44 protein-coding genes (1 of these 44 running past the window's edge) are annotated in these 57,671 nt (G+C 57.7%); 35 read left to right on the top strand and 9 right to left on the bottom strand.

Translation table 11 applies throughout. From position 1 onward, the window contains the following. The 3 genes in view from pqqC to pqqE are tightly spaced (at most 1 nt apart) and all read left to right on the top strand, a layout consistent with a single transcriptional unit that may run on beyond the window. Positions 1-78, top strand: partial view of a pyrroloquinoline-quinone synthase PqqC gene (gene pqqC / locus U4Y91_RS17990; protein WP_321806172.1) — the 3' end only. The gene continues 642 nt to the left of window position 1, outside the view; only the last 78 of its 720 coding nucleotides appear in the window; its start codon lies beyond the left edge, outside the window; it ends in the stop codon at positions 76-78. Continuing rightward, positions 75-356, top strand: a complete 282-nt coding sequence (gene pqqD, locus U4Y91_RS17985) for a pyrroloquinoline quinone biosynthesis peptide chaperone PqqD (protein WP_124489108.1) — start codon at positions 75-77, stop codon at positions 354-356. Before pqqC ends, pqqD begins: the two co-directional genes overlap by 4 nt. Position 357: 1 nt before the next feature. Continuing rightward, positions 358-1,482 carry a pyrroloquinoline quinone biosynthesis protein PqqE gene (gene pqqE, locus U4Y91_RS17980; RefSeq protein ID WP_321806171.1) on the top strand — a complete coding sequence of 375 codons (1,125 nt, stop codon included), beginning with the start codon at positions 358-360 and terminating at the stop codon, positions 1,480-1,482. 28 nt (positions 1,483-1,510) lie between these two features. On the opposite strand, the gene U4Y91_RS17975 is transcribed toward pqqE, so the two are convergent. Then, the gene (locus tag U4Y91_RS17975) at positions 1,511-2,575 is read right to left on the bottom strand and encodes a DNA topoisomerase IB (RefSeq protein WP_321806385.1); all 1,065 of its coding nucleotides are present in this window, start codon (positions 2,573-2,575) and stop codon (positions 1,511-1,513) included. Positions 2,576-3,050: 475 nt separating this feature from the next. On the opposite strand from U4Y91_RS17975, the gene U4Y91_RS17970 reads away from it, so the two are divergent. The 4 genes from U4Y91_RS17970 (at position 3,051) to yjfF (ending at position 7,748) form a co-directional block, all read left to right on the top strand. Further along, positions 3,051-4,013 carry an ABC transporter substrate-binding protein gene (locus U4Y91_RS17970; protein ID WP_124489106.1) on the top strand — a complete coding sequence of 321 codons (963 nt, stop codon included), beginning with the start codon at positions 3,051-3,053 and terminating at the stop codon, positions 4,011-4,013. Between the two features lie 68 nt (positions 4,014-4,081). Continuing rightward, entirely contained in the window at positions 4,082-5,596 is a 1,515-nt protein-coding gene (locus U4Y91_RS17965) for a sugar ABC transporter ATP-binding protein (RefSeq protein WP_321806170.1), read from the top strand. Further along, positions 5,593-6,633 carry an ABC transporter permease gene (locus tag U4Y91_RS17960; protein ID WP_321806169.1) on the top strand — a complete coding sequence of 347 codons (1,041 nt, stop codon included), beginning with the start codon at positions 5,593-5,595 and terminating at the stop codon, positions 6,631-6,633. The genes U4Y91_RS17965 and U4Y91_RS17960 overlap by 4 nt, the downstream gene beginning before the upstream one ends. Next, positions 6,630-7,748 (top strand): galactofuranose ABC transporter, permease protein YjfF, encoded by a 1,119-nt coding sequence (gene yjfF / locus U4Y91_RS17955; RefSeq protein WP_321806168.1) that lies wholly within the window; start codon positions 6,630-6,632, stop codon positions 7,746-7,748. Before U4Y91_RS17960 ends, yjfF begins: the two co-directional genes overlap by 4 nt. Before the next feature lie 3 nt (positions 7,749-7,751). On the opposite strand, the gene U4Y91_RS17950 is transcribed toward yjfF, so the two are convergent. Both U4Y91_RS17950 and U4Y91_RS17945 read right to left on the bottom strand, forming a co-directional pair. Then, on the bottom strand, positions 7,752-8,012 hold the full coding sequence (locus tag U4Y91_RS17950; RefSeq protein WP_321806167.1) for a hypothetical protein: 261 nt from the start codon (positions 8,010-8,012) through the stop codon (positions 7,752-7,754). A 47-nt stretch (positions 8,013-8,059) separates the two neighbouring features. Next, positions 8,060-9,220 carry a porin gene (locus tag U4Y91_RS17945; protein ID WP_321806166.1) on the bottom strand — a complete coding sequence of 387 codons (1,161 nt, stop codon included), beginning with the start codon at positions 9,218-9,220 and terminating at the stop codon, positions 8,060-8,062. A gap of 1,784 nt (positions 9,221-11,004) precedes the next feature. Here U4Y91_RS17945 and U4Y91_RS17940 point away from each other — a divergent pair. After that, positions 11,005-12,048 (top strand): GlxA family transcriptional regulator, encoded by a 1,044-nt coding sequence (locus U4Y91_RS17940; RefSeq protein ID WP_321806165.1) that lies wholly within the window; start codon positions 11,005-11,007, stop codon positions 12,046-12,048. 68 nt (positions 12,049-12,116) lie between these two features. Here the strand turns inward: U4Y91_RS17940 and U4Y91_RS17935 are convergent, their stop codons facing one another. Then, a complete protein-coding gene (locus U4Y91_RS17935) occupies positions 12,117-12,578 on the bottom strand; it encodes a GDP-mannose mannosyl hydrolase (RefSeq protein ID WP_321806164.1) in 462 nt (153 codons plus the stop codon). Between the two features lie 704 nt (positions 12,579-13,282). On the opposite strand from U4Y91_RS17935, the gene U4Y91_RS17930 reads away from it, so the two are divergent. The 18 genes from U4Y91_RS17930 (at position 13,283) to U4Y91_RS17845 (ending at position 37,894) form a co-directional block, all read left to right on the top strand. Continuing rightward, entirely contained in the window at positions 13,283-13,540 is a 258-nt protein-coding gene (locus tag U4Y91_RS17930; protein ID WP_321806163.1) for a hypothetical protein, read from the top strand. Between the two features lie 657 nt (positions 13,541-14,197). Beyond that, positions 14,198-15,172 (top strand): GlxA family transcriptional regulator, encoded by a 975-nt coding sequence (locus U4Y91_RS17925; protein ID WP_321806162.1) that lies wholly within the window; start codon positions 14,198-14,200, stop codon positions 15,170-15,172. Positions 15,173-15,261: 89 nt separating this feature from the next. Further along, positions 15,262-16,779 (top strand): mannose-1-phosphate guanylyltransferase/mannose-6-phosphate isomerase, encoded by a 1,518-nt coding sequence (locus U4Y91_RS17920; protein WP_321806161.1) that lies wholly within the window; start codon positions 15,262-15,264, stop codon positions 16,777-16,779. A gap of 45 nt (positions 16,780-16,824) precedes the next feature. Next, a complete protein-coding gene (locus U4Y91_RS17915; RefSeq protein ID WP_321806160.1) occupies positions 16,825-18,204 on the top strand; it encodes an undecaprenyl-phosphate glucose phosphotransferase in 1,380 nt (459 codons plus the stop codon). 56 nt (positions 18,205-18,260) lie between these two features. Further along, positions 18,261-19,436, top strand: coding sequence for a polysaccharide biosynthesis/export family protein (locus tag U4Y91_RS17910; protein WP_415750473.1), 1,176 nt, complete (start codon positions 18,261-18,263; stop codon positions 19,434-19,436). 234 nt (positions 19,437-19,670) lie between these two features. Further along, positions 19,671-20,789, top strand: a complete 1,119-nt coding sequence (gmd, locus tag U4Y91_RS17905; protein ID WP_044846976.1) for a GDP-mannose 4,6-dehydratase — start codon at positions 19,671-19,673, stop codon at positions 20,787-20,789. Between the two features lie 5 nt (positions 20,790-20,794). Beyond that, a complete protein-coding gene (locus U4Y91_RS17900) occupies positions 20,795-21,718 on the top strand; it encodes a GDP-L-fucose synthase family protein (RefSeq protein ID WP_044846975.1) in 924 nt (307 codons plus the stop codon). Positions 21,719-22,457: 739 nt separating this feature from the next. Further along, on the top strand, positions 22,458-22,904 hold the full coding sequence (locus U4Y91_RS17895) for a low molecular weight protein-tyrosine-phosphatase (protein ID WP_044846974.1): 447 nt from the start codon (positions 22,458-22,460) through the stop codon (positions 22,902-22,904). A 9-nt stretch (positions 22,905-22,913) separates the two neighbouring features. Next, the gene (locus tag U4Y91_RS17890) at positions 22,914-25,148 is read left to right on the top strand and encodes a polysaccharide biosynthesis tyrosine autokinase (protein ID WP_321806159.1); all 2,235 of its coding nucleotides are present in this window, start codon (positions 22,914-22,916) and stop codon (positions 25,146-25,148) included. A gap of 44 nt (positions 25,149-25,192) precedes the next feature. Next, a complete protein-coding gene (locus tag U4Y91_RS17885; RefSeq protein ID WP_321806158.1) occupies positions 25,193-26,566 on the top strand; it encodes an O-antigen polymerase in 1,374 nt (457 codons plus the stop codon). Positions 26,567-26,639: 73 nt separating this feature from the next. After that, a complete protein-coding gene (locus U4Y91_RS17880) occupies positions 26,640-28,016 on the top strand; it encodes an endo-1,3-alpha-glucanase family glycosylhydrolase (RefSeq protein WP_321806157.1) in 1,377 nt (458 codons plus the stop codon). Positions 28,017-28,115: 99 nt separating this feature from the next. Continuing rightward, the gene (locus tag U4Y91_RS17875) at positions 28,116-28,691 is read left to right on the top strand and encodes a putative colanic acid biosynthesis acetyltransferase (protein ID WP_044846971.1); all 576 of its coding nucleotides are present in this window, start codon (positions 28,116-28,118) and stop codon (positions 28,689-28,691) included. Between the two features lie 90 nt (positions 28,692-28,781). After that, positions 28,782-30,125 (top strand): hypothetical protein, encoded by a 1,344-nt coding sequence (locus U4Y91_RS17870; protein WP_321806156.1) that lies wholly within the window; start codon positions 28,782-28,784, stop codon positions 30,123-30,125. 292 nt (positions 30,126-30,417) lie between these two features. After that, entirely contained in the window at positions 30,418-32,304 is a 1,887-nt protein-coding gene (locus U4Y91_RS17865; protein WP_321806155.1) for an acyltransferase family protein, read from the top strand. An 863-nt stretch (positions 32,305-33,167) separates the two neighbouring features. Then, the gene (locus U4Y91_RS17860; protein ID WP_321806154.1) at positions 33,168-34,214 is read left to right on the top strand and encodes a glycosyltransferase family 4 protein; all 1,047 of its coding nucleotides are present in this window, start codon (positions 33,168-33,170) and stop codon (positions 34,212-34,214) included. Between the two features lie 101 nt (positions 34,215-34,315). Next, a complete protein-coding gene (locus U4Y91_RS17855) occupies positions 34,316-35,467 on the top strand; it encodes a glycosyltransferase family 4 protein (protein WP_321806153.1) in 1,152 nt (383 codons plus the stop codon). A 146-nt stretch (positions 35,468-35,613) separates the two neighbouring features. Beyond that, positions 35,614-36,711: a glycosyltransferase family 4 protein gene (locus tag U4Y91_RS17850; protein ID WP_321806152.1), complete on the top strand. Its 1,098-nt coding sequence runs from the start codon at positions 35,614-35,616 to the stop codon at positions 36,709-36,711. A 67-nt stretch (positions 36,712-36,778) separates the two neighbouring features. Next, positions 36,779-37,894: an acyltransferase gene (locus U4Y91_RS17845; protein ID WP_321806151.1), complete on the top strand. Its 1,116-nt coding sequence runs from the start codon at positions 36,779-36,781 to the stop codon at positions 37,892-37,894. Between the two features lie 221 nt (positions 37,895-38,115). Here the strand turns inward: U4Y91_RS17845 and U4Y91_RS17840 are convergent, their stop codons facing one another. From U4Y91_RS17840 to galU, 5 genes are all read right to left on the bottom strand, one after another. Further along, positions 38,116-39,264 (bottom strand): glycosyltransferase family 4 protein, encoded by a 1,149-nt coding sequence (locus tag U4Y91_RS17840; protein WP_082088643.1) that lies wholly within the window; start codon positions 39,262-39,264, stop codon positions 38,116-38,118. A 567-nt stretch (positions 39,265-39,831) separates the two neighbouring features. Further along, positions 39,832-41,241 (bottom strand): UDP-glucose/GDP-mannose dehydrogenase family protein, encoded by a 1,410-nt coding sequence (locus U4Y91_RS17835; protein WP_321806150.1) that lies wholly within the window; start codon positions 41,239-41,241, stop codon positions 39,832-39,834. A gap of 31 nt (positions 41,242-41,272) precedes the next feature. After that, positions 41,273-42,538, bottom strand: a complete 1,266-nt coding sequence (locus U4Y91_RS17830; protein ID WP_321806149.1) for a glycosyltransferase WbuB — start codon at positions 42,536-42,538, stop codon at positions 41,273-41,275. A 176-nt stretch (positions 42,539-42,714) separates the two neighbouring features. After that, complete coding sequence (locus tag U4Y91_RS17825) at positions 42,715-43,296, bottom strand: phosphatase PAP2 family protein (protein WP_321806148.1); 582 nt, start codon at positions 43,294-43,296, stop codon at positions 42,715-42,717. Positions 43,297-43,394: 98 nt separating this feature from the next. Then, the gene (gene galU / locus U4Y91_RS17820) at positions 43,395-44,279 is read right to left on the bottom strand and encodes a UTP--glucose-1-phosphate uridylyltransferase GalU (RefSeq protein WP_321806147.1); all 885 of its coding nucleotides are present in this window, start codon (positions 44,277-44,279) and stop codon (positions 43,395-43,397) included. Between the two features lie 401 nt (positions 44,280-44,680). On the opposite strand from galU, the gene U4Y91_RS17815 reads away from it, so the two are divergent. The 9 genes from U4Y91_RS17815 (at position 44,681) to U4Y91_RS17775 (ending at position 57,541) form a co-directional block, all read left to right on the top strand. Then, positions 44,681-44,878 carry a flagellar transcriptional regulator FlhD gene (locus tag U4Y91_RS17815; protein WP_321806146.1) on the top strand — a complete coding sequence of 66 codons (198 nt, stop codon included), beginning with the start codon at positions 44,681-44,683 and terminating at the stop codon, positions 44,876-44,878. 827 nt (positions 44,879-45,705) lie between these two features. Further along, positions 45,706-45,939 (top strand): flagellar transcriptional regulator FlhD, encoded by a 234-nt coding sequence (locus U4Y91_RS17810; RefSeq protein WP_124668008.1) that lies wholly within the window; start codon positions 45,706-45,708, stop codon positions 45,937-45,939. A gap of 288 nt (positions 45,940-46,227) precedes the next feature. Next, positions 46,228-46,683, top strand: a complete 456-nt coding sequence (gene bcsD, locus U4Y91_RS17805) for a cellulose biosynthesis protein BcsD (protein ID WP_321806145.1) — start codon at positions 46,228-46,230, stop codon at positions 46,681-46,683. 45 nt (positions 46,684-46,728) lie between these two features. Further along, positions 46,729-47,154, top strand: coding sequence for a cellulose biosynthesis protein BcsP (gene bcsP, locus U4Y91_RS17800; RefSeq protein ID WP_321806144.1), 426 nt, complete (start codon positions 46,729-46,731; stop codon positions 47,152-47,154). Beyond that, positions 47,151-47,930, top strand: coding sequence for a cellulose biosynthesis protein BcsQ (gene bcsQ / locus U4Y91_RS17795; protein WP_321806143.1), 780 nt, complete (start codon positions 47,151-47,153; stop codon positions 47,928-47,930). The genes bcsP and bcsQ overlap by 4 nt, the downstream gene beginning before the upstream one ends. Next, positions 47,879-50,104: a UDP-forming cellulose synthase catalytic subunit gene (gene bcsA / locus U4Y91_RS17790; RefSeq protein ID WP_415750472.1), complete on the top strand. Its 2,226-nt coding sequence runs from the start codon at positions 47,879-47,881 to the stop codon at positions 50,102-50,104. The genes bcsQ and bcsA overlap by 52 nt, the downstream gene beginning before the upstream one ends. Positions 50,105-50,119: 15 nt before the next feature. Beyond that, positions 50,120-52,627 carry a cellulose biosynthesis cyclic di-GMP-binding regulatory protein BcsB gene (bcsB, locus tag U4Y91_RS17785; protein ID WP_321806141.1) on the top strand — a complete coding sequence of 836 codons (2,508 nt, stop codon included), beginning with the start codon at positions 50,120-50,122 and terminating at the stop codon, positions 52,625-52,627. Position 52,628: 1 nt separating this feature from the next. Further along, positions 52,629-57,092 (top strand): cellulose synthase subunit BcsC-related outer membrane protein, encoded by a 4,464-nt coding sequence (locus U4Y91_RS17780; protein WP_321806140.1) that lies wholly within the window; start codon positions 52,629-52,631, stop codon positions 57,090-57,092. A gap of 215 nt (positions 57,093-57,307) precedes the next feature. Continuing rightward, on the top strand, positions 57,308-57,541 hold the full coding sequence (locus U4Y91_RS17775) for a flagellar transcriptional regulator FlhD (protein ID WP_124629338.1): 234 nt from the start codon (positions 57,308-57,310) through the stop codon (positions 57,539-57,541). Positions 57,542-57,671: the final 130 nt, after the last annotated feature.

Here is a 57,671-nt window from a genome sequence, read left to right as displayed (position 1 = left end):
GCGCTCGACATCCTGTCGTTCAAGCTGGATGTGCTGTGGTCGATTCTCGATGCGATTGAAAAGGCGTACCCCGCATGAACTCCAACGAAGCCGTCAGCGGCGTGCCGCTGCGCCCCTCGCTGAGGGGCATGTACCGCCTGCAGTGGGAGGCGGCCCAGGATGCGTACGTGCTCCTGTATCCGGAAGGCATGGTCCGGCTCAACCCGAGCGCGGGCGAGATCCTCGCGCGCTGCGACGGCAAGCGCGAGCTCGACGACATCATCGACGAGCTCGAGCGGCTGTTCAGCACGTCGGATCTCGCGTCGGACGTCTATCGCTTCCTCGATCATGCGCGACTGCGCGGCTGGCTCGACTGACATGGACATGACACCGCCTCCGAACCGCCCGACCGCGCCGCTGTGGCTGCTCGCCGAGCTCACGTATCGCTGTCCGCTGCACTGCGCGTTCTGCTACAACCCGGTCGACTTCGCGACGCACGGCGCGGAGCTCGATACCGACGCGTGGCGCACGGTGATCAGCGACGCGCGCGCGCTCGGCGCCGCGCAGATCGGCTTTTCCGGCGGCGAACCGCTGCAGCGCGACGATCTGGAGGTGCTGGTCGAGCATGCGCGGTCGCTGGGTTTCTATACCAACCTGATCACGTCGGGCGTGGGCCTGAATGCCGCGCGCATCGGCCGGCTCAAGGCGGCTGGCCTCGATCATATCCAGCTGTCGCTGCAGGATTCGACGCGCGAGCTGAACGATTTCCTGACCAGCACGCGCACCTTCGACCTCAAGCGCGGCGTCGGGCGGCTGATCAAGTCGCATGGCTATCCGATGGTGCTGAACTGCGTGCTGCACCGGTACAACCTGCCGCACGTCGGCCAGATCATCGAGATGGCGCTCGACCTCGGCGCGGATTTTCTCGAGCTTGCCAACACGCAGTACTACGGCTGGGCGATGCTGAATCGCGACCAGCTGATGCCGACCGCCGAACAACTGCGCGAAGCGGAGGAAACGGTCAACCGATACCGGAAGCTCGTCGGCGAACGGTGCAAGATCCTGTTCGTCGTGCCCGACTACTTCGAGCAGCGGCCGAAGGCCTGCATGAACGGCTGGGGCTCGGTGTTCCTCGGCGTCGCACCGGACGGCACCGCGCTGCCGTGCCATGCTGCTCGCGGGTTGCCGGGCCTCGCGCTGCCGAACGTGCGCGACCGGTCGCTGAAGGACATCTGGTACGACAGCGACGCATTCAACGCGTTTCGCGGCGACGGGTGGATGCGCGATCCGTGCCGCACCTGCGACGAGCGTCACACGGATCACGGCGGGTGCCGCTGCCAGGCGTACCTGCTGACCGGCGATCCGGCACAGGCCGATCCGGTCTGCGCGAAGTCCGAACATCACGGCCGGGTCGAACAGGTCGTCCAGTTCGCGCGGCGGGCAGGGCGGGAGGACGAGCGGCCGCTGATCTTTCGCAGTACTGCGAATTCGATCGCGCGCTGAGCGGCAGCGGGTGGCATGTCGGTGAGCCTCACTCGTTCGACCGCTTGCCCGCTTGCCGCGCCGCCTGCTCGAGCAGCGCCGCGAACGCCGCTTCGTCGACACGCAGCCCCCTCGGCGTGCGGCGCACCTGCAGCGCCGCGAGCATCCCGGCCTCGAACGTATCGAGCACCGCCGGATGAATGTAGCAGCGCCGGCACACGGCCGGCGTGTTGCGCAAGACCTCGGCGACGGTGCGCACCGTTTCGACGATCTGCTTGCTGGCGTGCGCGACGTCCTGATGCGGGATCCGCCGCAGCAACGCCAGCGCCTGCACGCTGCCCGCCCACGTCCGGTAGTCCTTGGCCGTGAACGCCGCGCCCGCTGCGTCGCGCAGGTAGTCGTTCACGTCGCACGAGCCGACCGAATGGCGCGCGCCGTCTTCGTCCAGATACTGGAACAGCTCGTGTCCCGGCAGCTCCGCGCAACGGCGCACGATGCGGCCGACGCGCGGGTCTTCGACCGTCACGTCGTGCTCGATCCCGCTCTTGCCCGTGAAGCGCAGCCGCACCTGTCCCGGACCGATCGTCACGTGGCGCTTGCGCAGCGTCGTCAGCCCGTACGACGCGTTCTCGCGCGCATACTCGGCGTTGCCGATCCGCGCGAGCGTCGTGTCGAGCAGCCGGACGACCGTCGCGACGATCTTCGCGCGCGGCATGCCGGGCAGCGCGAGATCGCGCGCGACGCGTGCGCGGATGCGCGGCAGCGCGCGGGCGAATTCAGCCATTCGTGCGTACTTGTTCGCGTCGCGCGTCTCGCGCCACTGCGGGTGATAACGATACTGCTTGCGTCCGCGCGCGTCGCGCCCCGTCGCCTGCACATGGCCGCGCGGGTCCGTGCAGATCCACACGTCGGTGTAAGCGGGCGGAATCGCGAGCGCGTTGATGCGGGCGATCTCGTCGGCGTCGCGGATCCGCGTGCCGTCCGGCGCGTAGTACGCGAAGCCGTTGCGCAGCCGCCGGCGCGTGTAGCCGGGGCGCCGGTCGTCGACGTGGCGCAGCGGCGCGGCGGACACGTCTGCGTCCGGAGGTGCCGCGCGGGGCGTGCGCGTCTTCATGCTGCGATGCGTCGATCGACGCGCGCGGTTGATCCGCGCATCGGCGGTGCGGGTTCCGCTCGTCACTGCTGCGGGCATCGTCTTCTCCTTGTCGTTCGCGCGATTCGGAGCGTGACAGCAAGAAGCGTGCGCCGTGCTTGCGGCGCCATGCCGTTACCGTTGCGCCGGCCGATCATGGAGAAAAACGATCCGTGTGGCGTTCTCGTTGATCGCCCCGAGTTCATTTGACGACGCCGCCCTGCCCGCTTAGGTGTTTATACGTATGCCGATACCGATATCGCTTCAATCCAATATTTCATTGGAAGGTTATCGGACTTGTTCCTAGACTGATCCGGGGCGTACATTTCGGGCCGGCCGCAAGGGCCGGGCCGCATCGCCCCGAACCGCGCCCGTGCCACGCAGAACCACAACAGCACGACACGGCACCGCGCCAGGCCGGCGCCGCGGCATACAACGACACCATCGGAGACGGACCATGACATTCATCAGGAAGCTGGCGGCCGGCGCGATCGTCGCCGCGGCGACGGTGCTGGCCACCGGCGCGCACGCGCAGCAAAAGCCGATCACGCTCGGGTTCTCGCAGGTCGGCGCGGAAAGCGCGTGGCGCACCGCGAACACCGTGTCGGTGAAGGGCGCGGCGAAGGAGGCCGGCATCAACCTGAAATTCTCGGACGCGCAGCAGAAGCAGGAGAACCAGATCCGCGCGATCCGCTCGTTCATCGCGCAGAAGGTCGACGTGATCGCGTTCTCGCCGGTCGTCGAGTCGGGCTGGGAGCCGGTACTGACCGAAGCGAAGGCGGCCCGTATCCCGGTGATCCTGACCGATCGCGGCGTCGACGTGAAGGATCCGTCGCTGTACGTGACGATGATCGGTTCCGACTTCCTCGAGGAAGGGCGGCGCGCGGGCCACTGGCTGGAAGAGCGCTACAAGAACGACGCGGGCCCGGTCAACATCGTCGAGCTGCAGGGCACGGTCGGCTCGGCGCCCGCCAACGACCGCCGCGCGGGCCTGCTCGAAGTGATCAAGAACAATCCGAAGTTCAAGGTGATCGCGTCGCAGAGCGGCGACTTCACGCTCGCCGGCGGCAAGCAGGTGATGGAAGCGTTCGCGAAGACTTACGGCAAGCAGATCAACGTCGTCTACGCGCACAACGACGACATGGCGCTCGGCGCGATCCAGGCGATGGAAGAGGCCGGCATCAAGCCCGGCAAGGACGTGAGCGTCGTGTCGTTCGATGCGACCAAGGGCGGCTTCCAGGCGATGGTCGCCGGCAAGATCAACGTCGACGTCGAATGCAGCCCGCTGCTCGGCCCGCAGTTGATGACCGCGGTGAAGGACGTGGTCGCCGGCAAGCAGCTGCCGAAGCGCATCGTCACGAACGAGACGGTGTTCCCGATGAGCGTCGCGGCGCAGGTGCTGCCGACCCGCAAGTACTGAATCCCGGCGGACGCGGACGGCGGCGCGTTCGCCGCCGTCCGGCCGCCGCTTCGAATCGAGGGCGATCCATGACGAGTCCGCCGGTGGTCGAGATGATCGGCATCGACAAGGCGTTTCCGGGCGTGAACGCGCTGCAGCGCGTGAACTTCCGGCTGTTTCCGGGCGAGATCCACGCGCTGATGGGCCAGAACGGCGCCGGCAAGTCGACGCTGATCAACGTGCTGACCGGCGTGCACGCGCACGACGCGGGCGAGATTCGCGTCGGCGGCGCGCCGGTGCGCTTCGCCGCGCCGCGCGAGGCCGAGGCGGCCGGGATCCAGACGCTGTACCAGGAAGTGAACCTGTGCGCGAACCTGTCGGTCGCGGAGAACATCTTCGCGGGCCGGCAGCCGATGCGGCGCGGCGCGATCGACTGGAAGACGATCCACGCGCGGGCACGCGATGCGCTCGCCGAGCTCGACCTGTCGCTCGACGTCACGCGCTCGCTCGACGCGTATCCGATCGCGGTGCAGCAGATGGTCGCGATCGCGCGGGCCGTGTCCGTCGACGCGCGCGTGCTGATTCTCGACGAACCGACGTCGAGCCTCGACGACGGCGAGGTCGCGCGGCTGTTCGACGTGCTGCGCCGGCTGAAGGCGTCGGGCATCGCGATCCTGTTCGTCACGCACTTTCTCGAACAGACCTACGCGGTGTCCGACCGGATCACCGTGATGCGCAACGGCGAGCGCGAGGGCGAGTACCTCGCGCGCGACCTGCCGGTCGATCTGCTGGTCGCGAAGATGACCGGCCGCGAACCGATGTCCGGCACGCTGCAGGCGGGCGCGGCGGCCGTGCAGCGCGATGCCGACGCGGCCGCGCCGTTCCTGTCGATGCGCCAGGTCGGCCGGCGCGGGATGATGAGCCCGCTCGATCTCGACGTGCGGCCCGGCGAAATCGTCGGGCTGGCCGGGCTGCTCGGCTCGGGGCGCACGGAGACCGCGCGGCTCGCGTTCGCGGCCGAGCGCACCGACACCGGCGCGATCGAGATCGACGGCGCGCGCAAGCGGCTCGCGTCGCCGCACGACGCGGTCCGCAACGGGATCGCGTATTGCCCGGAGGATCGCAAGAAGGAGGGCATCGTCGCCGCGCTGTCGATCCGCGAGAACATCGTCCTCGCGCTGCAGGCGCGGCGCGGCTGGTGGCGGCTGATCAGCCGTGCGCGCCAGCGCGAGCTCGCCGAGACCTACATCGCGCGGCTCGGCATCAAGGCGCGCGACGCGGAGCAGCCGATCGGGCTGCTGTCGGGCGGCAACCAGCAGAAGGTGCTGCTCGCGCGCTGGCTCGCGACGGAGCCGAAGCTGCTGATTCTCGACGAGCCGACCCGCGGCATCGACGTCGCCGCGAAATTCGACATCATGGAGCGCGTGCTCGCGCTGTGCGCGCAAGGGCTCGCGATCCTGTTCATCTCGTCGGAGATCAGCGAAGTGGTGCGCGTGAGCCACCGGATCGCGGTGCTGCGCGACCGCCGCAAGGTCGCCGAACTGACCGGTGCCGACGCGTCGGAGGAACACGTGTATCAACTGATTGCGGGAGGCCGGTCATGATGCGGCTCCGTGGATTGCTTCGTCATCCGCTCGTGTGGCCGGTGCTGACGCTCGCGCTGCTGTTCGCGCTCGACGTCGCGCATCGGCCGGGCTTCCTGTCGATCGTGCTGCTCGACGGTCACCTGTTCGGCGCGCCGGTCGACATCCTGAACCGCGCGGCGCCGCTCGTGATCGTGTCGCTCGGGATGACGCTCGTGATCGCGACGCGCGGGATCGACATCTCGGTCGGTGCGATCGTCGCGATCGCGGGCGCTGCCGCGGCGATCGTGCTCGACGGCGATCCGACGCGGGTCGGCACGGCGCTCGCCGCCGCGCTCGGCGTCGGGTTGCTCGCCGGCGCGTGGAACGGCGTGCTCGTCGCGTTCATCGGGATGCAGCCGATCATCGCGACGCTGATCCTGATGGTTGCCGGACGCGGCATCGCGCAGCTGCTGACCGGCGGGCAGATCATCCCGATCGGCGCGCCCGGCTACCTCGCACTCGGCGGCGGCTATCTCGCGGCCGTGCCGTGCGCGGTCTGGATCGCGCTCGCGACGATCGCGGCGAGCGCGCTGCTGGTGAACCGCACGGCGCTCGGCCTGTTCATCCGCGCGATCGGCGTGAACCCGGTCGCGACGCGGCTCGTGGGCTTGCGCGCGGGGGCGGTCGTGTTCGGCGTGTATCTGTGCTCCGGCGTGATGTCGGCGCTCGCCGGCATCCTCGCCAGCTCGAACGTGCGCAGCGCCGACGGCAACAACGCGGGGCTGCTGCTCGAGCTCGACGCGATCCTCGCGGTGACGCTCGGCGGCACGTCGCTGCTCGGCGGCCGCTTCAGCCTCGCCGGCTCCGTGCTCGGCGCGCTGATCATCCAGACACTCACCTACACGACCTATTCGATCGGCGTGCCGCCGGAGGCGACGCTCGTCGTGAAGGCGATGGTCGTGATCGTCGTGACGCTGATCCAGTCGGACGCGGCGCGCGCGCTGGTCGTCCGGCACGCGTCGCGGCTGCTGCCTTCCGCGCGTTCGCGCGCCACCACCGGAGCGACGCCCCGATGAACCGATTTCTCGCACGGCTCGCCGACCCGCGCACGCTGCCGATCGTCGTGACGATCGTGCTGTTCGCCGCGCTGTTCGGCTTCGGATCCGTGATGTATACGGGTTTCTTCTCGATGCAGGTGCTGACCGGGCTGCTCGTCGACAACGCATTCCTGCTGATCGTCGCGATCGGGATGACGTTCGTGATCGTGTCGGGCGGCATCGATCTGTCGGTCGGCTCGGTCGTTGCGCTGACAACGATCTTCTGCGCGGTCGGCGCCGAACGATTCCACTGGCCCGTCTGGGCGATCGTGCCGCTCGTGCTCGTGTTCGGCGCGTTGTACGGTGCGGCGATGGGCGCGCTGATTCATTACTTCCGGCTGCAGCCGTTCATCGTCACGCTGGCCGGGATGTTTCTCGCGCGCGGCGCGTGCTTCCTGATCACGACGCAGTCGATCACGATCAACGAGCCGACCTTCCATGCGCTCGCGGGCATCAGCGTGCCGGTCGGCGGCGGGACGCTGAGCGCGGGCGCGCTGATCGCGCTCGCGACGCTGGCCGCCGCGATCTACGTCGCGCATTTCACGCGCTTCGGCCGCAACGTGTATGCGATCGGCGGCAACGAGCGCTCGGCGCTGCTGATGGGGCTGCCGGTCGCGCGTACCAAGGTCGGCGTGTATGCGCTGAGCGGCTTCTGTTCGGCGCTCGGCGGCGTGGTGTTCACGCTGTACGTGCTGTCCGGCTACGGGCTGCAGGCGCAGGGAATGGAGCTCGATGCGATCGCCGCGACCGTGATCGGCGGCACGCTGCTCACGGGCGGGGTGGGGTACGTGATCGGGTCGGTGTTCGGCGTTGGCATCCTCGGCACGATCCAGGTGCTGATCACGTTCGACGGCACGCTGAGCTCGTGGTGGACGCGGATCGTGATCGGCGCGCTGCTGTGCGTGTTCTGCCTGCTGCAGCGGATCATCGAGCGGCACGCGGCGCGGCGGCGTAGCGGTGGCACCGGGCTCGATCCGAAACGGCGCAAGCGGGAAGTCGCGCAGGACGCGTCAACTGCGCCCGGTGACGATGCGGCGCTGGTGTCGACGATGCGGCGGGTGTGGCGGTTTACGCCGTCGGCGGCGCGCCGGTGACGGTTACGCTGGTCCGGGCATATCCATATCCGGCTCGGCGTTGAACGGCGTATTTATCGGCGCATCGGCGATACCGATGCGTCTCAGCAATGCGGTCAGCCGCTCGATCGCGTGCAGATCCAGTGCATGGAGCGGCTCCCGTACCACCTGGACGAACGCCGCATGCGTGCCGGCCGAGTCATGCCGCGATATCCGCAAGGCAGCTGTTGCTGGCGAGCACGGTCGGTTCGTCGAGCGCAGCGGAGGTTGGCGGTCGGCCGTCACGAGTGTCCGAGGCGGCCGCCGGTCTTGCCGGCGCTCCGAAGTGACGATTAGAACCGATGACGCAGCCCCAGATTGACCAAGGCCTGCTTTTTCGTGCCGTTGTAGCCGTATGAACCGATCGACGCCTGCGCCGGCATCGAACCGCCGGCACCGTCCCCGGTATTCCCGCTTGCATGCAGATAAGCGGCCGTCATGTAGACATCCGTACGCTTCGACAGGTTGTAATCGGCACCGACCGATGCCTGGTGGTAGTTCGCCGAGGTGTCGCCGCCCGACTTCGTGAAGCTGTAGCCGACCCCGACGAGCAGCGCGGCGGACGCCTGGTAGTTCAGGAAGCCCTGGGCGGTGTTGTAGTGTTCGTCCTTCGCGAACACCGATGCGCCGTCGCGTCGATATTGGGCGTTGCTGTAGCCGGCGCCCACGGTGAACGCACCGAGCACATACTGACCGGCCACGCGAGCGATGCCGATCGAATGGGCCGTCTGGTAGCCGGTATTGATTGCGCCGTCGAACGTGCCGTCCGACGTGCTCGACCATGTCGTACGACTGCCCGCGACGGGATTCGCGTTGGCTGCATAGAAGTAGCCGCCGGCGAGGCTCAGCGGACCGTTGGCGTACGACACGCCGGCCGAATACGATTGCTTCGAGCCGGTGCTGCCCGCGACACCGCCCAGCGAGTACATCGCTTCGAACTGGAGGCCGGCAATGACGGGCGACGTGTATTTGATCGCGTTGTCGACGCGGAAGCTGTTGTCGTAGTTGTCGACATCACCGGCGGTGGCGAACACGCTGCCGAAGTAGTTGTCGGCGGTAATCGGCTGCACGAGGTCGATCAGCGGATCGTATTGGCGACCGAGCGTGATCGAGCCGTACTGGTTGCTGGTCAACCCGACGTAGGCTTGGCGGCCGAACATGCGGTTCCCCTGACCGAGGCCGCCCGTAGTCGGATTGAAACCGTTTTCCAGCTGGAAGATCGCCGCCAGGCCGCCGCCAAGATCTTCCGAACCCTTGAGCCCCCAACGACTGCCCGACAGATTGCCGGCGCTGCTGTTGCCGAGCACCCAAAGGTTTTTGCCGCCATCGGCATTGCGCACGTATGTGAGTGACGTATCGATCGTCCCATACAGCGTCACGCTCGTCTGCGCGTGGGCCACGCCGGCCATCGCGACCGACACGATCGCAAGGACAGGAAAAGTTGCGTGTTTCATGGTCTCTCCTTTTGGTAAGCATGTCTGATTTCAAAGAACGGAAGCAGACTGCATCGAGAGATTTCCAATGCGAAATTAAAAAGGCGAGGTGTCTGTAAAAAATAACGGAGGGTGATGCGTTCTGGCTTGTGCGGGGCGGTCGAATTGACGATGTTTTTTGATCGTAGTGGAGTATGCGGAGAGATCGGAGGGTGCTTTTTCGATGGATTAATGAAAGCGCAACGGGTCAATATAGTCGCGATGGGTCAATGATTTGATTCAATCTGACTTCGTAGTTTTTTGGAATGGTTTTTGATTTTGTTATTGGCGAGTCAGGGGCAAGCCGGCGCGGAGTCGGCACTCTCGTTCGTCGTGCGGCCTCATCGTCCGGGGTATGTGCCGACTCTTCGGGGAACCGGGGCGTGGCGTATCGAAAGATCCGGGGCGCGATGTATGCGGAGTCGGACCCGGTAAGGAAGCTGCACTGAGTGATGGTGGTGCAGACACGCTCATTTCCGAGACTGGCGTGCCATGCATGCTGCATGCCATGGTCCATAGGCGCTGCCATATTAATCTCATAGTTCTCTCCGCGAACGATTTCATCCGGAAAAGAAGGCGTTTTCAAGCTGCGTGTCACATTGGGAAATTCCGGCTATGGGCGTCGCAGACGCAGGAATCAATGTCCGGAAAATTCGAAAACGATGGCGAACCGATAATCGCTGAACGATGCGTGAGATCGACGTGCGGGTCGACCGGCCGATTGAATGGCGAACGCACAGCCTGTTCGGCGACGCTTCGCAACGAGAGCAATCATTGCGGTTGAAGTCATGCCGGCAGGAATTCGATTCCCGAGTGTGATCGGTCGAGGAGGGCGGTGCCAAGCGTCGGATGTCAACGCGCACGTCGTACGATCATACCTGTGACAATTCGTTTTCCTTACCGATTGGCCGGACGATATCTCCGAGTCATGTGCCGTCGCATGCGCCATCGCACGCCGTTCGGGCACTGTGACGCGCATCGTCCACAGCCTGACGAGCGCACGCGTCCCGCAGGCGAACAGTGTATGTCTCGCACCGGCACCGCCGCGAGCGGAACGAAGTCCTGTTTCAATGGCGGAATGCGCTTCGTACGATCGACGACCCGGCAAGTATCACGATCGGCCGGCGGCAGAATTGCACGTTCGGAAACCGATGGCCCTGGTGATGCGACGCGCAGGCCGTGGCGCACGTCGGGTTCGATGTTACGAAATATTCGAGCATTCCCGTCGGTGCTGATTTATCTGATGAAATTCGGCTATCATCGGTAAATAAAATTTTTGAATGCATATAGAAGAATTTGCTTAATATAGGCAAACGTTAAAATGCTTGCCATCATGATTTTTTCGTATCGCGCTTGCGTGACCAAATTTGCAGGGTAATATCCCCTCCCGCAGAAGGATGCATTGCGCATATTTTTGTCTCCACCACTCCGACTGGCGAGGCAGCGGACGTGAAAAACGGGGTTATTCCTTGTGACTAACGCTGTCAGGTTTGTAAGGAATCGAGCGCATGCTCTATCTCCTACCTTAAACATGCGCTGTTTGTTGTGTTGCAAAAATGTTACGTCAATGATCTGGATCAAATCGTCGTGACTTTGTGCCGTCATACCCGCCCCTATTCCTGATTATCAACAAATAATTGGTTCCAGATCGCCGCCTTGATTGATTCCGTCAACAATGAGGCGGGATCGGACACCGACGGAACGGCCGACGATTTAGCCGCATATGATGCGCTGCAGAAAATGCAAAAAATTGTTAAGAGGCCGAGATGATGCAAATAGCGCCGAACGAAACGACTACGGGGTTCAGAGTGAGTGGTGACCGGGGAAGAGGCGTCGGTCGTCGGCGGGACAGCGTCATCATCCTGCTGCTCGACGGATTTTCGATCATGCAAATGGGCAGGCTGGCCGCAGTATTCGAACTTGCAAATCAGCTCGAAGGCGTGAACGTCGCGTTTGCCGATCGCTATGAATTGCGGCTTTATTCCAGTCACGGCGGCGCTGTTCGTTCGTCGTCGGGTGTCCAGATCTGGACTGAAGCGGCTCGTCCGCTTGATGCGAGCAGTGTGCAGGCCATGTTCGTGCTCGGTGGACAGGGGCGGGCAGGCGGCCTCGACGATGCGTTCATCAGCTGGTTGCAGCATGCCCATCAGCGCGCTCGCGTGGTCAAGGGCGACAATGCCGGCGCCGAAATGCTGACGGCGATTCGCCTGAACCAGAAAGTTCCGGAAGTCGTACCGCAAGCGACGCTTGCTGCTGGCGGTACGGGCGAATCGGGGCCATCCGACGACGACGGTGAAGGCATGTTTGCGGCTGCGTTGTCGATCGTCGTGCGTGACGCCGGCTACGAAGTCGCGCAAGAGATCGTCTCGTACATGATGCCGGGGGCGAACCGGAAATTTGCGAGCGTTCTGTTCGGGTCGCAGGAGGCGCGAGCCAGTGAATTGATTCGCGCGGCCGCTCAGCACCTTCGGGCCAACAGTGCGAATCGCATCTCGATCGCCAATGCAGCGCAGGCCGCTGCGATGAGCGAGCGGAATTTCCTGCGGCGCTTCAAGAACGAAATCGGCGTGACGCCGACCGAATTCGTGCTGCGGGTGCGGCTCGAAAAGGCGTGCTCCATGCTGGTCGAGACGGATTTGCCCGCCGACAAGGTCGCGCGGCGGGTCGGTCTCGGCAGTGGAGACCGGCTGGCCAAGCTTTTCCGCCAGCATCTGTCGATGTCGCCGACGGAGTATCGCGCGGCCGCTCGGGACAGAATGTTCTCATCGGTCGCCGGCTCGGACATGCGCAACGGTACATCGTCGCTTTGATGCCCGCGCCGGGATAACGACCGGCGTTGGGTAGCCGATTTGTCCGCGGGAGCAGCGCACGCCCGATTTCAGGCGGACGTGCCGAAATAGGTTCGCGTATTCGAATGGACCGTTTGATCGGCGACGATCTCGTCGGCGGTCGCCCATCGGTAGGCAGTGTGCTGGGCGTTCGGCAGCGACACGAGGTCGAACCTGCTCCGGAGCTTGTATCCCATCACCACATAGTGCGTCGAGATGCCTGGTTCGCCGCCAAAGTTGTCTTCGTAGAGATGATCGTAGATGCCGATCAGTTCGGCATCGGCACGTTCCAGACCGCTACATCCGAGTTCGTCGCGCGCGATACGATTGAACGCCTCGTCGAGACGTTCGTTCTTGCGAATCCGGCCGCCCGGCACGAACCAGAAACCTTGCGCGGGACGGTTGACACGGTGACCGAGTAGATACGCGCCATCGCCGTTCGATATGATCAGGTCGATCGCAACGAGCGGGGTTGCGTCGACGACGCGCAAGAAAGTGTCCAGCGGAAGCATGGCGGGTGGGCTCCTGGAAGTCTGTCGAAGTGCACCGGCATCGTTGCGCGTTCGAGGCGACTCGGTCACGGCAACGGCGTGCCGGCTTCGTCGATGAGCGAACGGTGGATGTCCGTCTGCACGCATCTCATCATGGCTAGTCGAGATTGCGCTCGTCGGCCAAAACACCGAAGCAATCCGCCAATTGCAGGAAGCAAATCGGGCGTGACGGCGCAATGCCCGTCGAGAAACGTGTGCGCGTGCATCAATACATTTTCATTCGGCCATGATCGTGGTCGAAGCCGCCATTCCGTTTTGAAACGGTCAATTAGACGTTACGCTTTTGTCTGGCCTTTCGAGGAGACGCGTTCACCCCGGAACTCTCCTCGGAATTTTGCCTGCGTGCCGTGTGGCACGCAGGCCTTTTTATTCATCACGGGTCGAGCTGCACGTGCGGTGAATGTCATTCGCCGTCGTTCGAGTCGTGGAGCCGCAAGACGATCCGTGTCGCCTGGCTTCGAATATTGCGAAGCAGTGCGAACATTATCGCAACCGCGTCGTGCTTCACGTCGCGCGCCACCCGGCGGAAAACATACGGTAACCGGTTGGCGGAATCGTCGGATCAATTGTCATGTCCGGCATGCTGCATTGCAATGTACGCTATCGGCATCGAATCGCGCGCCATCTGATGCGCGTTATCTTGCCGAAAACGGAGCATCGCCGCCATGAACGTCGCGCTTCTTGTCTTCTCGAGGATCTGTTTCGTCTGGATTCTCGTCTACCTCGTCTTCAGCACCGCGTCGGGCTTTTGGGCCGGCGCACGACATGGTCAGGGGCTGCTGCTGCTCGAATTTCAGTCGCGCCGGGCCCGCGGCTCGCGTGAGGTGGCGCGCGCTCGAATCTTGAAAAGGATGGCGCTGTCGGCGCTGTTCGCGCTACCCGTGGCGATTGCGTCGCTCGTTGCGAGCGCGGTGATGTCGTAGACGTCCGACTCGCGTGTGCGTCGTCATGCGGCTGGAGCGAGCACCAGCCGGCCCGAACTCGAAAAATACAAGGAACTGAAGGCGGCGGGTCGCCGCGTCGCGTCGTCAGCGCGTTTCGCCAGGTGCCGGGCTGGCGGATCCGGGCTAGTCGGCTTCGCGCGGCACCCGTGGCCGAATACGACGCATCGATGCAGGCTGATCGTCAACGACGCCGATCGCGTTGCGCCACCGTACTGTCGAGTTCCAGGGCCGAATCGACTACGCCACGACGATGCCCGCCTACACATGATCATGTCGCACCGCATTGCATGCTGTCGTGATTCATGCACGAAGGCGCTGTGCATCTTGCCGAACGCCTGACCGCCCGTGGCGCGCACCACAACGCTTCGATCACCGAACGACTGCCGTCGAATATCACTCGCTCGTCACGCGAGCGCCGCTGTTTCTGCAAGCTCTTCGTCATTCATTTCGCTGCGGCGAGGTAGTCGAAAACCGCCAACATTTGGCCGATCAGGGAAATCCCGCAGACTAATCCGACGACTGTTTGTTCGAATCGGCCAGTGTTTAAACGCCATTCGGCGCCCTCGGTATGATGCGTCGCAACGGAGTAAAAAACGACGACCGAAGTTGATTGGACTGATTGTCCGAGAGCACGCCATGACGCACACGAGTGTCGATCATTCGGGAGATGAAGCGGCAGCAGATGTTGGGGGAAAGCGGTCACGCAGGAATCGGGATATCGGCGTTGTCGTCTTCGAGGGGTTCTCGTTGTTCGCGGCGGGCGCGGTATTCGAGGTGTTCGAAGTAGCCAATGAAATCTATGCGCCGCGCGCGACAGGGCTTCCGCTGTACGACATTCGCTTCTATTCGTCGAAAGGTGGAAACATCGTCTGGTCGTCGGCCATCAGCGTGCGGACATTCGCATGCGATGCGGGCTCGGCGCACGCATTCGATGCGCTATTCGTCGCGGGTGGCGAAGGTGCGCGGCGCGCATCGCGCGACGCCCGGGTGATCGACTGGTTACGGATCGTGCTGCCGAAGGCAGGCATGGTCGAGACGATCGGTGAAGGCAGGATGTTGATCGATGCGGCGCTGAATGGTCCGCACGTGATCGATGCCGTGGATGCAGTGCGCGTGGGTCGCGGCGGCTACGAGCCGGCAAGAGCCGCATTGGCGCTCATCGAACGTGACCTGGGTGGCGACGCGGTGCGAGGCATTGCGGCGCGGCTCGCGCTGAGCGACATATTCGAGCCGGCCGAGCAGGATGGTGAGGTGCGCAATGGCACGCCTGCCGACCGGGTCCGCGCAACGGCAAGCTGGTTGCGCAAGAACTGTGGAAGAGCCATATCCGTCAGCGATGCAGTGCGGGTTGCTGAAATGAGCGAACGGAACTTCCTGCGGCATTTCAAGCAGGAAATCGGCGTGACGCCGTCCGAATTTCTGCTGCAGGTTCGCCTGGAGCGCACGGTGCAGATGTTGATGGAAACCGATTTGCCGATCGGCACGATCGCGCGGCAATGCGGGTGGGGGAACGGTGATCGCCTGGCCAAAATTTTTCGGCGACACCTCGACGTGACACCCTCGGAATACCGGTCCCAGGCACGCTCGAGCCAGACGGAACTGGAGTTGTAGAAGGGGCTGGATAAGCTTCGGCGAAGGGACGGAGCTCATTCCCGGATTTTCAGATCGAATCATTGCCTGAGAGAATAGGAGTGCAGATTATGTCGGCATCCATCGAAACAGAGCGCGGCGAAACAGGACCGATCGGCTCAGGTCGCGGCGACGCAGTCGACGTGAAGGTCAGCGTCGCGCCCGTCGTTCTCGCGGGCGGATCGGGGTCGCGCTTGTGGCCCATGTCGCGCGAACAGTATCCGAAGCAGTTGATCGGCGTACTGGGTGCGGATTCCCTGCTGCAGGCAACCGTCCAGCGCATGACGGGTTTTTCGATCGAAGCAGGCGATGTATCGGCGCCCATCGTCGTTTGCGGCGACGAGCATCGTTTCGTCACGGCGGAGCAGCTTCGGGCTAGCGGGCTCGATGCCCGCGTCATCGTCGAGCCGGCCCGACGCGATACGGCGCCCGCACTTACGCTGGCGGTTGCCGCCGCCAGTGCGGACGGGAAAGACGCGATCGTCGTCGCGATGCCGGCCGATCACGCCATTGCCGATACCGCCGCGTTTCATCGTGCGATCGCACTCGCGGTGGAGCATGCGCGGCGCGGCGCGATCGCGACGCTTGGCGTGCCGCCGACCCGGCCCGATTCGGGGTTCGGCTACATCAAGATCGGCGAGGCCCTTGGTGCCGGTGCGCACCGCATCGAGCGATTCGTCGAGAAGCCGGCCGCCGAACTCGCGGCGCAGTACGTCGAGTCGGGTACGTACTGGTGGAACAGCGGCATTTTCGTCGTGCGCGCGAGCGTCTGGCTCGACACGTTGCGCACGCTCCAGCCCGATATGCATGCCGCATGCCTCGCGGCACATGTAGACGGCAAGCACGATGGCCCGTTCTTCCGGCCGCATGAGGATGCCTTTCTTAAATCACCGTCGGATTCGATCGACTACGCGGTGATGGAACGCCTCGTGTCCGACGCGAGCCTGGTGGAGGGCGTGGTCGTGCCGCTCGATGCGGGCTGGTCGGATCTCGGCTCGTGGGATGCGGTTTGGGAGGCACTCGACAAGGATGCGGACGGCAACGTCGGGCGCGGCAAGGTCGTGTTCGAAGGTGCGACGTCGAGCTTCGTGCATTCGGAAGGGCGGCTCGTCGCATGTGTCGGCATGACCAATGCCGTCGTCGTGGAAACCGCCGACGCGGTGCTGGTGGCGGACCGTTCGCGCGTCCAGGACGTGAAGGGCCTCGTGAACCGGATTCGCGCGCAACAGGCGCCGGAAGCCGACACGCACCGGAAGGTGCGCCGCCCGTGGGGCTACTACGACTCGATCGATCACGGTGCCCGATTCCAGGTCAAGCGCATCGTCGTGCATCCGGGCGGACGGTTGTCGCTCCAGCTGCACCACCACCGTGCCGAGCACTGGATCGTCGTGAGCGGAACTGCACTGGTTACCCGCGGAGACGAGCAATTCATGCTCGGCGAAAACGAGTCCACCTTCATTCCGCTTGGTGTGACGCATCGGCTCGAGAACCCGGGAAAGTTGCCGCTCGAGCTCATTGAAGTGCAATCGGGATCGTATCTCGGCGAGGACGACATCGTGCGGTTCGACGATACGTACGGGCGCGCGTAATGCCCCGATTCGACTGTGATCGTTGACGTCAGACGGGAGATTGAAATGTTCGGTCTACAAGGCTTGATGGCTCGACTCGTGGATATCGCGTTGATCGTCGCCGGCTCGTTGCTTGCATCGCAATTTCGCTATCAGACGGTTTCAGAAGGGCACTTCGACAGCGCACTCGTCACGTTCGCGATCGCGTTCACGCTAGTGCTGTTTCCGGTATTCGGCGTGTACGAATCGTGGCGGGGACGGTCGATGCTGAGGTTGAGCGGGAAGATCTCGCTCGCGTGGCTCGTCGTTCAGGCGTGCGGGATCGTATTGATGTTCTCGCTCCATCGCTCCGACGTGATTTCCAGGCTGTGGTTCGTGTACTGGACCGCGATGACCGGTAGTGCGCTGATCGCGTCGCGAATCGTCACGCATCTGTTTCTGCGAAGTGTCCGTCATGCGGGCATCAACCTGCGCAGTGTCGCAGTGGTCGGATACGCTCAGCACTGCCAACAGGTTGTTCGAAACATCGAGGAGTCGCCGGCCAGCGGATTCCGGCCGGCCGCCGTATTCGACCTGCGCCCGGTGACCGCGAATGCTTCGCATCGCGTGCCGGTATTCACGGAGCTCGACGCGTTCGCACAGTTTGTCCGCGAGAACGGTGTCCAGGAAATCTGGCTCTCGCTGCCTTTGTCGGAGGAGGCGACCGTTCTGCGGTTCGTCAATACGTTCGGCGACGATCTAGTGAACATCCGCTTTATTCCCGATGTGCGCAGCGTCGCGCTGTTCGACGGCGCGATGATCGACCTCATCGGCGCGCCGGCGATCAATCTCGTGGCATCGCCGCTTCCGCGTCATGCGATGTGGCAGAAGGATGTGTTCGATCGCCTGTTCGCCGCAATCGCGCTGGTGGCGCTGATGCCGCTGATGGTGGTGATCGCCATCGCGGTGAAGTTGTCGTCACGCGGGCCCGTGTTCTTCAAGCAATACCGCAAGGGGGCGGACGGGCGAAAGTTCCAGATTCTGAAGTTCCGCACGATGCGTGCGCACGTCGAACAGCCAGGCGTGGTCACGCAGGCGACGAAGAGCGACTCACGCATCACCCGTGTCGGACGCTTTCTCAGACGAACCAGTCTCGACGAGCTGCCGCAGTTTCTTAACGTGCTGCGCGGCGAGATGTCGGTGGTTGGGCCGAGGCCGCATGCGATCGAGCACGATCGGCTCTATCAAAAGGTCGTCGACGGGTACATCCACCGCTATCGCATCAAGCCCGGAATTACCGGATGGGCTCAGGTGAACGGCTATCGCGGGGAGACCGATCGCCTCGAGAAGATGCAGAAGCGGGTCGAATATGACCTGTATTACCTAAGGAACTGGTCATTCGCGCTGGATATGCGCATTGTCCTTGCGACGGTGACGAAAGGCTTGATGAATACAAACGCGTACTAAATCGGCCTTCACGGTCGGTGGGCGTCCGAGCGAGGCAAGAGTCGAGGAAGATAGGAATGCATGGTTATTGGAAAAATGCAGGCGAGGCCGTGGTGCAAATTCGCAAACTCAACCGCAAGCTAGTTTTCGGTGCGGCTGTAAGCGTAATGCTGTCGGCATGTGCATTTGCGCCAGGGATGAAGATGACAACCCCGGCGACGTTACCGGTTAGCGGGCACGATGCGCAGGTACAGCAACCCGACCTTCAAGTACCGATTACGGATATCACGACGAATTTGATTCGAGGCATGCACGAGGCGGACCTCAAGGCGGATGAGGATCAGATTAGAGATCTGGTAGGCAAGGCCCAAGCCTATAAGTTAGGCAAGGGAGATGTACTCCAGATTACCGTGTGGGACCATCCGGAATTGATGGCGGCGCAAGGAGGGGGGCAAAACGTCAGTACTACGCGTCCGGCAGATCCAACTCAAGGATTTGTGGTCGATAACAAAGGCAATGTGCAAGTGCCGTATGGCGGTGTTGTTCATGTCGAGGGAATGCGTATTGATGAAGCCCAGCGAGCTGTAGAGTATTCATTCATGAGGGTATTTGTGAAGCCCCAGGTTACAGTTCGCGTCGCTTCCTATCGCTCTCAGCAAATCTATGTGGACGGTGAAGTGCATTCGCCGGGAGTCGTTCCCGTCAACGATGTCCCGTTGACCTTGAACGAGGCTATCAGCCGCGCTGGTGGATTTAGTCCGACGGCTGACCAAAGTCGGATGGTCGTGGTGCGAAGCGGAAAGTCCTATCCAATCAATTTGACGCGAATCCTTGATCGCAATATAAGTCCGTCGGATATTGTTCTGAAGGATGGCGATTTGTTACGCGTGGTTTCCCGTGAAGAGCACGGCGTATATGTAATGGGCGAAGTAAATAAGCCAACCAGTGCATATCCACTCAGGAGTGGAAAGCTGACATTAAGTGAGGCGATCTCGCAAGCCGGAAGTGTGAATAGCAACAGCGCGGATGCCGCACAAGTATTCGTCGTACGTGGATCAAATGCGACGGCTCCGGAGGTCTTTCATCTCGACGCCCGGTCCCCTGTCTCAATGCTCCTTGCGAACCAGTTTGAGCTTAAGCCACGAGATGTCGTATATGTGGATGGCAATGGCTTAGTCCGATTTAGTCGGGTTTTGAATTTGCTGTTGCCAGCGGTAAACGCCGGCCTAACGGGTGCCGTGTTGTCGAAATGATTATGGCGGTTTGAGGACGTATTATCGATTGTAGTGCTGCAACGCGAGCCGAGACTAATCAAAAGCAACTTGCGGTGAAATGCCGACGAATAGTTTAGATAAGAATTGATCCGCTTGCGGTTGAGCAGGGAGCTGATTCGCATGAGTATTATCATTAATATGATGTAAGCAGAATCGGCGATTAACCATCGATATGGCGAATCAACGCTTAAATAACAGATTGAGGGGTAACGTATGACGCGCAAAGTTGCTTTGATAACCGGTGTCACGGGGCAAGATGGATCCTACCTTGCTGAACTGCTACTGGAAAAAGGCTACGAGGTGCATGGAATCAAGCGCCGCACTTCACTATTTAATACGGACCGAATCGATCATCTCTATCAAGATCCACATGTTTCAGGTCGCAGTTTCGTGCTGCATCATGGGGATCTAACCGATGCGACCAGCCTTGTTCGTATTATTAAGCGTGTGCAACCAGATGAAATATACAATCTGGCAGCACAAAGTCATGTGGCTGTGTCTTTCGAGGAGCCGGAATATACGGCGAACGCAGATGGAATTGGCGCGCTCCGAATTCTAGAAGCGATTCGTATCCTTGGTCTTGATAAAAAAACACGCTTTTATCAAGCATCGACTTCGGAATTATATGGTTTCGTGCAAGAAATTCCTCAAAAGGAAACGACGCCATTCTACCCTAGAAGTCCGTATGCGGTAGCCAAGCTATATGCATACTGGATCACCGTCAACTATAGGGAAGCATACGGTATTTACGCGTGCAACGGGATTCTTTTCAATCACGAGTCCCCAGTCCGAGGTGAAACTTTTGTAACACGAAAAATTAGCCGTGCAATTGCCCGAATCGCAGTAGGACTGCAAGATTGCCTGTATCTGGGGAATTTGTCGGCTCTGCGAGACTGGGGACATGCTCGTGATTATGTCGAAATGCAATGGCTAATGCTTCAGCAAGATGAACCAGAAGATTTCGTTATCGCGACTGGTATTCAATATAGTGTGCGGGATTTTGTCCAATCTGCTGCTGCTGAGCTCGGAATCACTATTAAATTCGAAGGAAGCGGTGTGGATGAGGTGGGGGTCGTAGAGACGGTTGCTGGAAACGAGGTAAATGTCTCGCCCGGTGAAATTATTGTTCGAGTTGATCCTCGCTATTTCCGTCCAACGGAAGTGGAAACATTGCTTGGTGATCCGACGAAAGCGCATCAGAAGTTGGGTTGGAAGCCGCGAACCTCGTTTCAATCATTGGTTCACGAAATGGTTAATGCTGATCATCAGGCTGCCAAGAGGGATGCACTCATAAAATTGGCTGGTTTCAAAACCTTTGCCCACAATGAGTAATTATCGTGAATAAGAAACTTGGTGTTTTTGTTGCCGGACATCACGGGATGGTTGGCTCTGCGATTGTTAGAGCATTGAAGGAATCCGGATACGAGAACATTATCACTCGTTGTCGGAAAGATCTTGATCTAATTTGCCAGTCGCAAGTGGAGAGTTTTTTTAATTCGCAGTCGATTGATGTTGTGCTATTGGCTGCTGCGAAGGTTGGCGGAATAAAGGCGAATGACTCGTACCCAGCCGATTTTCTATACGAAAACTTGATGATAGAGGCCAATGTAATACATTCGGCATTTCGTGCCGGGGTGAAGCGTCTCATATTTCTCGGGTCCTCCTGTATTTATCCTCGTGATTGCGATCAGCCGATTAAGGAAGAATACTTGCTGGGCGGACATCTCGAGAAAACAAACGAACCGTATGCAATTGCAAAGATCGCGGGAGTTAAGCTCTGCGAATCTTATAATCGTCAGTATGGGACGAAGTATGTCTCGCTCATGCCAACGAATCTCTATGGCCCGAACGATAACTATGATCTAAACACAAGTCATGTGTTGCCAGCTTTGCTTAGGAAAGCGCATGAAGCGAAGATGGCTGGAACAGATGTGCTCGAAGTTTGGGGGAGCGGCAGCGCTAGACGAGAATTTTTGTACGTTGACGATCTTGCCGCGGCGGCGATTTTCTTAATGGAAAATGGCGTCGAAAATGGTATTTATAACGTCGGATGCGGTGAAGATATTACTATCGGGCAGCTTGCGAGTTCGATAATGCGCGCGATCGAATGGAATGGGAATATTGTGTTTGACAAAACCAAACCAGATGGAACTCCTCGAAAATTGCTGGATGTGAGCAGACTCGCTAATATGGGTTGGCGGGCAAAGGTTAGCCTCGAAGATGGATTGAAAATGACTTATTCAGCTTTTATGAAAAGCTAGGTGCATATCCGGTTTTTTTGAGATTTAAAGGAATCGTTCTGACGACGCACTTTATATATAGATTGCGATGCGCTGAAAATTTTCGAGCGGCTTCAATATTAAAGGGCGTGAAGAAGTGAAGGAAGATATGAAAGGACTATCATACTCAGTAGTGCGTTCAACTGCACTAGGTGGCCTCCTTAGCATATTTTTTTTTGGCGCATTCAGCATTAGTAATCTCTGCGTTGCTCACGAGTTGATGAATAAAGATATCGGAAACTCATATCAATGGCAGATCGGTTCCAGTGCTCTTATGACGAGTGAAAGACTAGCGAACAATATGTTCCTTGGTGGAGCTGCTCCCGGTATGGGAGGGTTTACCTCGACAGGTGGCTACCCCATCCAGGGAGGCGCAGTGACTCCGGAGAACAGCATAGGTGGTTCCGATGGAGGAAGCGCTAGTTCGCTTTTCGGTAATGTGAAGAATGACAGGGTAGGGGCTAGTTATTTGTCCACCTTGGATCGGTCGCTAAACAATCAGACTGCTTATTCGACTTTTCCTGGTCAGGGGCAACTTTATGCTCCGTTGCATGGAAAATCGTCGCCGACAAAGTTGAAGCGCCGTTGTGTAAATTCAAGTTCTAATCAACCGGTATGCCAATTCCCGTAGATAAATGTGGAGCTGGGCCAATATTACTTAATTTGGTGTTGAAATTCTGAATTAAATATTATCCGGGACGCTTCCGTGTATTTTGCTGAGATGAATTCGATTCTTGTCCTCTGCGAGGGAAATGTCTGTAGGAGTCCGATGGCCGGGGCTATCCTGCAAGATAAACTTCCTCAAATAGTTGTGCACACGGCCGGTATCCGACCGATGATTGGGCAACCAGCCGATCCGGTTGCGGTCGGCTTGATGGCAGAGCGAAATCTGGATATTAGCTTGCACCGGGCAAAGCTTTTGAATCGTGAAAAAGTAGTTGCTGCGGCCGTCATATTTGTGATGGAGCGTTGGCAAGAACAGGTCGTGCTTAATTCCTTTCCGCTTGCCCGCGGGAAAGTATTTTGTTTGGGACGCGATCAGTCATCGGATATTCCGGATCCCTACAAATTGGGACTTGATGCTTTTGTGAAAAGTCTTTCTTTAATCGATGCTGGGGTAGACAAATGGCTTGGGCCACTGACTCATCTTTTCAAACGGGCGCAATGAGAAATGAAAATGGATAACATTAGCACGCCAGTTCAACAGAGATTTACGGAAGAAGATGGTCAACTCGACCTCGGCCATATGTTGGACGTGATGTACGATTATCGATGGATGATGGGAGGGGTAATTCTCGTTATCTTCTTGATCGGCGCGATCTATGCATTCACCGCAACGCCAGTTTATCGGGCCGATATACTTGTGCAAGTTGAAGAGAATCCGAACTCAACGCGTAGCTTGCTATCTGACGTGAGTACGTTATTTGATATCAAGTCGCAAGCCAGTACCGAAATAGAAATTATTAAATCGCGCCTGGTGGTTGGGAAAGCGGTGAATAACCTGCGGCTCGATATCGATGCAGAACCTTTGCGGTTTCCCTTTTTGGGGGAATGGATTTCTCGATTCAACTCTACGATAAGTAAGCCCGGGTTATTTGGATTTGGCGGATTTGTATGGGGAAGGGAGTCGATTAAAGTTTCGAAATTTGATGTGCCACCGTCATTGTATGGAAGGGAATTTCAACTAGAATTGGCTAATGGCGGTCATTATTCATTAATTGATAAAGAGCACAATCTCGCATATCGTGGTGAAATTGGTCATCGTTTGGTGGCCACTTCCCCTTTCGGCGAGATAAATTTGTTAGTGGATTCTGTCCATGGAGCACCTGGTGCACGTTTTACGCTGATTCAACGGTCACCTGTTGGGACGGTTGCTGCTCTTCAAGGCAAGCTGCAGATCGCCGAAAAAGGTAAGGAGTCGGATGTCATCGGTGTTGCTCTGGAGGGGGAGCGGCCAGCACATATTGCTGACATTCTGACCGAGATTGCCAAGGAATATATTAATCAAAATATTGAGAGAAAATCGGAAGAAGCGCAAAAGTCGCTCAAATTTCTAGATAAACAACTTCCGGAACTTAAATCGAGGCTCGAGGCGGCCGAACAACGATTCAATAGCTTCCGTGTCAAAAATAACACCGTGGATCTTAGCGGAGAGGCTGCTTCGACGTTGCAAAACTCTGTAACGCTTCAATCAGCACTGCTGCAATTGGTGCAACAACGTGACGAACTGGTAACAAAATTCACGCCAAACTATCCTTCGGTTAAAGCAATCGATGCGCAAATAGCAAGATACAAAAATGCGATAGCGGAAAACGAAGCGAGGACGCGTGCGTTGCCGCCACTGGAGCAGCAAGTAGTTCGCCTTCAGCGAGATGTGTTGGTTAACACAAGTTTGTATACAAATTTGCTTAACAATTATCAGCAGCTACAGTTAATTAAAGCGGGAAAAATCGGAAATGTCCGATTGGTTGATTCAGCTACCACGTCTGACGTTCCAGTCAAACCTCGCCGTGCGGTCATTATTGGGGTATCCGTGATCCTCGGACTCATCGTGGCTGTGGCGACAGCATTTTTGCGCCGTGCAATCTTTGGAGGATTGGAGTCAGCTAACGATATTGAAAATCGAATTAATCTTCCGGTTTATGCAACTGTGCCTGTAAGTGAAAATCAGCGGACACTTGTAAGGAGTCGGCAGCGAGATGGTCAGTCGGGAATATTGGCTGATATTAAATCGACCGATCCGGCAATCGAAAGCTTAAGAAGTTTTCGAACTGCGCTTCAATTTACGTTAGCGGAAGCGAAGTCGAATATTCTTCAGATAACCGGGGCGACGCCCAATATGGGCAAGTCATTCATATCTTTAAATCTGGCGGCGGTACTTGCTGATTCTGGGTGTCGGGTCTTGCTCATCGATGCCGATTTGAGGAAGGGGGCATTACATACCGCGTTGGGACAACAGAGAGAAAATGGGCTTTCCGAAATTATTGTACAAGGACGCACCCTTGAGGACGTAGTTCGGCGAGATGTTCGCAGTAATCTCGACTTTGTCGCGACTGGTGAAATTGTTCCGAATCCAGCCGAAGTAATTTCTTCAAAGAAGTTCGCGCACTTCCTAGAAAGCATGACCGGGAGGTACGATATCGTTTTAGTTGATTCGCCACCTATTTTGCCAGTTGCGGAAACGTCCACAATAGCGATGCTTGCGGGTCTGACTTTCTTGGTTGCTCGACGAGGTGTTTCGACAATCGGCGAGCTGGATGAGGCGAAGAAGAGATTAACGCAAGTTGGCGTAAATCCGAAAGGCATTATCTTCAATTGCGTAGTACCACGCCCGGGGCGTTATGGATATAGCGACGGTAGATATCGCTACTCATATTACACTTACGCCGGGTACTTGAACGAGAAAGCGTAAGAGATGAATCTCGACGAGATATTGTCCATCTATGGAGGTTGATTATGGAGACCATCGGCCTCTTTGTTGACATTTCCGCGTTTCTATTTTGTTTGTTCCTATTCTTGGGGCAAAAGAGAAGTTGTAGTATGTTTAGCCCTCTGTTTTGGTATTTGATATTCCATTTTGTGGTATTTATATTTAGACCGGCACTGGGGGAATTGTTTGATTTCAATGCTGTCTGGGATTATATCGGGGTAACCCCGGATGAAAGTGATCTCGCACTCACTCATATCGTCGTAGCAGCGGGTTTGATCTCGTTCACAGGCGGATATTTTTTTTCCATCAATAAAAAGAGTGCTGTTTATTCTGAAAAGACAACTCAGAATTATGCAATCAGCACAAAGACGGTCGTAATAGTTTGGCTCATTCTTGGCCCCATAGCGATTTATTCTATGTTGTCGGCGGGTCTGGGGATTTCTGCGGGGGGAGCGAACTACGCAAATATGACGACCGTTAATAATATATCTATTAATACGAATGAAAATGGATATATTTTGGATGCTCAATTTCTTCTAGTAGGTCTGTGCGTGATTCTTTTGTATCAGCAGGGTTTTAAGGCCAGGAGCTTTATGCCATTGCTCGGTTTCTTCTTTATTCGATCTTATGTTGGTGGGGGACGATGGTCGATCGTTCTTACAACCTTAGCGGTTGCATTATTGTATCTGTATTCCAAGAAGAAGTATTGGCCTCCGCGTCGTTGGATCTTCTATGGGCTTCCAATCTTCGCTCTCTTCGGTGTTCTGGGACAAGATAGATCATTTATTCGAGGGTTGATTGACCCATCCCTCGCTAGCACCACAGTCGAGCACTCGATAGGCGATAGTTTGCTAATTCCGTTTCAAGGACCGGACTTCGCAAATTTTGATACGCTTACGATAATACTAAAATTTGTTCCAGCGGTAACAAAGACATATACGTACGGTGTTCAATATTTGCAGATCTTCACCGAACCTATTCCACGTGTTTGGTGGCCGGGGAAACCAGTCGGGGCGCCAATTCAGCTTTTTAACCTGAACGACTACGCCAACTTCTTTGGCTTGACACGGACTTCGGTTGGCGATGCTTGGACTAGTGCAGGAATCGTTGGCGTTGTACTACTGCACGTCGCATACGGGATGTTCTTTGCGACGACATATAATTGGTTTATGCGGAATTCGCATAAACCGATAAACGCAATGATGTATATTTGCTTTTGTGCGTTGTTTATTCAGTTTTTCCGAGACGGCTGGATTATCTCATTTTTCAAATTTCCGGCGCTTACGATCGCACCGGTTGTATTGGCGGCCGCAGTGAATAAATTTTTAGGTATCAAAAGGGGACGGCAGTCTCTGATAAACGATACTGACCGCTTCTCTGCACCAGCTAACCGTAGCTAACACCGTAAATATTGGATTTTTGAACTTCGTAGCTCCCAATTTAGGGTGACGTTGATGTTTACTGAGGGACATCGTGAGAAAATTTAGCGTAATTCTCCGGCAAGTCACTTTATTTATTGTGTGGGCAGTGTTTCTTTCTGATTCTTCGCTCGGCTCCAAATTTGATCAAGTAGAGCAAAGGACGCAGGGAAAGTATGTTTTTGCTCACTATATGGTTTGTTGTCCAGTGAAGGGGCCAGGGGCAAGCGTTGATGATTATAAGGACGAGATACGTTCGGCGCAGAAATATCATATCGATGGATTTGCACTGAATTGCGGACACTGGAATGAGGTAGAGCCGGAATATAAAAAGCGCGTACTCCGAATCTATGAGGCTGCAAAAGAGTTAGGAACTGGTTTCAAGTTATTTATATCTGACGATGGATTGAGTCGTCAGGAGCTCGAAGATATCGTTGACACGTTGAGTAATCAACCAAATCAATTTTATTTCCGTGGAAAATTTGTTTTGTCAACTTTTTCGAGAGAGGGAAAGGATAATAGACAAGGCAAAGAGTTGATGGAATTTGCAAAAAACAAAAGGTTGTTTTTTATTCCATTTTTCTATACGAGACCAATAGTTTTCCCGCTGATCTCCGATCTTCTAGCTGAAAATCTGATCAATACATTCCCCGACATTGATGGATATTTCTATTTTGCTGCAGGAACGAGGTCTGATCAAGTCGTAAATTCCAATATAAATTTATCTCGAAGTCTCCACGAAAGAAAAAAAATATTTATGGCGGGAATTTATCCGTATTACCGCGGAAATTCTACAAACTATAGATTGTTTGACACAAAGGGATTTCAAGGTATGGAGGATCAGTGGCGATCTGCCATTGATGTAGGTGCCGATTGGGTAGAGCTCGTAACGTGGAATGATTGGAACGAATCGACGTATATGGCTCCATTCGGAAGTCCGGATACGACGGCGCTCACTTGGGGTACAGCCGGGAAATTGCTCTCTCATAGCGCCTATCTAGAAGCAAGCAAGTACTATATTGATTGGTTTAAAGCCGGTGTGCCACCGCATATCTCCACCGACCAACTCTACTATTTTTATCGACTGGCACCGATGAAGTTGAGTGCGACGGTAACGCCGAAGGAATTTTCCGATATGGGTCGTCCTAAAAATGTATCCACATTGGAAGATCGTGTTTACGTGACGGCTTTTCTAAAGTATCCAGCAACTTTGATTGTGGAAATTGGTGGCGATCATTCGACTTTCAATTTGCAGGCCGGACTGCAAAACGTCGACGTACCGTTCGAATTCGGCCGACCGACATTTACTTTGATCCGCAATGGAAGTGTGATTTTGAAAAAAACAGGAGAGCAGGAGATCTCGGATTCAGACAGTAGTTCGAGATTCAATTATTTTTCTGGTCACGCATTGGTGGAAGAGACGTTCCGATAGGTAACGTTCGCTGGTCGATACGATTTTTTGATTTCTGAACTAGATGGGTGTCGGTGATATGAATGACTATCATTTTATGCGCCGAAGCGGAGTGACCTCATGAATTTACCTCAAGATCTAAGTCGTTTTGTCATGCCGCGGGGATTCCGAGGACGTCACGCAGTAATTGTGCAATTATGGTGGATTGTCCAGGCAACATTATTTAGATGCTCGCCACAAATTGCGTATGGATTCCGGCGTATGTTATTAAGGGCATTTGGCGCAAAAATCGGGAAGCGAGTTCTCATAAGACCGTCCGCAATTATTACGTATCCTTGGAAGGTACAGATTGGAGATTTCGCGTGGGTTGGCGATAACGTACACATCTATAGCCTAGGTGATATTTCAATCGGGGCGCATTCAGTAGTTTCGCAAGGGACATATTTGTGCGGTGGAGATCACGATTATCGATCGGTTGATTTTCCGATTCGTGGGGCCGGGTTAAAAGTGGGATCGGGTGTCTGGATTGCGACTGAGACATTTGTCGCACCTGGAGTAATTATCGGGGACGGTGCAGTGGTGGGTGCTCGTAGCGTGGTTATAGGAAATATGCCAGCTCACATGATTTGTGCCGGCTCACCTGCGAAGCCCATCAAGAATAGAGTTTTGTTTAATGAGCGGGATGGGGCAGGCTGATTTTTGTGAGATATTGTTTTAGATTATTTTTAATCAAAAGCATTCAATAATTGATTGATGAATGAAATATCGGCGCCGGAATAGAGACATATGAGCCTAGGAGCAAGAATCGGAAAAGGGATCCTGGTCAATGGATTTGGACAGGCTGTCACGATATTGGGGCAGCTCATAATATTGCCGACACTATTGATCCATTGGGGCGCCGAGCAGTACGGGGCATGGATCATTTTAAGCGTTATCCCACAATATCTTGCGTTAAGTGATATGGGATTTAGCTCCGTGGCGGGAAATGAGATTGCCATGGCACTCGGCCGCAAGGATCCGATGAAAGCAAAAAATGCTTTTCGTGGGGCACTTGTGGCGAACATTGTCGCGTGCATTGCGGTGATTTTCCTGACTTGCCTGTTAATAATACTGCAAAGTCAGTTTCAGATATTACCTATTCACGGATTTCGGGAAGACTCTTCAGTCATAATTTTGCTTATTTTCGGAATTCAGGTTTGTTTGACTTTTTTTCAAAATTGTAGTGTTGCCAGTTTTCGTGGGGGTGGACAATATCCCTACGGTGCATTTCTAAATAATGTCCAACGCCTTACGGAAATTATGGCGACTGTATCTTCGGCTTTGCTCGGCGGAAGTCCAATAGTAGTAGCGCTATCTGTTTTGATCGTTCGGATAATCTTTGTAATTGGGATGTTTCGCCAGTTAGCCGTTCGGTTTGAGTGGGCGAGGTTTGTTTTATCGAAAGACGGCTTACTAGTGGCTCGGCGATTGATACGCCCCTGCCTAGGTTATATGGCGTTGCCTGCCAGCGTCGCCGTGTCGCAAAGTGGAAGTGTCATGCTAATCGGATACATGTTTGGACCGTTACAGGTAATTGTATTTACCGCCATGCGTACTCTCGCGCGTTTATTGGTTCAGTTGTCTACGGCGATCAACTCACCCATAGTTCCTGAGATTTCGTCAGCCTATGCTTCCGAAAATATGCCTTTGGTCAGAAAGTTACACGCCGCGGCAATGCGAGCGGCATTGTTTATCGGAATGCTGGTGGGGGCGAGCATGATTTGGCTGGCTCCATTCATTTTCGACCACTGGACAAAAGGGAAGGTCGTTTTTGATATAAATCTATTTATACCATTATTGATTGCGGTTATCCTGAATATGTTGTGGGGTACCAGCGCTATTGTTTTGCTGGCAGTTAACTTGCATACCAGATTCACCCTATGGGCATTGATTTTCTCGATCTTCGGTCTCGCGGCTTGTTATGTGATCGCGAAAATATCTGGATCACTTTCAATGGCGGCGTATGGGCTCGCTTGGCAAGAGTTGATTATGCTAATCATAGTTTTGAGAAGTTCGTTAAAACTAATAAGCCAAAATAGAATTGAGTTTTTATCTTCGATATTTTTAGTGAAGATGGTTAATATTTCGTGAGGAAAATTGAAAAATTTGCGACGCATGACATCGATGCATTGGTGTCGATTGCAGAGTGAAAGGATAATTTAAATTGAGAAGTATTTTGTGTAGAAGTAAATTGTGTTTGAGGTGGGGTTGGTTTGTCATATTAACATCCATGTGGATGTGCCGGAATGTTGTTGAGCGCTGCAGAGATTTGTTTTTTGTGTTCGAGTCATCAACAAGCATTATGTTGTGGGCTGCGACTTTTTCGCGATAATGGTCGTGATGTTGGTGTCCGCTGGTATTTTTTATAAAGCGGGAATTATATATGAGGCATGTCAATTTTAGATCAGATATTCAGGGGCTTCGGGCGATAGCCGTGCTTTCTGTCGTGTTGTTTCACGCTAACAAATCGCTTATTCCAGGTGGATACGTAGGCGTTGATATATTTTTTGTGATATCTGGATATCTGATTAGCAGAACAATTTTGGGTGAAATTGAGCGGGGAGAATTCTCGATTGCCGAATTCTATCGACGTAGGGTACGAAGGATATTTCCCGCGCTATATTCGGTATTGTTTTTCTCGATGATTTGTGGGTATTTTCTGCTTTCTCCAAAAGATTTTATGGAGTTAAGTAAAACCATAGTCGGTTCTATCTTTTTCGTCTCAAATATTGTTTTTCTTCACCTCTCCGGATATTTCGACGGCTCTGCTGAGCTGAAGCCGCTTTTGCATACGTGGTCGCTGGCTGTCGAGGAGCAGTTTTATATTCTACATCCCCTGATTCTGATTTTAATTTTTAGAATTAGAAAGGAATTGTACATTCCTGTTGTGCTAGTTCTTATGCTCGTGTCGCTTTCTCTTTCGGTATGGATGTTACATCAACATCCGGGTGCGGCTTTTTACTTGACGCCGCCTAGATCCTTCGAGTTACTGATTGGGGCATTTTGTGCTGCACCAGGATTGAGTCTTTTGAAAGGTCGTAAGAGTAATGAGATGTTGGCCATTTCTGGAATTATTCTTATTGCCAGTGGCCTGATTTTATATAATGAACGAGTTGCCTTTCCTGGATTTGCTGCGCTAGTGCCATGCGTTGGGGCTGCAGCGATTATTTGTGCGAACGCAAAATGGCAGACGTTTGTTGGAAGAGTGATTTCGAATAAGGTGTTTCTATTTTTTGGTGACATTTCATATTCGTGGTATCTTTGGCATTGGCCGGTTCTAGTTTTTTTAAAGCATATTTATGGCGATGAATTGTCGCCAACCGAAATTGGTATGGCCATAATTATCGGGTTAATTGCGGCGGTGCTTTCTAGATATTATGTCGAACGTCCTTTTTTGGGCGTCAAAGCGGCCAGGACTCCTGTTTTGAAAGTGGGGGTAACTATTATGGTGCTTGGATGTATTGCTCCAATAGTTGTTGGTGCATCGCAAGGAATGCCAAACCGATTTTCTACCGATGCTCAAAGACTATTTGATGCGTCAAATGACTATAATGTGCGACGCGTAGAATGTCATAGTGATGGATCGAGAATTATTCCCTATTCAAATAATTGTACATTTGGGGCGAAGAATGTGCCGCCTAGTATCGCAATATGGGGAGACAGTCATGGCGCAGAATTGTCTGTTGCGTTAGGGCAGAAGCTGGTGGCGAACGATCAATCGGTAATGGAAATCACTGCTTCTGCCTGTCCGCCCTCAATAGGATATTCAATTGAGAGTAGGCCATTTTGTGTAAAGCATAATAATGATACGCTTGTACATCTTCTTGAAGATAGGAATATAAAACAGGTCGTCATGGTAGCGAACTTCTACAGATACAGAAGTTTCGCGTACGCAGATATGCTGGACGGATTCAGAAGGGCAGCGCTTGCTTTGGACCGGGCAGGTAAGAAGGTGATTGTACTGTATCCGATACCGGTTCAATCATTCGATCCACCAGCCATTTTGGGCGTCGCTGCTCAAGATGGCAGGAATTTGAATTCATATGGTTTGAGCGAGAAGATATACCGCGCTAAAAATTCAGCCGTATTTGAAATGCTCGAATCACTTGAAAGGGATAGTAGTGTTAGGGGAATTTATACGCAAAGATACTTGTGCGATTCGGTGTGCCATGTATACGCACCTGATTTTGGCGTTCTTTACTTCAACGAAGATCATTTAAGTATTAGTGGAGCAAAAATACTGGCTGAGGCTATTGTTGAATTGAAATAAATAGGAGAGTGGATGGTTGTCGCCGAATAAGATGTTTTCTCTCATTTCAGTTGAGGGGGCTCTAATTTGGCGATTTTTTATTTTGTCAATTGACGTTTTGATTTGCGGCGGACTACCGTGAGGTGGTATAGCACATAAATAAATGTCAAGGCTTACGTAGAAAGTGATGTTGCAAAATAAAAAGGTACTGAGGGGATGGGTGATCGAAGATCCGTGTCATTCGGAATGTTATTGATGCGCCGACTGGCGTCAGTTTTCAACTGTGCACTTGTGCGGCATTGATGGCGGACTTGGCCGGGATCGATGTCGGCTGTGGTGCGATAGAACTGTACGATTAGCCATGGCAGTATGACGGGGGGCCGCGAGCGCTCGGAAACATGTGGCGGTCATATTGGTAAAGCTGTTCCGCCAATACTTAGTATATTCCCGTTTCGAAGTGTAGCGACTGCGACTTCGCGTGCGTCAGACATCGCGGCAGTGAACCGCTGTAATCGAGCCACGAGTTCTTAGAACATATTGTCGACAACAAATTGACCTCGGAAATCGCGCAAGAAGCAATACGAGTCGCGCCCCGGCTCCCAAACATCACGACGCACCTTGGACCTTGTTACTGACCGGATTGAGTACTGCATCAAGGCCTCGACCTCGTCTGGTTGATGAAGATCTTTTGGGACAAGGTGGTTTAGCCATCTACGACTGCATGATCTGGCTGTTCGAGTCAAGGTATTGGCCGCTGGGCGATGGGATTGTTTGATATTAAAAGATAGTCGCGCGGCCGAGTTCGCAGTGTATTCGCCAACTGATGGATCTGGATACCGAGGGAAAATCCCATCGAATCAGATTGCTTCGATAACCCGCTCTTAATGAATAAGTTGACGAAGATGAAGATATTATTTATTTCTCATGCATTTTATCCGTCGGTTGGCGGAATTGAAGTTAATTCGGAAATTCTGGCTCGAAATTTCGTAAATCTTGGGCACGATGTAGTTCTCGTTACCCAGACTCCATCGAAATGCGAAACATCGTTTCCGTTCGCGGTCATCCGCCGGCCGGGTGTATGGCAGAGAATTGGATTGATAATGTGGGCGGATGTTATTTTTCACAATAATCCGTCTCTTCGGTATGCATTAATCGGAATTTTGCGATATAGGAAAACGTATGTCGCGGTAAGAACTTGGATCGCTGGAGTTGATGGTAAGCCAAGTTTTAGAAGTAGATTGAAAAGGCTTTTTCTTCGTGAAGTGAAAGGTCGAATTTATGTAAGTAAGGCCGTTGCGACAGACTGTGAATACGCCGGAAACGTAATTGGGAATCCATATAGAAATTCGGTATTTCGTAATGAAATTTCCTACGACAGTAGACCGCGAGAGTTCTTGTTTGCGGGGCGTCTCGTCAAGGATAAAGGGGCTGATATTTTTATCCGGGCTCTAGCACAAGCAAGTTCGACAATAAAGATTTCGGGAGTAACCATAGTTGGTGAAGGTGAAGATAGATCTGAATTGGAAGTTCTTGCGCATTCTCAGTGCCCAGACATCGAAATCGATTTCGTTGGAAAGAAAAATGCTTCCGAAATCGCATCAATTTATAACCAGCACAAGATATTAGTGATTCCGTCTCGTTGGGCTGAGCCTTTCGGAAATGTTGCATTGGAAGGTCTGGCATGCGGTTGCATAGTAATAGTATCAGATGGCGGTGGGTTGCCGGATGCTGTCGGAGAATGTGGTCTTGTGTTTCGCCGCGACGATGTTGAGGATCTGGTTAGTCAGATGATTCGTGCTCACGAAAATAGAGACCTTCGAGATAATTTATTTAGTAAATACCAGGTGCATTTGTCTCGGCATGTTGAATCCGCTGTTGCAGAAAGATATTTGGAAGTCGTATCAAATAAAGTTGCTCCGAATTGGAGCTAGTTTTATAGGTTATTGAGAAATTGATGGGCTATTTCATGTGCTTGATGATGTATTGAGCAAGTTCTCGAATTGATATTTTTTTGAATTTGAGTGGGCGTAATATGCGAATCCTTTTTGTGATTGGGAATCTTAGTGATTATCACATCCCTCGATATAAATCTTTTGCCGATTTGTGTGTCGAGCGAGGATTCGAGGTCAGATTAATTGAGGTGTACGGGGAATCTGGGCTATACGAATATCCTCAGAGCAGCAGAGATTCTTTTCAGCGCGATATAAAATACGATAAGAGGACTTTATTCCCAAATCTTAAGGAGGGTTTGGTGCGGGGTTGGCGTTTGTTGAGGGCGATAAGAGTCGAAGTAAGTGATTTTTCCCCTGATGTGATAGTAACGCTGGGATACAACACAAATTATTCTATATATTTGGCCTTTGGTAAAATATTTCATGGCTACAAGATAATTTTTACTTCAGATTCGAAGGCTGACGACGGGAGAAGGTCGATTTGGAAAGAGAAATTAAAGGGATTAATTGTTTCGCGCTTTGATGGTGCTTTGGTCGCCGGAAATAAACATCGGAGATATGTAAAAGGTCTGGGGATTCCAATGGATCGCTCTCGAGTTGGATTTGACGTGATCGATGTGGAAATGTTTGGAGAAATAGCGGCAAAAGCAAAGCTGGATGAATTTTCTGTTAGAGAGACCCTTTGTTTGCCCGATCGATATGTTCTGTGTGTTAGTCGATTTATCGATAGAAAAAATATTATTGGTGTCTTGGAGGCATTCGGAAAAGCAAATGAAAGGAGTGAGTCCGTTTGTTTAATCTTGATCGGTGATGGACCTCTGGAATCAACCATCAGGGAGAGGGTTGGCGCACTGGGACTTGAGGATAAGGTAATAATGCGGGGCAGTGTTTTGAACATAGAGATGCCAAAATATTACGCGTTGGCGGAGTATTTGGTTCTTGGAAGTAAGTATGATCAATGGGGTATATGTGTTAGTGAAGCGATGGCGTCTGGTATTCCTACGATCGTAACTTCGACTTGCGGATGCGCAGACGAAATCGTGATCGACAATGAGACGGGCTTTGTTGTGGCGCCGGATGACGTTGATGCGCTGTCTAAAAAAATGATCGAATTGTTGGAAGAGGCGTCTACGAGACATAAGCTTGCACGGCGAGCAAAAATGCTTATTCGAGATTGGTCTCCGGAACTCTATGCAACAAATTTGCTTGATCTGGTGAAAGTGATTTCTTGAGATTATAAAAATTATAAATTTATCGAGCTATTTATCACATTGCCCAGAAGTTGACAGGCATAGAGTTGAAGGAATTTTATTGCGGCCAGTCGGGATTATCTTTTTACGACTGTTGAATTTTAGATTGTCTTGGTTGAGGTTCTTAAATGAAGGGCAAACCTACTGTGTTCATGATCGGCGCATTTCCACCGCCGGTTCATGGCTTGTCAAATATGAACCAGACCATGATGGAAAGACTTCGGCAATGCGCAAATGTGATTCCGTTTGATACGACTTGGAGGGGTAGTTCAAAAAATAAGATTGCGTCGACGTTTCGTCGCTTTCTTGATGGTGTGAAGCTAATAGTGAATTATTGTTTTTTGATGATTTCGCATCGGCCTGTTTCACTTTACGTTGCTCTTTCGGGTGGGAAGGGGCAAATTAGAGATTCAATATTTCTGGTTATTGGTAGATTTTTGGGTGTGCGGGCCTTTGTTCATCACCATAGCTTTAGATACATTAACAAACGAGACTGGGTGACTTCTATAATATTTTCAATTTCGGGAAAGGTGACGCATATTGTGCTCTGTGAGGACATGGCGGCGCGGCTCCGAGATCGGTACGGGGGTCTGGTAACGGACGTACGGGCAATTTCGAATGCGGAAATTATCGGGATGAAATTGAGTCCTGGCATTAAGGTTGAAAAAAATGTTAACCGTTCGGGGTTGACGATTGGTTTTTTGTCAAATATTACGCGGGAAAAGGGAATATTTAGATTATTTGATATTGTTGATAAGTTGAGGGGCGAGGGTGTCGATCTGAAGGTAATAATTGCTGGTCCCCTTGATGAAAGTATTCGGGAGCAATTTGAGTTGTGCGTGCGTTCCGAGGATAGGGTCGACTATATTGGCCCGGCCTACGGCGAAAAGAAAGAGTTGTTTTTTGGATCAATTGATCTGTTGGTGTTTCCATCCGCCTACGAGAATGAGGCAGAGCCATTAACTATAATAGAAGCGATGAGCAGGATGATTCCAGTGATCGCAACATCAAGAGGATGTATTCGATCACTATTGGTAGCCGGTGGGGGAGTGGCTTATCCTGATGATTCTGATTTTGAGGGAAGAGTCGCTGATTTTATAAAATATTTATCTGAGAATCCTGCGCACTACGAGAAACTGTCAAGGGAAGCATTCGAGCGTGCCATGTACCAGACTTCAGTTAGCCATAACATTGGAGAGTTGGTGTCGGCACTGCTCGGAGGGTAGGCTTGCTGAAGCCGGCGTTATTTGTATGAGATGTTGGGCTCGTATGTTTTGTTGATCGGGAATCTATATGATGCTCTCAAGGCCTCTCGTTGGAAGAAACATAGATTTGCTGCGCGGTGTGGCAGCACTTTTCGTTCTATTTTTGCATGCTCGAGAAATATTTTGGATTGGAATGCGTGCTTTTTGGTTGGAGGGGCCGGGAGCAATCTCTGCATCTAGGATTTTTGGATATGCTTCTTTCCCGCTCGTATGGGGGTCGATTGGAGTGCCCGTTTTTTTTGTGTTGAGCGGTTATTGTATTCATCGTGGATATGCTGGAGATTCGAAGGCTAATTTTTTGTTTCGAGATATGGCGTTGAGGTTTTGGTTTAGGCGTTTTGTTAGGATATATCCGGTATTGTTTGCGGCATTGATTGTTACGTTAATTCTCGATTATTTGACTTTGAAGCTATTGCCGGGTTATGTGAGAGTTGGTGATTTATCAATTCGGGATTTTTTTGTTAATTTGCTCGCGTTGCAGGGAGTGGTTGGAGGGGTATTTGGTTCTAATGGCGCATTGTGGACCTTGTCTATCGAAATTCAATTCTACATCGTATATCCATTTTTGCTTATTTTGATTAGGGCATGGGGTGTTCGGAATGTTATGTTTTTTGTTCTGATGGTAAATGCGATTTCGTGTATTGTTTTACATGAAAGTGGAGTCAAGGTGTTTGCCTCTTATTGGTTTTCGTGGTACCTGGGTGTGCTGGTTGCGGAGGGGGAGGTTGATAAATATGCGAGAGAGATGAGGGTGCGGTTATCGGGTGGTGTTTTTCTATTGGTGGTGGGATGTATTTTATTTTTTAAGCTTCCTTTTGTTGCATTTCAAGTGTGGTCGTTGTCGTTTGCCTTGTTTCTTGGTGTGATATTGGTTGTTAAAGATTGGAGTGGATTAACAGTTACGTTATTGGAAGGGGTTGGTAAGTTAAGTTATTCGTTGTATATTACGCATTTGCCGTTATTGGTTTTTTTGTCGGCGATTTTGTTTCGTGGCGTTCGGCAGGAAAATATTGGATGGGTGGCTTTGGCTGGCTTATTGGCTATCGGGTTTTCGTATGTTTTTTATCTTTTCGTTGAGAAGCCGGCAATTGATTGGCTTTCAAAGAAATCGAGGCGTCAGAAATATATGATTTTCGGGTCTTGACTTTAAATTTACTTGTCGCCAAGCTGGCGTGAAAATTATTCAATGAATTGAACTGTTGCTTCGGAGAAGTGCTCATTGCGTTTGCCATTCGGTTTGTTGTAGCCAGTGAAGCGACAGCATCAACGTAGCGTCGCTGATGCTGTCGCTGATGGCATCAGCGACAAGTTTTGTTGACTCAGTTGGGTCGTGACACGCGTGTCACGAATTTCGATTCGTAATTTCTAGCTTAAGCAGTTCAAGTATAGGTTGCGCAGCTTATCGGCATACTGATTCCAGTTGTGAGTTTGCGTCGCGGCAAGGATCGCCTGTTGAGAGAACTCTCTCACTTTTTCCGGAGAATTAGCCATTTCGTTGATCGCGTCAGCAAGCTCAATGGAGGAACCTGCGGGGATAATCTTTCCGGTGCGGTCGTGCTCGATAATCTCCGCAGCCCCCGATTCGCGCGTGGCAATGATGGGAAGTCCAGTCGCAAGGGCCTCGCATAGAACGACTGCCAAGCCTTCCTCGAGTGAAGGCAGCACGAAGAGATCAGCCGAATTATAGTGCTCGTTGAGTTCGGCATTGTCTACGCGAGGAATGTGCTTGAAGAGATGCTGATAGCTAGCCAGTAGGGGCTTTATTCGTGGATCTATTTGGCCGATCAGCGTAACGTGTAGTCGTTTGTCATCAAGCTTCTTAATTGCCTCAAGAAGATAGAGTTGACCCTTTCGTAGTGTTATCTGACCGACACATAGAATGTTGAAGCTATCTTTGAGTGATGTATTTTTTTCTAAAGGGTGGAACCTATTGACATTGGCGGCGTAGGGAATCACCTTGATGATATTTGGCGGAACGCCCTGCTGGACGAAAGATTCACGGACAATTTCAGAAGGCGCGAGTACGTAATTATACATTTCTAACTCATCGATGAGCCTTTGCTGTTGTCGGTTTATTCTGTTTTCATGCTGAATCCCGCGCTTGCTTTCCTCTTGAGTCAGGATTTCGTCGTGATAGATTGGATGTGTATTGACGACCTCGCCGATTACGATTGAACCTTCCTGCTTTGCTCGCTTCACAATTTGCAGTGATGTGCCATGTGCCATCACGTGCAGCAATGGTGTCGGGCGCCAGTTCAGTTGGACGCCGATCTGCCAAAGGTCGTGGTATGTCGGATACAGCGTGTCGCTGAATCGACCCTTGAGCAGCTTCGCGTGTGCTCGGAGCGCGTATTCCTTGAGCCAGACATTTACCGCGCGGCTATGTGTTAAGGAGAATGCGGAGTTACGTATTTTATGGGAGTAGTAAAATGTATCAAGGATCCCAAATTCGTCTAATTTTTCAACATAGTTGTGAAAATGGAATCGCCCGCATACTGCAACGCTAACCTTCATAATTCGGTGCTCCGTGCAAAATTCTGTTAACGCCGAATGAGTTATCCAGGTGTTCTGTCAAAGTAATGGCGTCCGTCTCTAGTGGTCTGTTGTAATGTACGTTACCGATGCTCAGCATGCCCGTCCAAAGCGCTATAGCGCAGGCTGGTTCGCGTCGGTTTGATTCGGAGCATCCGTAATGTGGATGTGACAATTTCATTTCCCGCTAATTTGCGGTTTTATACCACTTTCCGCTCGACCAGCGCGCGCACACGAATAAGGTCGTAAGCCGCTAGAGTCAGCAGGGAAGCTACTCGGCTCGCTCGCGGCTGATATACATCGCCTGGCGTGCTCGATGTATTTTTGTTTGCGCCGACCGATACGTGGTTCGCCCAATGTGTTTTGCGATCATCAATCGCTGTGCTACATGCGGTGTCACGTTAGCGTCCCGGCACGCCGCCAGGAAACCCGTCTCGGTTGACATTTGTTAGCTAGGAATTATCGGGGCGCGAGAGGAGGGCATGCGAAAGATTGATAGTCTCGAGTCGACATGTCGCTCCCCTTGCGCTGCCCACACAAACGTCGTTCCTACCCCCGCGCCACCTTCAACGTCGTCTCTGCTTCACGCGTCCCCCCCACACCCGCCCGCCCAATGCTGTAATACTCGACCCCCAACTCCGCCATCGTTTCCGGCTCATAAAGATTCCGCCCATCGAAAATCACCGGCTCGCTCAACAACTCGACGAGCGCCGCAAAATTCGGGCTCTTGAACACCTTCCACTCCGTGACGATCACGAGCGCATCGGCCCCTGCAGCGGCCTCTTCCGACGTCGTCACGAACTCGAGCCGCGAATGCGCGGCCGGATCGTCGCTCAGATCGAGCGCAAGCACGCGCCGCGCCTCATCCGTCGCAACAGGATCATAAGCACGCACGTTCGCACCACGCTTCAGAAGCCCAACCACGAGCTCACGGCTCGGCGCTTCGCGCATATCATCGGTATTGGGCTTGAACGCGAGTCCCCACACCCCGAACGTGAGCCCCGACAGATCGTCCCCGAAGCGTTCCGAGATCTTCTCGAGCAGTACCTTCTTCTGCGCATCATTGACCGCCTCGACGGCTTCCAGAATGCGCAGCGACTGCCCGTACTCGGCAGCGGTCTGCACCAGCGCTCGCACATCCTTCGGAAAACACGAACCACCGTAACCCACACCGGCGTAAAGGAAGTCATACCCGATGCGCGGATCCGAACCAATCCCCCGGCGCACGGCTTCGATATCCGCGCCGACGCGATCCGCAAGATTCGCGAGCTCGTTCATGAACGAGATCCGCGTCGCCAGCATCGCATTCGCCGCATACTTGGTGAATTCCGCCGAGCGCACGTCCATGTAGCGCGTACGCTCGTGATTGCGGTTGAACGGCGCATACAGCCGCTTCATCTGTTCGCGTGCACGCTCGCCGGCCTCGTCGGTGTCGGTGCCGATCACGATACGATCGGGCCGCATGAAATCGTCGACGGCCGCGCCTTCCTTCAGGAACTCGGGATTCGACACGACCGAGAATTCGTGGCGCAGGCCGCGGCGGGTCAACTCGGTTGCGATCGCATCGCGCACGTGCAGCGCGGTGCCGACCGGAACGGTCGACTTGTCGACCACCACCTTCGGTCCGCTCATATACCGTCCGATATTGCGCGCGGCGGCGAGCACATACTGCAGATCGGCGGAGCCATCCTCGTCGGGCGGCGTGCCGACCGCGATGAACTGGATGTCGCCGTGCGCGACGCTGGCCTCGATGTCGGTCGAGAACTGCAACCGGCGGCTCGCACGATTGCGATCGATCAGCTCTTTCAAGCCGGGCTCGTGAATCGGTACGCCGCCGTCGTTCAGGATATCGATCTTGCGTTGATCGACGTCGACGCAAAACACGTCGTTGCCGATTTCGGCAAGGCATGCGCCCGTCACGAGGCCTACGTAACCGGTACCGATGATGGTGATTTTCATGTTGCCGTATGGAGAGGAATCGATTGCGGGTTCAAAAATCCGAATGCCGTGCGCCTGACACGTCGGCATTGGACGGCTCGGGACGCAATGCGCGCAACTTCGTGTCGAAATCGCTCAACACCGCGTCACGCGACAGGACAGCCTCGGCGAATCTGCGCCCGGCCTGTCCCAGGCGAGCGCGCTCGGCCGCATTGGCGGCGAGCGCGTCGATAGTCGATGCAAGCGTTTCGGAATCGCCCGGCGGCACGACGATCCCGCGCGGCGCGACCACGTCATGCAGCTCCGTCCCCGGGCTCGCCATCGCGATCACGGGCCGCCCGCTCGCGAACATCCCGGTCAGCTTCGACGGCATGACGAGGTCGGCAGCGTCGGCGCGTTGCGGGAGGACGTGAATGTCGGCCAGATTCAGGAGCTCGTTGAGCCGGCCGATAGGCTGCAGCTCGATGAAGCGGCAGTTCCTGAGGCCGCCGCAGCGCATGAGGAGCTCGGCGCGCGCGGGCCCGTTGCCGCAGAAGACGAACACCAGATTGTCGCGCGATACGAGCCGTTGGGCCGCATCGGCCAGAATATCCAGCCCTTGCTTCGCACCCATGTTGCCGGAATAGAGCACCACCGTCGCGGCGGGAGAGATGTACAACGCCGTTCGCAGCTCGCTCGGCCGTTTGAGCGGGTAGATCGAGTGGGTGTCGGCCCAGTTCGAGAAATGCACGAGCTTGCTCGACTGAATCCCCTTGCGCAGCGCGTGCTCGACCATCTTCCCGGAGATCGTCGACACGGTATCGAAGCGCTTGAGCAGCGTGCGCTCGATGGCGAGCACGGCGCGCTTCAGCAGAGATCCCTTGAGCATCCCGAGACTGAACGCCGCATCGACCTCGTAATCCTGGATATGAATCCACGCGTGGGCACCGGTCAACCGTGCGACGAGCCAACCGGTGGGCGCGTTCAGCAGGCTTGGCGCGATGCACACGACGACGTCGGGCCGCCAGAACGCATGCCGCAGCATGACGGGGAAGCTCGAAAGCGCGAAGCTCGCGAGATGCGCGATGCGGCGCGCACCGCTCGGTCGCGACGGAACCCACAACGGCGCGCGCCAAAGCGCGACGCCGCTGCGGCGTTCGGTCGAGTAGCTCAGCGCCGAGTAGCCGCTGGCGACCCGCCATTCGGGGTAGTACGGCGGTGCGCACACGACGCGCACGGTGTGGCCTTTTTCGACGAGTGTTTCCGCCATTTCGGCGGTGTACTTGCCGATGCCGGTCAGCTCGGGCGCATAGTTGATGCCGTAGACGAGGATCTTCATCGGCTTCCAGCGAAAGATAAAAATGGTGCGGTGCGTTATAAGCGCATTGTCGGTAATGCTTATCGTGCGAGTCCGACAGAATGTTGATCGGTGCCGCCAATTGTCGGCGGCGGCCGTGCGAATCGTGGACGAGATTGCACACCGCGGGCAGCGTTACCCGATGCGGCAGGCCGTTGTCAAAAATGACGCGTGCAAACCAGCGGCGAATACATCTCGATAGCCGCCTGAATCGGTGCGTGATATCCGTAGGCGAGGGCAGACACGGCAAGCGTTGAAGCCACGGCGAGCGGACGCATTGCCGGCGGCAGGATCGGTGCGTCCGTCCATCGTTTCAGCAACACGACGGTAACGAGCGCACCGAGCAACCACCCCGCGATCACCTCGGACGCGCTATGCGCATCGTCGCGTACGCGTGCAACGCCAATCGTCGCGGCGAGGGCGAGTCCCGGCAATAGCGCCGCGCCTGGGCGAACGTCCCATCCGTCGTGCAGCATCAGCAGGCACGCCATCGGCCAGACAGTCGCGGCAAGCATCGTGTGCCCACTGATCATGCGGAAGTTCATCGACCGGATCTGCAATCCGCATCCGGCGTAGAGAACTTTCGTCAGTCCGACGGCGAGCATCGCGACGGCAAGCAGCACGACCCACGACAACGCAATGCGCCAGCCATACATCGAACGAGTGAGCCACGCGAAACAGATGGCGGCAAGCGGCAGCGTCAGCGCCGCGTCACCGAGGTTGCCGATAGCGAGCCACATGCCCGGTCCTCGCTGGACGAAACGGAGTTATCGATCGCTCGTGGGATGAAAAGCCAGCAACGTGACGCGCCGCGCGTCACCGCGGCGCACGATCGGCATCAGATGACCAGCTGTTCCGACATCCGCGCAAGCAAATACCGCTCGAAGTCCGCCGCAACCTCCGGATGCCGCAGCGCGAACTCGATCGTCGCCTTCAGGTACCCGAGCTTGCTGCCGCAATCGAAGCGTGTGCCGTCGTAGCGGTACGCGAGCACCTGTTCATCGGTGAGCAGCGACTGGATCGCGTCGGTCAGTTGCAATTCGCCGCCCGCGCCGGGTTTGAGCCCGCGAAGATGCTCGAAGATCTTCGGTTTCAACACGTAACGGCCGACGACACCGAAGTTCGACGGCGCATTCGCCGGTTCGGGCTTCTCGACGATGCCGGACAGCTTGAAGAGATCGTCTTCCCAGCGCTTGCCGTCGATCACGCCATAAGATTTCGAATCTTCAGGAGCGATTTCCTCGACCCCGATGACCGACGCGTGATAGTGATCGAAGACGTCGATCATCTGGCGTAACACCGGCTTCGGGCCATCGAGCAAATCGTCGGCGAGGATCACCGCGAACGGATTGTCGCCGACGAGTTTCTCCGCGCACAGCACGGCATGACCGAGCCCGAGCGCTTCGGCCTGGCGCACGTAAAAGCAGTCGACGTGGCTCGGCTTGATGCTGCGCACCAGCGACAGCAGCTTGTCCTTGCCACGTGCCTCGAGCTCCGCCTCGATCTCGTACGACTTGTCGAAATGATCCTCGATCGCGCGCTTGCTGCGTCCGGTCACGAAAATCATCTCCGTGATGCCCGCTTCGATCGCTTCCTCGACCGCATACTGGATCAACGGTTTGTCCACGACCGGCAGCATTTCCTTGGGACTGGCCTTGGTGGCCGGCAGGAACCGCGTGCCCAGGCCGGCGACCGGAAAGACGGCTTTCGTCACTTTCAACATAGTGGTAATTCCATGGGTTCGGAATGAAGAGCAGACAACGTCGAGGTGCGATGTCGGTGTCCGGACGCAACAAAAGATTCGAAGTCGCACAGGACGCAATTGCATGGTCGCGCACGTGCGATTCCGGAAATCCTAATGTGTTCGGAAATAATGCGGCGACTGAATCTTGGGTGAATCCGACAGGTTGATTGCGAGGCCACACATTGGCGCAAGAATTATTTTGAAACAGTGTGCAAATGGTCGGCTCGGCGTTATATAGCGGATGACGTCTGTCGTTTGTCGACAGGCGTTCGCTCGGTTGGGATACGGTTCGAAGCGCAAGCCCGGAACCCGGCCGGATTGTGCAGATGCGAGTGGGTGCCGATGCATCGCGTTCACGGGCGTGTCATTAGGAGAGCGTGATGACGGAAGAGGATGATATTTGCCGTGCGTTGGGCGCACTCGATCCTGCCTATCTCGAACTGATGCAGCAGATGTTGAAGATCGATTGCGCGGTCGCGGCACGCGAGTTGGGCATCTCGGATCAGATCGCGTCATGGATCATCGCGCTGACACCAACCGAGATCGAAGCGCTGGTCGGCCGCGGATCGCAGTCTTAGGCGGCAGGGTTGACGTCGTTTCGTCGCAACATCTGCTGGAAAGAGTGCAGGCCTGATTGCGACGGTGGCCCGCGGCCGGGAGCCGTCGAGTTTCCGGCACGCGTGGACGAAAGCGTGCCACGGTCCCGCTATACGCGAAGAAAGAACAAGAACCGAACAAAATATATTTAGCGTTGAAACGCAATTGCCAAAGAGATGGATGAAAGTGGAGTCACCATGACGCATGCGACCATAGACACCATGACGATATCCGAACAACGGCAGCGCACCGGCTGGGCCGGCGTCTGGCTTCCATGCACCGATCCTCCCGCGGAACCGATGTGGTGTGAAGGCCGATGGCCGGGACACACGTACGGCTTTCCCGTGTATTGGGACGGCACCAAATGGTGCAGCAAGATTTTCGGCGCCCGCGGCGATTTCTGGCGCGAGCGTGCGATACGGGCTGCATAGCAGGCATCTGCCGGCCGCGGCGATCACGCGGCATTGCGTGTCCGGGCGCATCGGCAGTGTCGCGTCGTCGTCTCGTCCCCCGATGCGTATTTACCGTCGTCTTTAATTCGGACGCTGGCGGCGCCGCGCATTCCGTCAAGCATTTTGGTGGACCGGCGATCGTCACATGACGTTACTGAACCGCGCGTCGCTGGTCCGTCATGTCGTGCTTTCACGAACGGCAATACAAGAAAACCACGATGTGGCGGATTACCGCTAGGTTTTGTCCGCTTGTCGCCGTGCGCGACACGTAGAGTGCGTGGCCGAAACTCCGCGTATTGCCAATACGCGCCCTGCGGCCGGCTGAATGCAATCACCGTCAAAAATCAGGAACGCCCATGCCCGAACAGGACGACATCTTCGACGCGATTGCGGAATTCAACCGTTCGTATCTGACGCTTGCCCAGCGCTTGCTGCAAGCGGATCGCGAAGCGGCGAAACAACAACTGGGCATGTCGGATGAGACGGCTGCGATCGTCGCCGCATTGACGCCGGCACAGATCGACGAACTCGCCGAGCGTCGCGAATTGTTCTGCGAATTTCGCGCGGAATCCTCGCCCGGCCGGGCCTGATACCGCGACCGTTTCCAACGTTTCATGCGTCGCACCGCGCGCGAACCTGGCCGAATACCGGGTTGCCTGTCCGCGCGGCCGATCGCGCTCGGCTGCCGCCGTGGCCGCTCCCGTCAATTGTCGGGGGTGGCCGATAGTTTGGCGTTTTTCGGCTAGATATCGAACCTCATTCGTCTAATTGGATTCGCTACGATGCGCAAAAACGCTGTTGCCACGATGCCCGCACGCGAAGCACACGATGCGGCCACGCCGATAATTTAATTGTCTTTCACCGGGAATTCGTCGTCCATGCAGGGAATGTTGGAGCATCTACTCGAGCGCCATGTGTCGATCCAATGGCGCGGCTTCCTGGAGGCATTGGCCGCTGAATTCACCGATCAGCTCGATCGAGACGAGCTGAGGCAATTGATGGCGCGCATCGGCATGCGCTTCGCAGCCGCGCATCCACTTGGCCCTTGCGAATCGACGGACGATCTCGCGGATGCATTGAATGCCCGCTGGCGCGACATGCAGTGGGGTTACGCCGAACTGTCCGACGAACACGATTTCCTGCGCATCGTTCATTACGCCGCGCCGTTGCGCGCGTTCGGCGGCGGCTGTCTCGCATGGTCCTCCGCCTTCCTGGAAGGCGCGTATCAAGGCTGGTTCGACAGCGTCGGCGCGACCGGTTTGCGCGTGACGCAGGACGTCGCGCCGACGGACGACGCGCGGATCGAACTGCGTGTTGCGCGCGCAAAGAACTGAGCGACCGGGCCGACCGGAACTTCCGCGACAACAAATGGGCACGCTATGTCGACTTCACGGGATATCGAATCGTTGTTCAAGCGTTTTGGCGGCGATGCCGGACGCTATCACGAAGTACGTGCCGAAGCGGATGCCGAAGTGGCCCGCGCGCGTTGGCCGCTGCTCGGCGGTGTCGAGTTGCGCGAGCGCGAGTCGCAGGGGCAGCCGGGCGCCAGGTCGCCGGATGGCGCGGATAGCCTGCGCAAAATCGTACTGGCCGACACGCATGCGTTGCCTGCGTCTGCGCCGGATATCGGCAGGCGGGATCAAGCATCCGGCACGCTGAAGAAGTTGGTCGGCAGGCCGGCGGCATCGGACAGCACGGATGCGCAAGGTCCGTCACAGCCGCTGGTTCGGTTGTTCGAGCGGCTGCGCACGGAGGCGACGGGAGAGGGGCCGAAGAAGCCATCGGTGTGGACCGGCCGCTCATGAAAATCGTTGCGATCGCTTCAGCAAAGGGCGGCGTCGGCAAGACGACGCTGGCGGCGAATCTCGCGGCCGTGATGGCGGCGTCGCGACGCCGGCGCGTGAGCGTGGTGGATCTCGATCCGCAGAATGCGCTGAAGCTGCATTTCGGCGTGCCTCTCGATATGACCGACGGGCTCGCCCATGCCGCGCTCGACAGGCTGAACTGGCCGGCCGTGGTCGTCGACGGGATCACGGTGTTTCCGTTCGGCCTGGTCAGCGAAACGGATCAACGCCGCTTCGAGCGGCTGCTCGACCGCGATCCGTCGTGGCTCGCGCACGGGCTTGCCGCGCTCGGGCTCGGCGACGACGACATCGTGATCATCGATACGCCGCCGGGCACCTCGGTCTACATGCGCGCCGCGCTGACGGCCGCGCATTTCGTGCTCAAGGTCGTGCTGGCCGATGCGGCCTCGTACGCAACGATTCCGCAGATGCGGCGGATGCTCGACGCCTATGCCGCGAGCCGCGCGGATTTCGTGGGCGACGGCTACGTGGTCAATCAGGTCGATCAGTCGCGCGAGCTGGGCCGCGATGTGCTGCGCGTGCTGTGCGACAGCCTCGGCGCAGCCCGGTTCGGCGGCGTGATTCACAGGGATGAAGGGGTCGCGGAATCGCTCGCGTCCCGGACGACCGTGAATCGCTACGATCCGCGTTCGCAGGCCGCCGCCGACCTGAACGCGTGCGGTGCATGGCTCGAGCGCGTGCTCGATCGGCGCGACACCGCGCGGAGCATCGCTTGAGCGCCCGCGGGGAGGTCGCGCGGCCGTCGGCGGCCGACCGGTTCGTCGATGCGTTGCCCGGGAGCGGCTGGCTCGTCGCGCTGCCGGTGGCCGCCTGCACGCTGCTGGCGCTGTATTTCGTGTGTACCGTGCCGCTCGACACGATCGGGCAACTCGTGTTCGCCACCTGCTGCATCGCCTGTTCGCTGGTGGTCCGTCGCCTGGGCGGACGCTATGCGACGCTCGTCATGATCGTGCTGTCGGTGGTGGCCACCGGCCGGTATATGTATTGGAGATTGTCCGGCACGCTGGTGTGGTCGCATCCGCTCGACGCGGTGTGGGGCACGCTGCTCGCGGCTTCCGAAGTCTATGCGGCGGCGGTGCTGATCCTCGGCTACTTCCAGACCGCGTGGCCGCTCGGACGCAAGCCGCTGCCGTTGCCCGCGTCGCGCGCGCATTGGCCCAGCGTCGACGTGTTCATTCCGACGTACAACGAACCGTTGAGCGTCGTCAAGCCGACCATCTACGCGGCGCTCGCGCTGGATTACCCGGCCGACAAGCTGTCGATCCACGTGCTGGACGACGGACGTCGCCCGGAATTCCGCGCGTTCTGCGAGTCGGTCGGCGTGCACTGGACGATTCGCGATCACAATCGCCATGCGAAGGCCGGCAACCTCAACGAAGCGTTGAAGATCACCGACGGCGAATTCGTCGCGATCTTCGATTGCGATCACGTGCCGACGCGTTCGTTCCTGCAGATCTGTCTCGGCTGGTTCATTCGGGATCCGAAGCTGTCGATGCTGCAGACGCCGCATCACTTCTTTTCGCCGGACCCGTTCGAGCGCAACCTCGGCATTTTCAGAAAGGTGCCGAACGAAGGCGAACTGTTCTACGGACTGGTGCAGGACGGCAACGATCTCTGGAACGCGACGTTTTTCTGCGGATCGTGCGCGCTGATGCGCCGCTCGATGGTGGAGGAGATCGGCGGCATCGCGACGGAGACGGTGACCGAGGATGCGCACACCGCGCTCAAGCTGCATCGCCGCGGCTATACGACGGCCTATCTTGCGATACCGCAGGCGGCGGGGCTGGCCACCGAGAGCCTGACCGGGCACATCGGCCAGCGCATCCGCTGGGCGCGCGGCATGACGCAGATATTCCGCATCGACAACCCGCTGTTCGGGCGCGGACTGACGCTGAGCCAGCGGCTGTGCTACCTGAACGCGATGATGCATTTTTTCTACGGGATCCCGCGGCTCGTGTTCCTGACCGCACCGCTGTCGTTCCTGTTTTTCGACGCACATGTGATCCATGCCCCGGCCACGATGCTGGCGCTCTATGCGCTGCCCCACGTCATCCATGCGAACGTGACGAACTCGCGGATGCAGGGCCGGTTCCGGCATTCGTTCTGGGCCGAAGTCTACGAAGCCGTGCTGGCGTCGTACATCGCGCTGCCGACGATGCTTGCGCTGATCAATCCCCGGCTGGGCAAGTTCAACGTGACGGCCAAGGGCGGACGCATCGACCGCGGCTACTTCGATTGGGCGGTGTCGAAACCGTATCTGAGCCTGGTGATCCTGAACGTGATCGGCCTCGCGGTGGGCGTCCTGAACTTGTCGCTCAACCGTCACGTCGGCAGCGAAGTCCAGACGACGGCGTTCAACCTGGCATGGACGACCTACAACATCCTGATTCTGGGGCTCGCCGTCGCGGCGGCGAACGAGCGCCGGCAGGTACGCGTGTCCCATCGCGTCGCGGCGCGGATTCCGGTGATGCTGCGCTTCGCGAACGGCCGGACACTGGCATGCGAAACGCGTGACTACTCGGAGGGCGGGATCGGCGTGGCGGTCCCCGACGATGCGCGCATTCCGCGTGGCGAACCGGTAACGGTATCGCTGTTTCGCGGTGTCGACGAGTACGCATTTCCCGCGACGGTCGAATACGTCGAACCAGGACGCCTTGGCATCCGGTTCGAGAGCCTGTCGCAACAGCAGGAGTTCGATCTCGTCAGTTCGACCTTTGCCCGCGCGGACGCATGGATCGACTGGACGGACGGCCGCCGTCCCGATTCGCCGCCGCGTGCGTTCCTGCATCTGTTGAAGGTCGGCGTGCAGGGCTTACTTCGCCTGATCGCGCGCCTGTACGCGGACCTGCGCGTGTACGCGCGCGGTGGCCGCAGCAACGAAAAAAAATAGCATGAGGCGGAAAGAATGACGGGGTCGTCGCGACAGCGCGGCAGCACGCGCCGCAAGGCGTGCATTTCGCAGGGTGCGGTTGTCGCGGTTCCTGCACGTGTCGGCCGGTATGCGCGCATGTCGCGCAGGATGGTGTCGCTGCTGCTCTGGGCAATGGCGAGCGGCATCGCATCGGGCAGCTGGGCCGCGGCCACCGGGATGCAGGCACCCGGCGCGATGCGGGCAGCGGACGGCGCGATGTCGTCGGGCGACGCGGCGCCGCCGTCGCCGGCCATACCCGTCGGGCCCGCCACGGTGCGCCCGGCGCTGCTCGCCGAACCGGTGCCGGCGGCCGACGCCGCGCGCCGCCGCTTCGGCACGCTGCCGACCACGGCCGAGCCTGGCACGCTCGTGCCCGGCGGCCGGCGCCAGGCATTGACGTTCGCGGATCTCGGGGCACGCGATCCGCTGCAGCTGCGCGGCACCGACGGCCAGAACGGCATCGCGTTCTCGGTCCGTCGCGACGAGGTCGTCATGGGCGCGACGCTGCATCTGGTCTACAGCTACTCGCCCGCGCTGCTGCCGGATCTGTCGCAGCTCAAGGTGCTGATCAACGGCGAAGTGGCGGCGACGCTGCCGTTGCCGGCCGCTCAAGCGGGCATGACGGTTGCGCGCGACGTGTCGATCGATCCGCGCTTCGTCACCGAGTACAACCATCTGAACGTTCAGCTGATCGGTCATTACACGAAAGACTGCGAGGATCCCGCCAACTCGTCGCTGTGGGCAACGGTGAGCAACGCGAGCCGGCTCGAGCTGACCTATGCGGCGCTGCCGGAGCGGCCGGAACTCGGCGTCCTGCCCGCGCCGTTCTTCGATTCGCGGGACGTCCGGCGGCTCGAGCTGCCGTTCGCATTCGCCGCGCGACCGCCGCGGGAGACGCTGGAAGCGGCGGGCATCGTCGCGTCGTGGTTCGGCGCGCTGGCCTCGTATCGCGGCGCGCGGTTTCCGGCCCGGCCCGGCGGCCTGCCTGAATCGGGCAATGCGGTGGTGTTCGCGACGGCCGACGATCGTCTGGACGGCGTGACGCTGCCGGCGATCGACGGACCGACGCTGGCCGTCGTCGAGCGGCAGGCGCCCGCTCATGGCCAGCTGCTGCTGGTGCTCGGCCGCACGCCGGACGAAGTGAAGGTCGCCGCGCTCACGCTCGCGCTCGGCAGCAAGACGCTTGCGGGTACGCATGCCACGGTGAGCCGGCTCGAGAACGTCGCGCCGCGCGTGCCGTACGACGCGCCGAACTGGCTGTCGTCGACGCGCCCGGTGCGGATCGGCGAACTGGCCGATGGGCGCGCGCTCAGCGTGTCCGGATACGACGCGGGCGCCGTCCGGATCGATCTGCGCGTCGCCCCCGATCTGTTCACCTGGGATACGCGCGGCGCGCCGATCGACCTGCGTTATCGCTACACGCCGACGCTGCGCGCCGACCGTTCGTCGCTCAACCTGAGCGTCGGCGACACGTTCGTGAAGGCGCTGCCGATCCCGCCACGGGAAACGTCGCGCTGGAGCCTGGGTCGCTACCTGCCGTTCGTCGCCAACGGTATCGACCGCGCGACGCTGCACGTGCCGTCGCTGCTGCTCACGCCGCGCACGCCGTTGCAGTTGCACTTCTTCTACGAGATCCCGGATATGGGCCGATGCACGGGGCGGCTGTTGCAGAACGTCGCAGGTTCGATCGACCCGGACTCGACGATCGACGTGTCGTCGTTTCCGCACTACAAGGCGCTGCCCGACCTCGCCGCGTTTGCGAACAGCGGCTTTCCGTTCACGCGGATGGCCGACCTGTCGGACACGGCCGTCGTGCTGCCCGCCGAGCCGAGCGCGGACGTCTACGGCCTGTACCTGCTCGCGATGGGACGCATGGGCGTGTCGACGGGCTATCCGGTCAGCGGTGTGACGGTGACGGACGCCGCCGGTGTCGGTGCGTTCGCGTCCAAGGATCTGCTGATTCTCGGCGCGCCGGACACCCAGCCGCTGCTGACCCGCTGGGCGGCGCGCATGCCGTTCGGCACGGATCGCGACGGCGGCCGGTTCGGCGGCCTGTTTGGTGGCCTGTTCGGCGGCGCCGAGGCGGCGCCGTCGCCTGGCGCCGAGCGCGAGCGCGTGCGTGCCGGCCTGTCGATCGTCGCGGACGGCACGCGCGCGCTGATCGCCGGCTTCGAGTCGCCGTTGCGCAAGACGCGCAGCGCCGTCGCGTTGATCAGCGCGAGCGGGCAGGCGGACGAGGCGCTCGGCCGCGCGCTGCTCGACGACGACATGCTCACGTCGGTCCAGGGCGCGATGGTCGTGATTCGCGATCGCACCGTCACGGTGACGTCGAACGAAACGTCGTATCACGTCGGTGCGCTGCCGCCGGTCACGTACCTGCGCTGGTTTCTGTCGGGACGTCCGCTGTTGCTTGCGCTGTTCAGCGTGCTGGCCGCGTTCGTCGCGGCGGCGCTCTTCTATCGTCTGCTGCGTGCGCGTGCGGCGCGCCGGCTGAAGGAGTGACATGCGAAACCGACGGTTACGCGGGCTCGGCGCCGCCCGCGCGGGCGGTGTCGCGAGTCTGCTGCTCGCGCTGGCACTGTCGCACGCGGCGGCGGCCGCCAGCGATCCGCTGAAGGTACTCGTCGATCAGGGGCGGTACTGGCAGGCGCATGGCCGGGGCGACCTCGCGGCGCAGGCCTGGAAGAAGGTGCTGGGTGTCGATCCGAATCAGCCCGACGCGCTGTTCGGCATGGGCATGGTGCTCGCCGATCGCAAGGACGTCGACGGTGCGCGCCGCTACCTGGAACAGTTGCGCCGGATCGCCCCCGGCTTCGCGCGGACCGACGAGCTTGGCCTGCGGCTGGGCGAGGCGAGCGTGCGCGACGGCGAGATCAGCGACGCGCGCCGCCTCGCGCAGACGGGGCAGAGCGCACTCGCCGCGCAACAGTATCAGCGTGCGCTGCAAGGCGCGCCGTCATCGCCCGCGCTGCAGCTCGAGTACTTCCAGGCGCTCGCGGCCACGCCGAGCGGATGGACTGAAGCCCGGCGCGGCCTGGAACGTCTCGCGCGGGACAACCCCGACGATCCGCGCTACGCACTCGCGTATGCGCAGCACCTGACCTATCGCGATGCGACGCGCCGCGACGGCATCGCGCGGCTCGAGTCGTTGTCCGCCGACGCGAAAGTCGGGAAAGCGGCGCGCCAGAGCTGGCGCCAGGCGCTGCTCTGGCTCGCGGCAAGGCCGTCGGATCAGGCGCGCTACCTCGCCTACCTGAAGGTGGTGCCCGACGATCCGCCGGTCAAGGCACGCTACGACAGCATGGTGCGACAGGATCAAACCGCGCGCGAGGGCGATCAACGGGGCGCATCGAACGAAGCGCGCGGCCACGCGATCGAGGAGGGCTTCGCGGCACTCGAGCGCGGCGATCTGGACACGGCGCGGGCCCGCTTCGATGCCGTGCTCGCCACGTCGCCGAACGACAGCGACGCGCTGGGCGGCCGCGGTATCGTCGCACTGAAGCAGGAGCGTTTTGCACAGGCGAGAACCGATCTGGAACGCGCGTCGCGAGGCGGGAATGCGGCGCGCTGGCGCTCGGCGCTCGGCAGTGCGACATACTGGTCCTACGCGAGCGAGGCGCTCGGCGCGCAAAGCAACGGCGACTTCGCGCGAGCGAAAGCGCTGTTCGAACGCGCGATTCTTGCGGATCCGTCGAACGTCACCGCGCAGGTGATGCTCGGCGATGCGCTGCTGGAGAATCGCGATGCGCGTGGCGCCGAGCAGGCGTACCGGATGGCGTTGCGGCGTCAGTCCGACAACCCGGACGCGATACGCGGTCTGGTCGGCGCGCTGGCCGCGCAGGGGCGCGGCGACGAAGCATTGCAGTTCGCGACGCAACTGAGCGCCGAGCAGCAGTCGAAGGCCGGCGGCCTCGACCGGTTGCGCCGAACGGCCGAAGCGGCGCAGGCGCGGCAAGCCGAAGCGCGCGGCGATCTGGGCACGGCGCGCAGCCTGTTCGAGGACGCGCTCGCCGGCAATCCGGACGATCCGTGGCTGCGGCTGGATCTGGCGCGCGTGTACGTGCGGCAAGGCGCGATCGCATCGGCACGCAGCATGATGGACGGATTGCTGGCCGAGCGGCCTGACATGACCGACGCGCTCTATGCCGGCGCGCTGCTGGCCGAGCAGACGCAAGACTGGAGCCTCGGGCTGCAGCGGCTGGAGCGCATCGCGCCCGCGCAACGCACGGCGGCGATGACGACGTTGCAGCACCGCCTCTGGGTGGGCCAGCAGGTGGCGCTGGCGACACGGATGGTGCGCGAGGGCCGCCGTGCGCAGGCGCTCGACATGCTGCACGACGCGGAGGGAATCGGTCAGTCGCTGCCGGCACTCGCGGCGCAACTGGCGGCGGGCTATGCCGCGGCCGGCGACACGTCGCGTGCGCTCTGGATCGTGCAGCGTGCGCTGGCCCGGGAGCCGGACAACGCCGATTTGCTGCTGCAGTACGCGCGGACGCTGCTGACCGTGCGCAACGATGCGCTGCTGGGCGACGCGATGCGCCGGCTCGCTGCGCTGCCGCTGTCGCCCGCGCAGCGCGGCGACTTCGAACGCCTGAACCTCGAGATCGTCGTGCGTCAGGCCGATGCGGTACGCCAGGTAGGCGACCTCGCCGGCGGTTACGCCGTCATCGCGCCGTGGCTGGCCGCGATGCCCGACAGTCCCGAACTCCAGGCCGCGCTCGCGCGGCTGTACACGTCGGCCGGCGACGCGCCGAACGCGCTGAAATGCTATCGGGTCGCGCTGGCCCGCCGGCCCGACGATACGGGATTGCTGGTCGCGGCGATCTATGCGGCGAGCGGCGCGAAGGCCTGGCGCGAAGGCGAAGCGTTCGCGGCCACCGCGCTCCGTATTGCGCCCGATGACCCGGGGCTGCTTGCCGCGACCGGCCGTCTGTATCGCGCGGAGGGGAATCTTTCGCTCGCCGCGCAGTATCTGCAGCGTTCGCTGCTGGCCGCCAATACGCCGCCCCCGAGCAGCAAGCCGGCACGGTCGAACGTTCCGCGCGGCTGGGAAGACGCGATGCGGCGCATCGGTGCGAACCCGCTGCCCGGCACCAATCCGTTCGAAGGCAAGACCGCCGTCGATGTCGCCCCCCCGTCGACCGGTGCCGGCGCCGCGGTACTGCCGCTGCCGGGCGTGCCTTCCTGGTCCACCCCGTCTTCTTCTGCTCCGACCGTGCCCTATACGATGCCTCCCGCGCCGCCCGCGACCTACGTCACCCCGTCCGCCATGCCGGCAGCGCGCATGGTGCCGCCCGACATGCCGCTGCAGGCGGCCGCGCGCGATCCCGGCGATCCCGGCGGCTATGGCCAGGCGGCCGCCGGCGCGAGCGAATCGGGCGGGCCCGCGACCGCGCGGCGCTACCGGCCTTATCGGGAGCCTGCCGCCGATGCACCGCCGGCGGGGGCGTCCGCGGGATGCGTGGCGCAGTCCGATCCGAACGACGACTGTGCCGGCTACGTCGCCACGCCGTGGCCGATGTCGCCCGCGTCGCGGGCCGCGGCGGCGACCGGTTCGCCGGCGGCCGCGTCAGGCTCCAGGCAGGGCCGGCCCGCCCGCGGCGGGACGAAGGTCGCCGCGGCGCGCTCGCCCATTCTTTCATCGGCATACGGGCAGCCCGATGCGCTGCCTCGCTATATTCCGCAGCCGCCGGCCGGCTATGCGGGCAGCGAGGCCGTGGCCCGTGCGCCGCAGCGGGATGCGGGCGCGGGCGCCAACGCTCAGATGCTCGACGTCGCGTCGGAACTGGCCCAGGTGAACAACGAGCAGGCCAGCACGGCAGCGGGCGGCCTCGTGTTCCGAAACCGGACGGGCGAGGCGGGGCTGTCCGGCCTCACCGACATCGAGGCGCCGCTGGAAGGGCGTATCAAGGCCGGCAACGGTCACGTCATCGTGACCGCCACGCCGGTCATGCTCGACGGCGGCAACTCGGCCACCGACGTGCCGACCCTCGCCCGGTTCGGCGCGGGGCTCTCGCGGTCGGCCGGCGGCGGCTCGCCGGGTTCCGAAACGGCGAGCGGCGTCGGTCTCTCCCTCGGTTACGAAGGCAAGCAATTGAAGGCCGACATCGGCGCGACGCCAGTCGGGTTTCCGTATCAGGATGTGGTCGGCGGCGTGCGCTTCAACGGTGCCTTCACCGATCGGGCGGCCTACTCGCTGGCCGTCACGCGTCGCGCGGTGACCGACAGCCTGCTTTCGTTCGCGGGCGCACGCGATGCGAGTGCCGGCCTCAAGTGGGGCGGCGTGACGCGCAGCGGCGCACGCGGTGCGCTGAGCTGGGACGACGGCACCAGCGGCGCGTACGTCGAGGGCGCGTTCGACTATTACGATGGCCATCACGTCGAACGCAACTTCGCCGGCAAGGGCAGCGGCGGCGCCTATACGCGCCTGCTGCGCGACGCCGACCGGACGCTCACCGTGGGCGTCAATGCGACGTGGATGCGCTTCAGCAAGAACCAGTCGTACTTCACGTACGGCCATGGAGGCTATTTCAGTCCGCAGCAATACGTGATCCTGAACATACCGGTCGAGTATGCGGGGCGAACGGGGGCCTTTGCCTATGACCTGAACGGTTCCTTCGGCGTGCAGCATTACCAGCAGAACGCGGTGCCGTATTTCCCGCTCGATTCCGGCATGCAGTCGCAAGCGGCGGCGAACGCCGCCGCCAGTCAGGCGGTCGGGTTGGATCCGGGCGCCGTGTATCCGGCGCGCAGCAAGACCGGCATCGCCTATTCGCTCGCCGCGCGCGGCGAATACCAGGTCGCCCAGCAACTCGCCGTCGGCGCGACCGCATCATTCGGCAATGCGTATCAGTACCGCGAGTGGACGGCGGCCGTCTATCTCCGCTACAGCTTTACGCCGCAAGGCGGCCTGCCGGTGTTCCCGCCGCGCGTGTTCACGTCGCCGTATCTCGCCGACGCCGACTGAACGGATCCGCTGGGCGCCGTGGCGATGCCGCGCGAATCGACGTGCACGCCACGGTACGCGCGCCTGCGCGCGCTGGCGGATCCGTTCAGAGCTTTGTCGGTCCGGCGGTGCGTTCGCGACGTACAGTGTGTCATCGAAAATCCGGCGAGTGCCGAACCACCGGGTCGAAGCGAATCGACCGGCAAAGCGCACGCGCAGGCCCTTCAAGACCGACCATGGCCGAACAACACGACATTTCCGATGCGATCGCGGAATTCAATCGATCGTATCTCATGCTTGCGAAGTGGCTGCTCCTCGTTAACCGGGGCGAGGCCACGCGACAACTCGGCATCTCGGAAATGACGGCGTCGCGTATCGCATCGCTGACACTGGCCCAGATCGACCACCTCGCCACGCGCGGCAAGCTGTTTTGCGAGTTTCGCGACGAGTTCGCGCCAGGCTGTGCGTGAATTCGTCGCGCGACGGTTCGCCATGACATCGGGACGGCTCCGTCGTCAGGACGCAGGGACGTACGCGCGCCGTGACGGCATCCTGAATCCGAACGCAGTGCGCGATCACGCGACGGTCCGACTGTTTCGG

Source organism: Burkholderia sp. BCC1993 (genome assembly GCF_905339865.1).
In the GTDB taxonomy this organism is placed as follows: Bacteria; Pseudomonadota; Gammaproteobacteria; order Burkholderiales; family Burkholderiaceae; genus Burkholderia.
Note: the sequence above shows the minus strand (reverse complement) of the source record. Positions and strands in the feature narration are given on the sequence as shown.

Coding starts and splice junctions, on each gene's coding strand:
- gmd (WP_044846976.1), top strand. CDS start 19,671: ATGACGCGCAAAGTTGCTTTGATAACCGGTGTCACGGGGCAAGATGGA.
- U4Y91_RS17775 (WP_124629338.1), top strand. CDS start 57,308: ATGGCCGAACAACACGACATTTCCGATGCGATCGCGGAATTCAATCGA.
- U4Y91_RS17910 (WP_415750473.1), top strand. CDS start 18,261: ATGCATGGTTATTGGAAAAATGCAGGCGAGGCCGTGGTGCAAATTCGC.
- U4Y91_RS17865 (WP_321806155.1), top strand. CDS start 30,418: ATGAGGCATGTCAATTTTAGATCAGATATTCAGGGGCTTCGGGCGATA.
- U4Y91_RS17895 (WP_044846974.1), top strand. CDS start 22,458: ATGAATTCGATTCTTGTCCTCTGCGAGGGAAATGTCTGTAGGAGTCCG.
- U4Y91_RS17815 (WP_321806146.1), top strand. CDS start 44,681: ATGACGGAAGAGGATGATATTTGCCGTGCGTTGGGCGCACTCGATCCT.
- U4Y91_RS17855 (WP_321806153.1), top strand. CDS start 34,316: ATGCGAATCCTTTTTGTGATTGGGAATCTTAGTGATTATCACATCCCT.
- U4Y91_RS17840 (WP_082088643.1), bottom strand. CDS start 39,264: ATGAAGGTTAGCGTTGCAGTATGCGGGCGATTCCATTTTCACAACTAT.
- galU (WP_321806147.1), bottom strand. CDS start 44,279: ATGTTGAAAGTGACGAAAGCCGTCTTTCCGGTCGCCGGCCTGGGCACG.
- U4Y91_RS17960 (WP_321806169.1), top strand. CDS start 5,593: ATGATGCGGCTCCGTGGATTGCTTCGTCATCCGCTCGTGTGGCCGGTG.
- U4Y91_RS17860 (WP_321806154.1), top strand. CDS start 33,168: ATGAATAAGTTGACGAAGATGAAGATATTATTTATTTCTCATGCATTT.
- U4Y91_RS17930 (WP_321806163.1), top strand. CDS start 13,283: ATGAACGTCGCGCTTCTTGTCTTCTCGAGGATCTGTTTCGTCTGGATT.
- bcsD (WP_321806145.1), top strand. CDS start 46,228: ATGCAGGGAATGTTGGAGCATCTACTCGAGCGCCATGTGTCGATCCAA.
- U4Y91_RS17870 (WP_321806156.1), top strand. CDS start 28,782: ATGAGCCTAGGAGCAAGAATCGGAAAAGGGATCCTGGTCAATGGATTT.
- U4Y91_RS17920 (WP_321806161.1), top strand. CDS start 15,262: ATGTCGGCATCCATCGAAACAGAGCGCGGCGAAACAGGACCGATCGGC.
- U4Y91_RS17810 (WP_124668008.1), top strand. CDS start 45,706: ATGCCCGAACAGGACGACATCTTCGACGCGATTGCGGAATTCAACCGT.
- U4Y91_RS17970 (WP_124489106.1), top strand. CDS start 3,051: ATGACATTCATCAGGAAGCTGGCGGCCGGCGCGATCGTCGCCGCGGCG.
- U4Y91_RS17935 (WP_321806164.1), bottom strand. CDS start 12,578: ATGCTTCCGCTGGACACTTTCTTGCGCGTCGTCGACGCAACCCCGCTC.
- U4Y91_RS17845 (WP_321806151.1), top strand. CDS start 36,779: ATGATGCTCTCAAGGCCTCTCGTTGGAAGAAACATAGATTTGCTGCGC.
- U4Y91_RS17890 (WP_321806159.1), top strand. CDS start 22,914: ATGGATAACATTAGCACGCCAGTTCAACAGAGATTTACGGAAGAAGAT.
- bcsP (WP_321806144.1), top strand. CDS start 46,729: ATGTCGACTTCACGGGATATCGAATCGTTGTTCAAGCGTTTTGGCGGC.
- U4Y91_RS17825 (WP_321806148.1), bottom strand. CDS start 43,296: ATGTGGCTCGCTATCGGCAACCTCGGTGACGCGGCGCTGACGCTGCCG.
- bcsA (WP_415750472.1), top strand. CDS start 47,879: ATGGCTCGAGCGCGTGCTCGATCGGCGCGACACCGCGCGGAGCATCGC.
- U4Y91_RS17915 (WP_321806160.1), top strand. CDS start 16,825: ATGTTCGGTCTACAAGGCTTGATGGCTCGACTCGTGGATATCGCGTTG.
- U4Y91_RS17945 (WP_321806166.1), bottom strand. CDS start 9,220: ATGAAACACGCAACTTTTCCTGTCCTTGCGATCGTGTCGGTCGCGATG.
- U4Y91_RS17780 (WP_321806140.1), top strand. CDS start 52,629: ATGCGAAACCGACGGTTACGCGGGCTCGGCGCCGCCCGCGCGGGCGGT.
- U4Y91_RS17925 (WP_321806162.1), top strand. CDS start 14,198: ATGACGCACACGAGTGTCGATCATTCGGGAGATGAAGCGGCAGCAGAT.
- U4Y91_RS17885 (WP_321806158.1), top strand. CDS start 25,193: ATGGAGACCATCGGCCTCTTTGTTGACATTTCCGCGTTTCTATTTTGT.
- yjfF (WP_321806168.1), top strand. CDS start 6,630: ATGAACCGATTTCTCGCACGGCTCGCCGACCCGCGCACGCTGCCGATC.
- bcsQ (WP_321806143.1), top strand. CDS start 47,151: ATGAAAATCGTTGCGATCGCTTCAGCAAAGGGCGGCGTCGGCAAGACG.
- U4Y91_RS17940 (WP_321806165.1), top strand. CDS start 11,005: ATGATGCAAATAGCGCCGAACGAAACGACTACGGGGTTCAGAGTGAGT.
- U4Y91_RS17835 (WP_321806150.1), bottom strand. CDS start 41,241: ATGAAAATCACCATCATCGGTACCGGTTACGTAGGCCTCGTGACGGGC.
- pqqD (WP_124489108.1), top strand. CDS start 75: ATGAACTCCAACGAAGCCGTCAGCGGCGTGCCGCTGCGCCCCTCGCTG.
- U4Y91_RS17965 (WP_321806170.1), top strand. CDS start 4,082: ATGACGAGTCCGCCGGTGGTCGAGATGATCGGCATCGACAAGGCGTTT.
- U4Y91_RS17830 (WP_321806149.1), bottom strand. CDS start 42,538: ATGAAGATCCTCGTCTACGGCATCAACTATGCGCCCGAGCTGACCGGC.
- pqqE (WP_321806171.1), top strand. CDS start 358: ATGGACATGACACCGCCTCCGAACCGCCCGACCGCGCCGCTGTGGCTG.
- U4Y91_RS17975 (WP_321806385.1), bottom strand. CDS start 2,575: ATGAAGACGCGCACGCCCCGCGCGGCACCTCCGGACGCAGACGTGTCC.
- U4Y91_RS17850 (WP_321806152.1), top strand. CDS start 35,614: ATGAAGGGCAAACCTACTGTGTTCATGATCGGCGCATTTCCACCGCCG.
- bcsB (WP_321806141.1), top strand. CDS start 50,120: ATGACGGGGTCGTCGCGACAGCGCGGCAGCACGCGCCGCAAGGCGTGC.
- U4Y91_RS17875 (WP_044846971.1), top strand. CDS start 28,116: ATGAATTTACCTCAAGATCTAAGTCGTTTTGTCATGCCGCGGGGATTC.